Source organism: Streptomyces sp. NPDC051310, assembly GCF_044455245.1.
In the GTDB taxonomy this organism is placed as follows: Bacteria; Actinomycetota; Actinomycetes; order Streptomycetales; family Streptomycetaceae; genus Streptomyces.
In genome coordinates this window covers 113,316-170,293 of record NZ_JBITEO010000014.1, presented here as the reverse complement: position 1 = coordinate 170,293, position 56,978 = coordinate 113,316, and the positions used below count along the sequence as shown (strand labels likewise).

Here is a 56,978-nt window from a genome sequence, read left to right as displayed (position 1 = left end):
CGGCTGGTGCTGCTGGTCAAGGACAGGGCCGAACTCCTCGACAAGCTCGCCTCGTTCGCCCGCACCGGTGAGCTGCCCGCCGACTCGGCGCGCACCGGGAACCACACCGAGGAACCGCGGCTGGCCCTGCTCTTCACCGGCCAGGGCAGCCAGCTCGCGGGCATGGGCAAGGACATCCACGACGTCCACCCCGTCTTCCGCGAGGCGCTGGAGGAGGTCGCCGGCCGCTTCACCGAGCTGGAGAGGCCCCTCCTGGAGGTGATGTGGGCCGAACCGGGTACCGAGGACGCGGCCCTGCTGCACCGTACCGACTTCACCCAGCCCGCCCTCTTCACCCTTCAGGTGGCGCTGTGGCGGCTGTGGGACAGCTGGGGTGTGCGGCCGGAGCTGCTGCTCGGCCACAGCATCGGGGAAATCGCCGCGGCCCACGTGGCGGGGGTGCTGGACCTGGACGACGCCTGCCGGCTGGTCGCTGCCCGCGGCCGTCTGATGCAGGCCCTGCCCGCCCGCGGCGCCATGGTGTCGCTGGAAGCCGGCGGGGAGGAGGCGGAAGCCGCCATCGACGCCCTGGGGCTGCGCGGCACGGTGGACGTCGCCGGGCTCAACACGCCCACGCAGACGGTGCTGTCCGGTGACACCGACGCCGTCGAGGCGATCACCGCCCACTTCACGGAGCAGGGCCGCAAGGCCAAGCGGCTGACGGTCTCCCACGCCTTCCACTCGCACCACATGGACGGCATGCTCGACGAGTTCCGGGCCGTGGCGGAGAGCGTCCGCTTCCGCCCGGCGGCGATCCCCCTCGTCAGCAGCCTGACCGGCGAGCTCGCCGCGCCGGGCGAGCTGGAGCAGCCCGGCTACTGGGTCCGCCAGGTGCGCCAGGCGGTCCGCTTCAGCGACGGCATGCGCAACCTGCACCGCCAGGGCGCGAACACCTTCCTGGAGCTCGGCCCGCAGCCCGTGCTGTCCGGCCTCGGCGCGTCCTGCCTGGCCGACGAGGGACCGGTGTCCTGGGTGCCGTCCTGCACCCCGGGCAGGAACGGCGCCTCGGTCATCCAGCGGAGCCTGGCCGAGCTGCACGTGCGGGGTGTCCGGGTCGACTGGGACGGCTACTTCGCGCCCTTCGGCGGCGGCCGGGTGGACCTGCCGACGTACGCCTTCCAGCGGGAGCGGTTCTGGTTCGAGCCGCCGGCCTCGCGCGAGGTCGGCGCCGGTCTCGACGCCACGGGCCACGCGCTGCTCGGCGGCGGTGTGGAGATCGCCGGCACCGGGCTGTCGCTGTTCACCAACGTGGTGGCGGACAACCAGCCGGTGTGGGTGCAGGAGCACCGGGTGATGGACGCCGTCCTGATGCCGGGCACGGCGTTCTTCGAGGCCATGCGGGCCGCGGGCGACGCGGCCCACGAGGGCGACTGGGACCTGTCGGACGTGGTCATCGCCTCGCCGCTGGTGCTCGCCTCCGGGGTGCCGGTGCGCATGCAGGTCACCGTGGGCCCGGCGATCGGTGACGCCCGTCCCGTCCAGGTCTACAGCGCGCCCGAGGGCGAGGACGGCGCCTGGCAGCTGCACGCCGAGGGCCGGATCACGCCCGCGGAGGAAGCCGGTGCCGGCGCCGCGGTGACGGTACCGCCCCGGGGGGCAGAGCCGCTGGACGCGTCCGCCCTCTACCGCGACCTGGACGCCCTCGGCTACGGCTACGGGCCGACGTTCCAGGGCATCAAGGAGGCCTGGCACGTGGGCGGGGAGGTATGGGCCAGGGCCGCGCTGCCGGAGAGCGCGGAGCAGTCCGCCGCCGGCTACGTCCTGCACCCGGCCCTGCTGGACTCGGCCATGCACTCGCTGCTGCTGACCCAGCGGCTGCAGAACCGGACCGGCGACGACCTCTTCGTGCCGTTCGAGGCCGAGCGCCTGTCGCTTCGGGTGAAGGGCCTGACGGAGATCTGGGTCCGGGTCGCCGACTTCGAGCTGGGTGACGGCGAGTTCTGGGCGTCGCTCGACATCCATGACGGCGACGGCGTCCATGTCGGCCGGCTGCACCGCCTCCACGCGCGCCGGGTGGACCGGGCCGTGCTGCGCCGTCTGGCCGCGGCCGGGGTGGACCGCTTCCAGTTCGACGTCGACTGGCGCCAGGTGGACACGGCGAACGTCGAACTGGGCGGTTCCTGGGGCATGATGACCCCGGCCGGGGACGTGCCGTGGGCCCGCGCGGTCAAGACGCTCCTGGCCCGGGCCGGCATCCAGGTGATCAAGGTCCGGGAGCTGGAGGACGCCGAGGACCTGGACGGCCTGGTCTGCCTGTGGGACTCCGACGCGGAGGTGCCTGCCCAGGCCCACGCGTTCGCCGCCACGGCGCTGGAGCAGCTCCAGGAAGCGGTCGCCACGGAGTTCCGCACCCCGCTGGTCTGGGTCACCCGCCACGCGGTGGGCACCGGTGCCGACGACATGGTCTCCGGGCTGGGCGCCGGCCCGCTGTGGGGTCTGATGCGGACCGCCCGCAACGAGCACCCCGAACTGAGCCTGCGCATGATCGACCTCGGCGAGGAGGAAGCGGACCGCGAGGCGCTCCCCGCCGCGCTGATGCTGGAGGCCGAACCGGAGTGCGCCCTGCGCCACGGCGAGGTGCTGGTGCCGCAGCTGCTGCGGGTGGGTGCGGCGCAGGATCTGCAGATCCCGTCCGAGGGCCGCTGGCAGCTGGAGATCACCGCCAAGGGCCGCCTGGACGAGCCGCTGACGGTCAAGTCCCTGCCGGAACGGGCCCTCGCCCCGGGCGAGATCCGTGCCGAGGTGCGGGCCGCCGGGGTGAACTTCCTCGACGTGCTCAACGCCCTGGGCATGGTGGAGATCCCCGCGTTCGGCCTGGAGTTCGCCGGTGTGGTCACCGAGGTCGGCGGCAGCGTCGACCAGGTGAAGGTCGGCGACGCCGTGCTGGGCCTGGCCCGCGGCTCCTTCGCCTCCGAGGTCGTCACGGACGCGCGCCAGGTGGTGCGCATGCCGGAGCACCTCAGCTTCGAGGAGGCCGCCACCATCCCGATGACCTTCCTCACCGCCTGGTACGGCCTGCACGAACTGGGCGCCCTGCGGTCGGGCGAGCGCGTCCTCATCCACGCCGCCGCCGGTGGCGTGGGCATGGCGGCCGTGCAGCTGGCGCGGCTGGCCGGCGCCGAGGTCTACGGCACCGCCAGCGAGCCCAAGTGGCCCGCGCTGCGGGAGCTCGGTCTGGACGACGCCCATCTGGCGTCCTCGCGCGACCTCGGGTTCGTCGAGCACTTCGGCAAGGGCGCCGACGGCGAGTCCGGCGGGTGCTTCGACGTGGTGCTGAACTCCCTGGCCACCGAGTTCATCGACGCCAGCCTGGGCATGCTGGGCAGCGGCGGACGGTTCCTGGAGATGGGCAAGATCGATGTGCGGGAGCAGGCCGCCATCGACCGGACCCACCCGGGTGTGACGTACACCGTCTACAACCTGCCCGAGGCGGGGCCGGATCTCATCCAGCGGATGCTGGTCTCGATCGCCGAGTTGTTCACGCGGGGCAAGCTGACGCCGCTGCCGCTGCGGGCCTTCCCCATGGCCCGTGCCTCCGACGGCTTGCGCTTCATCGCCCAGGCCCGGCACGTGGGCAAGGTGGTGCTGGTCCCGGCCCAGCAGCGGCAGTTCGTCCGGCCGGACGGCGCGGTGCTCGTCTCGGGCGGCGCCGGCGACCTCGGCCGGCGGGTGGCCAGATGGCTGGCCGGCACCCACGGGGTGCGCGACCTGGTGCTGACCTCCCGCCGCGGGATGGAGACCCCCGGCGCCCAGGAGCTGGTGGACGAACTGTCCGGGCTGGGGGCCACGGCCACCGTGGTGGCCTGTGACGCGGCCGACCGCGACGACGTCACCGCGGTGATGGCCCTGTTCGGTGACGAGCGCCCGCTGCGCGGCGTGGTCCACGCGGCAGGTGTGCTGGACGACGGCGCCCTGACGGCGCTGACGCCCGAGCGGTTCGGCTCCGTCCTGCGGCCCAAGGTGGACGGCCTGTGGCATCTGCACGAGCTGACGCAGGACATGGAGCTGGACTTCTTCATGATGTTCTCCTCCATCGCGAGCGTCATGGGTGCACCCGGCCAGGGCAACTACGCCGCCGCCAACGCCTTCCTGGACGCGCTCGCCCACCTGCGCCGGGCCAAGGGCCTGCCGGCCACCTCGGTGGCCTTCGGCCCCTGGGAGGGCGACGGCATGGCCGCCGGGCTCAGCGAGTTCGACCGGGCCCGCTTCGCCCAGCTCGGCCTGGACCGGCTGGCACCGGACGAGGGCCTGGAACTCTTCGAGCTCGCCGTCAGGAGCGGTCGCGCGCTGACCATGGCCGCCGCGCTGGACCTGAACCGCGTGCAGCACTACTTCGAGAACCGCGGTGGCATACCGCCGCTGTTCCGCGCGCTGCTCAGCGGCAACACCGGCGGGCGCTCCCGGACCGGCGGCGGAACGGACCTGCGCAAGCTGCTGGGCGAGGCCGCGCCTGAGGAGTACCCGTCCGTGGTGCTGGACGTGGTGCGCGAGGAGGTGGCGAAGACCCTGGGCTTCGCCTCGCCGGAGGCGGTGGACGTCGGCGTGCCGCTGCAGGACATCGGCATCGACTCGCTGACCGCGGTGCTGATGCGCAACCAGCTCGCGGACCTGACCGGACTCGCCCTGCCCGCGAAGATCGCCTTCGATCACCCCCACCTCACCTCGCTGGCCGACTTCCTGCTGGAGAAGCTGCTGGAGGCGGGGCTGGACGCGGCGCCCCAGGCCGCAACCGGTACGGCGTCCGCCGAGGCGGCCGGGCCGGCCGAGGACGCGGGTGTGGACCTGTCCGCGGCCCGCAAGGGCCTGCTCCACGCCGACCTGCGCTTCACCAACGCCACCGCGGCGCCGGTACGCCCGGAGGCGGTCTTCGTCACCGGCGCCACCGGATTCGTCGGCGCGTACCTGCTGCACGAGCTGCTCGCCTCCGAGGTGGTCGCCTACTGCCTGGTGCGGGCGGACGACGCCCGCCAGGCCATGGAGCGCCTGGTCGCCGCCCTCGACGGCTACGGCCTGTGGAAGGAGGAGTTCGCCCCGCTGCTGAACCCGGTGGTGGGCGACCTCACCAGGCCGCTGTTCGGCCTGGACGAGGAGGGCTTCGACGAACTGGCCGACCAGGTGGACGCCATCTGCCACTCCGGTGCCCTGGTGGACTGGATGCGGCCGCTGGAGGACTACATCGGCCCGAACGTGGTCGGTACGCACGAGGCGCTGCGTCTGGCCTCGCGCGGTCGCGGCAAGGCGTTCCACTTCGTGTCCACCTTCGCCACACTGCCCAAGTACCTGGGGTACGAGGTCAGCGAGGACGACCGGGAGTACGGCTACCTGACCTCCAAGTGGCAGGCGGAACAGATGGTGGCCGCCGCCCGCTGGCGCGGCGCGAGGGCGTCGACGTACCGGCTGCCGTTCGTGGGGGCCTCGACCCGCACCGGGCACTTCCGGCTCGACCGCGGCGACTTCCTGCACAACCTGATCACCGGCGGCCTCGAGATGGGGAGCTTCCCCTCGCTGGCGGCCGACCTCACGGCGGTGCTGCCGGTGGACTACCTGTGCCGGACGATCGCCGGGGCCATGACCAGCGACCTGGCGCGCATCGGCGCGGACTACGACTTCGTCAATGCCGGCGCCCCGACCTTCGACCGCTTCTTCGAGATGGTCGGCGCCGCCGGCGGCGGGGCGGAGATCCTGCCCTTCGACGAGTGGCGGCAGCGGGCGCTGGCGTTCGCCGCCGGGCATCCGGCGAGCCCCCTGGCCCGCATCGCCGCCCTGGTGGACGGCCTGACGGCGGAGGGTCTCGCGGACATGTTCGCCGCGCTGCCCGTGGGGGGCGCCGTCTTCGGGGCGGAGGACTACCCGTCCCCGCCCATCGACGAGGACTTCGTCCGCACCTATGTGGACCGCATCAACACTTCGGACCGAGCGGAGAACACGACGTCATGAGAGACGCGACCCAGGCGGCAGACGCGACGGTGGACGACGATGCCACGGTCACCGGCACCTACCAGAAGACCGGCACCTTCCTGCACTCCTCGGCGGCGGTGCACGCCGAGCAGCTGTCCCCGGTGCTGGACAAGTACCAGGTGGACAAGGAGGAGATGGAGTCCCGGCTGCCTCCGCACCGGACGCTGAACACGAGCTGCTTCCACCCCGAGGTGCACCCCACCGAGGTCGTCCGGATGAACCTGGACGACGATCTGGCGGACAACCTGGCGCGCCAGCTGCGCTGCCAGGCGATGATCCAGGAGAGCTTCGCCGCCGCCTCGATCGGCAGCTACTTCCCGGTCTCCACCATGTTCGAGAACTGCGTGCTGTTCGTGCCCTCGGCCAAGCGTTTCTACGACCTGAACCAGGACATCGTCCAGGAGCACTTCCCCGAGGTCGAGACCGCGGTGGTGAACGCCTTCATCGTGCCGGCCGAGAAGCGCCCGTACGGCACCCACGCGGCCAGCTCGATCGCCCTCCAGATCCCGTCGCTGGTGAAGAAGCAGCTCGGTTTCCCCACCGAGTACCGCAGCTTCCACACCGCGCTGACTCCCACGCCGCTGAGCCGGCAGCCCTTCGTCATCTTCGAGGAGGCCGAGGTGGAGGCGCCGAACCTCCCGTACGTCTACGAGAAGATGCTGGAGTGCGGCCTGGAGGGCGAGGAGAAGGACGCCGTCGACAAGGCGCTGTACCTCTTCCTGGAAGGGAAGCTGTCGGAGATCGACCTGCCCTCGGTGCGGGACTTCCTCATGGCGATGTACTGGGCGAAGACGTACGCGGACAAGCCGTCTCCCGGCTACTACTGCGACAGCCGGGTGGGCGACGCGCTGGTCTTCGACAACTACCGGGCACACGCCGACAGCACCCTGCCCCGCACCACCAAGGACCGCCTCACCATCGACCTGCGCTGTTTCAACAAGGTGCACTACCCGAAGGGCATGACCAGCGGGCTGGACTTCATCGTCGACCCGGACGAGCGTGCCTACCAGGTCAGGCGCAAGTGGGCGTCGATCGAGTTCCTCCTCGCCACCCTCGGCTACGAGAGCGTCGACGAATTCCTGCGCCTGGTGTTCGGCGGTTCCCGCCGCGCGGCGGACATCGATCCGTTCGGCCTGATGACCGACCTGCAGTTCGGCATCTACAACAAGTCCGAGTACCACCTGCTGGACCAGAACCTCGACGACCACTACGAGCGGGTCGAGGCCCTGTACGACCGCATCGCCAAGGAGGGCGAGTACGTCCTGCCGGAGCGGGCCAGGCAGTGCCTCGCGGCGCTGAGCGAGCAGCCCGGCGGCTGAGGTCAGGGAGGGAAGCGGCCGACGTGAGCCACCGACACCGATTGAGGAATGCGCTGTGAGCCGAACCGAATCCGTGGACGACCTCGTGGAGCGCTTCTACACGGTCGTGAAGCTGCCGCACGATCCGTTCGCGAAGGCGTTCCTCAATCGGTGCCGTTCGCACACCGTCAAGGTGAACGGCCGCTTCTACAAGTACTTCCAGAGCGGCAGCGGCCCGACCGTACTCCTCGTCCACGGCCTGAACACCAATCTGGGCAGCATGGTGGCCATCGCCGAAGAGCTCCTCGCACAGGGTTACCGGGTGGTGCTGTTCGACGTGCCGCCGCACGGGGAGGCGCTGGGCACCACGGGTGATCCCACCGAGATCCGCGCCCTGCTGCGCGCCCTGTACGACAGGCTCACCGGTCTCCACGCGGTGGTCTGCCACTCCATGGGCGGCCTGTGGGCCCTCACGGCGTGGCACGCCGGGGCGACCGCGCGGACGGTCGTCTCCATCTCCTCGCCGCCCTCCAAGATGTTCCTGGTCGAGAGGTTCGCCGAGATGAACGGCCTCCACGACGACCGGGTACGGGCGGTGATCGGGGAGATCGAAAGAAGGTTCGGCGCGACGGTGTGGGACGAGTACTCGGCGCTCGAAGCCGCCCGGGCGATCGACGTGCCCGGGCTGGTCGTCCACGGCACGGCCGACGACTACGTGCCACCGGTGCACGCCGGGGAACTGCACGCGAGCTGGCGGAACTCCACGGTGCAGCTCGTCGAGGGCGCCGGCCACTTCGACATCGTGGACTCACCCGAGGTCCGGAAGATCATCTCCGCGCACCTGCGGAGCGTGGAAGAAACAAGGTAAGGGGCGATCAATTGGACACCGACATCACGGAAAAGCTGCGCCGGCTGGCCTTCACGCCGATGCGGACGCAGCCTCCGAACGCCACCCGGCCGATCCTGGAACAGGCCGCCAAGGAAGTCGAGGTCGTCGATGGCGGCAAGGTGGTCCACTACCTGTGGGGCGAGGGCGAGCGGCGGATCCTGCTGGTCCACGGCTGGGCGGGCAACGCCGGGCACCTGACCGTCCTGGCGGACGCGCTCGTCCGGGCGGGCTGCGCGGTGGTCGTCGCGGATCTCCCCGGACACGGTGAGTCGGAGGGAGGGGAGTCCTCCGTCATCCACTTCGCCAGGGCGGTCGAGGCGGCCGACGCACGCTTCGGCCCCTTCCACGCCGTCGTCGCCCACTCCCTGGGCGCCGCGGCCACGACCTGCGCGATGTCGCGCGGGGTCTCCCTGGAGCGGGTCGTGTTCGTCAACCCCATCAGCAGCTACACCAGCCTGTGGCGCCGCTCCGGCGAGGTGATGCAGGTGTCGCCGGAGGCCATCGGGCTGGTCCGCTCGCGTGCGGAGGAATGGCTCGGCATCTCCTTCGACGCCATCGAACCGGCCGTCGCGGCACGGGACTTCACCAGCCGGCTGCTCGTCGTCCACGACGAGAACGACCCGGAGTCGCCGATCACCGACAGCGAGGCGCTGGTGAGCGCCTGGGGTCAGGCCGAGCTGATGCGGGTGCGGGACCTGGGCCACACCAAGGTGCTGCGCGACGATGCCGTGGTCCGCCGCGTCGTCGGCTTCCTCACGGAGGACGGCGGATCGGCGGGCGGCCCGGCGGCCGGCGCGGCGGGGGATGGAGCGGCGGGCCGGTGACGTTTTCCGTGGCCGCGCACGCGATCGCCGCACTCGGCGCCTTTCTGGTCGTCGGATTCCTGGGACGCCGGTTCGCCCGCCGGATCGGGCAGCCCGGCGTCGTCGGCGAGATCGCGTTCGGCATGCTGCTCGGGCCGGCGGTACTCGGCTGGGCCTGGCCCGAGGCCCAGGCCGTGCTGTTGCCGCCCGACGTGCTGCAGCCGCTGCGCGACCTCGGACACGCCGGACTGGTGCTGTTCCTCGTGGGCGTCGCCCACGAACTGCGGCTGGACGGCTCCCGGCTGCGGGACCGGGCCATCGGCTTCACCGCGCTGGGCACCCTCGTGCCCTCCCTGCTGGCCGGTGCCGCGTTCGGCGGCTGGCTCGTGCTCGACGACCGGCCCGAGCTGCGCGGCACGGCGCCCACCGTGGCCTTCGTGCTGCTGCTGGCCACCACCATGGCGGTCTCGGCGGTGCCCGTGCTCGCCCGGATCCTCGCCGACCGCGGCCTGACCACCACCCGTGCGGGGCGGCTCTCGCTGACCTCGGCTGCGCTCATCGACGCCGTCGCCTGGCTGTTGCTGGCCGTGGTGATCGGCATCGCCCAGCCCGGCTCGGGCGGCGTGGGGACCGCGGCCACCGTGCTGGTGGTCGGGGCACTGGCGGCCACCCTGGGCCGCCGCCTGCTGAGGACCCCGCAGGCCGAGCGCCTGTGCGCCCGGTGGCCGTGGCTGATGGCCGTCGTCCTGGGCGTCGTGGTGCTGGCAGCGGCGGACACGGCGGAAACCCGGGGGCTCACCGCGATCTTCGGCGCGTTCGTGGTCGGCCTGATGATTCCCCCCGACTCACCGCACTGGGACGCACCGGTCCGCTGGGTGTCCACCCTGGGCCTGTGGCTGGTGCCGGTCTTCTTCATCGCCACCGGACTCAAGATATGGACGGGCTCGGGCGGCCTGCCCTGGCTGGTGGCCGTGCTGGCGACTGCTCTGGCCGTGCTGGCCAAGATCGGCGGTGGCTACGCCGTCTCACGCCTCGGCGGCGAGGGGCGCACCGAAGCGCTCCGGGTGAGCGTCATGCTCAACACCCGTGGCCTCACCGAGATCGTCCTCCTCCAGGCCGGATACAGCGCCGGCGTACTCACCCCCGGCCTGTACCTGGCCCTGCTGGTCATGGCGGTCGTCACCACCTCCATGACGGGCCCTCTGCTGTCACTGATCGACCACCGCCAGAAGGCGGCTCCGCCGCCGGAACCCCGGCAGCACGAACACCCCGCATCGAGGTGAGGCCGCGCCCTCGGAGGATGGGCCCAACTCCCGGCACATCCCGCCCCGTGCCGCGCCGGAAGCCGCGCCCACCGGCGGGGCACACAGGTGGGGAAAAATCGTTCCGGCAGCACGCCCGTCGGGCGAGCAGCCGGGTCGGGGACGCGGCGTGCCGCCCGGTCCGCCCGGGCGGCAGGCCCCGGGGCGGGTCAGCGGAAAGGGCTGGGGCTGCCGGCCGTGACCGGCTCAACCCGCCAGCCGACAGGGGACGCTTGGCTACCCTCGGCCGCACACGACCGCCGGGCCGCACCGTGCGCCGGACGCAGCGCCCGTCACCTGGTCCGCTCCTTCCCGTCCCACAGCGTGCAGTTGGGGGCTGTCTGCCCGGGACTCCGGTCCGCTGGATTCGCGAGGTCTATCACCATGTCGAGGATCCTCTGGGGGACGCCCTCCGGCCAGCAGGTCTCCGCGTTCACTTGCGCACCGCGGAAGGAGATCTCATCCGTGGCTATGACCGCCCCGGTGAGATTGGCGCCCTGAAGCAGAGCACGATCGAGTTTCGCGTCCTTCAAGCTCGCTTCGAAGAAGTTCGCCCCGATCAGGTTCGCTCCCCGCAGATCGGCGCGATCGAAGACGGCCCCCGTCAGGTTGGCGTCCCGGAACTGAACGTTCCGCACCGCGAGGCCCGTGAAGTCCGCGTTCCTCAGTTCCTTGCCGCTGAAGTTGATCCCCTCGATGTTCCGGTCGCCGGGCATGAACCCGGGTATGGAACTCGCGATTTCAACATTCGCCCGCCACGTTGCATACTTCTGCGTCTCTCCGAGTGACTGCTCCAGGAACAGGGCCGACAACCCTACGGCGATACCCGTGATCAGCCCGCCCCCGATACCGGCCAGCACTTCTATCCTGGGTTCGCGCTCCGGCTCCCGGACGGCCATCCGCCATGCATAGATCGCGCCCAAGGCACCCAGGGCACCGAGCAGAATCAGCACTCCGAGCAGAGCCCATGACATGTCGGGCACGGGGACCATCCCCAACGCGGTGCGGCTGTTCCGACGCCTACTTCCTCTCTACGCCTGCCCCCTTCTCATTGCAAACGGCGCTCGTGATCGCCCGGCACTGCTCCCGGCAGCAGCCCCACCTGGGTCAGCGCGGCGGCGGGGACGTGCAGGCGCGGCTGTGCGAAGACCACCGCGAGCGGAACGACGTGCAGTCCGACGATCAGCGCGACCACGGGCGGGATCAGCACCGGGTGTCCGGCGCGACGCACACCACCGCGGTGGCGATGATGAGGATCCATGGCGGGCCGACCGCACCGCCGCAGAGCGGCGCTGCCCCGTGACCGCAACCTGCCGGCTATGGATGCTTCGGTGACGCGGTCAACGCGCCTTCGTGGCGACGGTGTACGCCACGGCGTGGACGCCCTCCCGGTCCAGGGTTGCGCCTTCGGCGTGGGCGGCTGCGTACGCCCGCGGCGTGAGCGCCGCGCGGGCGGCGGTCATGACGCGGTCGACGTCACCGCGTTCCGCGGGCAGGAGCGGAGCACCGACCGAGGTACGGGCCGCCTCCGCCGCACCCAGCAGGAGTGCCGCGCCGCGGTGGTCGCCGGCCAGGGCGAAGGCACCGGCCAAGCCCTCCAGCGCCAGGGCCCGCGCGCGCGGGTCTCCCAGATCGGTCGCCGCCTCCAGCCCCTGGAGGTGCAGCGCACGGGCCGCGGCGGCGTCGCCGCGGTGCTCGGCGACGAACCCGAGCTCGGCGGTCACCAGCGTGACGCCCGGCCCGTACCCGACCTTGGTGAACCAGTCCAGCAGGGGACGCAGACGCTGCTCGGCCAGGGCGTGGTCGCCTTCCCGGCGCGCGCCCAGGGCGAGACCGAGCTCCGCGTCGGCCTCCACGGACCGCAAGCGGTGCTCCCGCGCCAGCTCCCGGGCCCGCTCGTGGTGTTCCCGGGCCTGGCGGTGGTCCCCCGTCAGGAGGGCCAGCCGGCCCAGGCCGCACAGCCGCTTCGCGACTTCCCTGGACAGGCCCAGTTCCTCCGCGACGGCCAGCCCTTCCTGCTGGAGCCGGCCGGCCGTCCGGTAGTCGCCGCGGATCTCGCTGAGGGCTGCCAGCGGAAAGACGGTCTGGAGCCATCCCCACCGGTCACCGGCCGCTCGGAACAGCCGCGCGCTCTCCTCGCCGTCGCGCCGGACGGCCTCCAGATCACCGCGGGCCATGGCGTGCCGGGCCCGTACGCTCAGTGCCGCCGCTCTCCCCCAGCCGTCGCCCAGCGCCGAGAAGCCGTCCAGGGCACGGTTCACCAGTGCTTCGCCGGCCGCGACCGCCCCGGCGCCCATCTGCGCCGAACCCAGGAACCACAGCGCGGTGGCGTACCCCTCGGGGTCGTCGACCTCGTCGTAGGCCGACAGGACCGCCTCGATCCGCCCCGCCGTTTCCGCCGGTTCCTCGGTACCGGCCATCACGGCGATCCCCGTCCGCCAGGCCATGGCCAGGGCTCGTCCGGGCGACGGCCGGTCGGGCAGGGAGACGAGCACGGTGTCCAGGGCCCGCGACGCCTCGACGAGCCGGCCGCGCAGCACCCAGTACCAAGCCAGCGCGTTCACCATGCGCAGGCTCCGGTCCGCGGGCGCGGCGCCCACGGCCACGGCATCCGCGGCCACGGCGTGGTCGAGCGCCCGGCGCAGGTCGGGGCCCGCACTGTCCAGCCGCTCCAGCCAGCGCTGCTGCTCCGGGCCGCGCAGCAGCGGCGCGGCGCGCGACACCAGACGGCTGTGGTAGAGGCTGTGCCGCTCGCGTACGGCGTCGCTCTCGCCGGCTTCGGCCAGTCGCTCGCGCCCGTACGCCCTGACGGTCTCCAGCAGGTGGTACACGGTCGTGTCCGGACGGTCCGACAGGACGACCAGCGACCGGTCGACAAGGCTCTCCAGCACGTCCGGCAGGTCGGCGGCCGGGACGCCGTCGCCGGCGCACACCGCTTCGGCCGCTTCCAGCGTGCAGCCTGCCGCGTGGACGGACAACCGCCGCAGGACGGCGCGTTCGGCGGCGGTGAGGAGGTCCCAGCTCCAGTCGAGCACGGCACGCAGGGTCCGCTGCCGTTCCGGGGCGTCCCGCGCACCGCCGGTCAGCACTCCGAACCGGTCGCCGAGCCGGTTCAGCAGTCCGTGGACGCCCGCCGTTCGAACGCGGGAGGCGGCCAGTTCCAGTGCCAGCGGCAGGCCGTCGAGACGTCGGCAGAGCTGGGCGACGGCCTCCGCGTCGGGACCGTCCGGTGCGAGGGAGGGCGTGGCGGCACGCGAGGTGAACAGCTCGACGGCGTCCGGCAAGGAGAGGGGCGGCACCTGCCACACCGCCTCGCCGGTGAGGCGCAGGGGTTCCCTGCTGGTCACCAGTACCGTCAGTGCGGGAGCTTCGCGGAGCAGTGATGAGACGACTGCGCTCACCGCCCGCACGACGTGCTCGCAGTTGTCCAGTACGAGCAGGGCGCGGCGGCCTCCGAAGGCGCCGGCCAGCCTCCGCAGGGGGGACAGCGTCGCCTCGCCGTCCTCCTCCTGTTCGTCCCGGACGCCCAGCACCTTCGTCACGGCCTCGGCCACGGCCGATGTCGCGGGATCGGCGACGCGTTCCGGGTCGAGCGACGCCAGTTCCACCAGCCACACCCCGTCGGAAAATTCGTCCGACACCCGCCGCGCGCTCTCCACGGCCAGCCGCGTCTTGCCGACGCCGCCGGGTCCGGTGAGGGTGACCAGGCGGGAGGCCGTCATCGTACGGGCGACGGCGGCGAGGTCGGCGTCACGTCCCACGAGGCGGGTGACCGGCGCGGGGAGGCGGGTGCCGACCGTGCGGGGCGGCCCGTCCAGTGCGCGGTCCTGTCGCAGGATCGCCTGTCGCAGGGAGTCCAGTCCGGCACCGGGCACGAGTCCGAGTTCCTCGTCCAGGCGGCGGCGCAGCAGGTCGTAGCTGTCGAGCGCTTCGGTCTGCCGGCCCGCTCTGTACAGGGCGCGCATGTGCGCGGCCCGCAGCCGCTCCCGGAGCGGATGGGCGGCGACGAGCGCCTCCAGCTCGGCGAGGAGCGTACGTCCTTCGCCCGACTCCAGCCTCGCCTCGGCGAGTTCCTCCAGAGCCGTGAGGCGCTCCTCGGACAGCCGGGTGACCTCCGCGCGGGCGAAGGGTTCGTCGGCGAAGCCGGCGTACGGCTCGCCCCGCCACAGGCCGAGCGCCTCGGTCAGCGCCGCCGCCCTCGCCTGCGGTGCGGTACGGGCGCGCTCCGGCGCCGCGAGCGCGCTGAACCGCCCCGCGTCGACGGCGTCGGCGGCGATCCGCAGCACGTACCCTCCGGCCTCGGAGACCAGCAGCTCGGGCTCGTCCGGTGCGGCGTGCCGCAGCACCCGGCGGAGCTGGGAGACCTTGCCCTGCAGCGCGTTGCGCGGATGGTCGGGCAGCGCTTCACCCCACAGGTCGTCCACCAGCCGGTCCGCGGACACCGGACGCCCGGGGGCGATCAGCAACCGGGCCAGCAGCGTGCGTACCTTCGCACCGGGCACCGGTACGGCACGGCCGTCCCTCCCCCACACCGTCAGTGGTCCCAGCACCCCGAAGCGCACCGCACACCCCTCCCTTTCCCACCGTGTCGCGGTCCCGCGTCACCGTCCTGCCACCCGCCCCGGCCCCGGCCCCAGCGGCGGCGGCGAGGACAACAACAGCGGACCGTCAGCGCACCGACAGCCGGTCAACAGCGCCCGCGGCCACGCTGTTCCCACACCGACCACCACGGAGGAAGACCATGGCAGGGAACGAAGGCACCACCGCGCACGACATCCGCCGCACCGTCACGGTGATCGGCTTGGGCAACCTCGGCCGCGTCCTCGCCCGTACGTTTCTGGAGGCGGGCCACCGCACCACCGTGTGGAACAGGTCGCCCGGCAAAGCCGACGGCCTGGTCGCCGCCGGAGCCCGAAGGGCGGAGACCGTGGAACAGGCCGTCAGTGCGAGCGACCTGCTCATCGTCTGCGTGCTGGACCACGCCACCGTACGGCAGGTCCTCGCGCCGGCGGCCGGCGCGCTGGCCGGCCGCGTGGTGGTGAACCTGACCTCAGGAACCCCCCAGTCCGCCCGGGAGCTGGACGCGTGGGTCACCGAGCGGGGTGCCGCATACCTCTCCGGTGCGGTGTACGGCGTGCCGGAGACCATCGGCACGCCGGAGACGTTCGTCCTCTACAGCGGTCCGTCCGACGCCTTCGACGCGCACAGCGCACAGCTCCGGCTGCTGGGCGCCGGTACGTTCGTGGGTACCGACGCCGCTCTGGCCTCCGTCTACGACGTCGCCCTGCTGGGCGGGATGTACGGCATGTTCGCCGGGTTCTTCCACGCGGTGGCCCTGGCCGGCTCCGCCGGGATCAAGGCCGAGGAACTCACCGAGCTGCTGCTGCGCTGGCTCACGGGGGTGGCCGGCGCCCTGCCCGGGTTCGCACGGGAGATCGACTCCGGCGACTACGTCACCGAGACGTCCAACCTGGCCATCAACGCCGCGGGGCTGGCCAACATCCTCAGTGCGTCACGCGCCCAGGGCGTCAGCCCGGACCTCCTGGCCCCGCTGCACGCGCTGTTCCAGCAGCAGATCGACCAGGGCCACGCGGCGGCCAGCATGTCCCGCGCGATCGAGTCCCTGCGAGCCGCCTCCCCGGCGGCGTGAGCCGACCGCCCCCGACCGCCCCCGACGGCGGCCGGAGGGGGCGCGGCGGCCGTGCGCGCGCGTCCCCTCCGAGCGCAGCCGCTCAACCGCCAGCTGCTCAGCCGCTCGACCGGTCAACCGCTCAGCCGGTCTTCTTCCGGTCGAACCACATCGTCGCCACCGCCGGCACGAGACCGGCCCAGAACAGCACCTGCGGGACGGTGCGTTCCGTCCAGGGGACCTGCGTGATCAGCAGTGCGCACAGCATGGCCCACGCCGCCTGGCCCAGGACGATGCGGGGCCAGGCGCGCCGCCGCACGAGCGAACCCAGGTTGACCCGGACACCCGCGCGCAGCCGGCGGTACCGGAGCAGGGCGCCCAGGGCCCAGACGACGGCCATCGGGACGAGGTCCCAGAGCCGCTGGCCCAGCGGCAACGGCAGCTCGCGCGGGGTCTCGCCCTCCGCGGCGAACAGGCCGACACCGACACCGGCGAGGGCCAGGCAGAGCAGGGCCAGCCAGCGGACGCCGCGCAACAGACGGTAGGAAGCCTCGTCCAGGCCGCGCTGCATCGGCGCCGAGTCGGGAGCGGCGGCCAGCGCGTCGGCGTACAGCGTGGCGGCCTCGGCCGCCTTGACGCCGGGAGCGGTCGCCGCCCGCTTCGTACGGCGGGCCAGTGCCTGCTCGTGCTGCGGGTCGATCCGGAGGATGGCCTCGTCGAGCTGGTCGGCGGCGGTCCGGTCGCCCGACATGTCGGCGATGAGCCACGCCACCTCGTAGGCGAAGACCTCTTCCGGCCCCAGGCGGATGGCCTCCCGGGCCAGTTCGCCGGCCTCCCGCAGTCCGGCCTCCTGGTCCTCGCGCCGGACCTGGCCGCCGTTGGCCCGCCCGGAGCGGATCGCCCTGATGCGCCACAGCCAGTTGGCGAGCAGCGCGTAGCCGTGCCAGTGGTCGGGGGCGACGCGGATCACCTCGCGCAGCACACCCTCGGTCTCCAGGAAGCGGCCCGCCGCCCGCAGAGCGTGCGCGTGCATGACGAGCGCCCCGATGTCCTCGGGGTCCAGCGCCAGCGCCCGCTCCGTCGCCTCCAGGGCCTTGACACCGTCCTGCTGGTCGCCGAGATGGCTGCGGGCGAGCTTGACCCACGCCCGGACTTCCTGCGGGTCCTCGGCCAGCCGCCGGGCCAGCAGCTCCCTGGCCTCGTCGTACCGCTTGAGGTCGATGAGCAGGTCGGCCCGCTCCGTGGCGGGGTGCATGGCGGACGTCACAGCTTGCGCCTCTTCTTCAGATACGCGACGAGGTCGTCGTACATCCCGCCCTCGTTGGCGAACATGGCGACGTTGCGGGCGGAGGCGAACCACGGCTCGGCGGACGGGACGACGTCCTTCGCCGCGGCCAGCAGGTCCTTCATCCCGATCAGGCGGACGGTGCCCGTGCGCGCCGAGTCCAGCAGCGCCCGCTCGGCCGCCGCCTCGCAGACATGGGCCAGGTCCGCGCCGGACAGGCCGTCGGTGGCTTTGACCAGCTTGCCCAGGTCGACGTTCTCGATGGGCCGGTCCCGCAGGTGGTAGCGGAGGATCGCCTCCCGGGCGGGCCCGTCGGGCGGCAGGACGAGGATCGTCCGGTCCAGCCGGCCGGGGCGGCGCAGGGCGTTGTCCACGTCCCAGGGCACGTTCGTGGCGGCCAGCACGAACACGCCTTCGTTCGCCGCCGAGTCGATGCCGTCCAGTTCGGTGAGCAGCTGGTTCACCGTGTTGCGCATCCCGCTGTGCGCGGTGCGGCTGCGCTTGGCGCCGAGGGCGTCCAGCTCGTCCAGGAAGACCACGCAGGGCGCCTGGCGGCGGGCGGTCTCGAAGACCTCGTGCATGTTGCGCTCGGAGTTGCCGATCCACATGTCGAGCACGTCGTTGACCGACACCGACAGGAACGCGGCGCCGAGCTCCCCGGCGACGGCCCGCGCGATGAACGTCTTGCCGCAGCCGGGCGGCCCGTACAGCAGCAGCCCGCCGCGCAGGCTCTTGCCGTACAGCTTGCGCAGCTCGGGGTTGCGCAGCGGAGCGAGGAAGGCTGCCTCCAGGCGGTCCTTCACGTCCTGCATGCCGCCGACGTCGGCCAGGCGCACGGCGCCGGGTCCCTCCACGTCCCACGCTTCGGCGTCCCCGGGATCGTCCTGGCCGTCGGCGCGGACCGGTGTCTCGACGAACCGCGGCGGAACGACGTCCCCGACCTGCTCCTCGGCGGCCTTCCAGTCGAACCGCTGCCGCGGCTGCGGGGGCCCCGCCGCCGGCGGCGGGGCCGGCGTGCCCATCGCCCGGGCCATCAGGTCCCGGGCCCGGGCGTCGCCCGGCGCGTGCTGGAGGGCCACGGCCGCCTCGGCGACGGCGGCCTCCGACCGGCCGGCGTCCAGCAGGAGTTCGGCCAGGTGCAACCGCAGGGGCACGTCGGCGGGGGCTGCCGCGACGGCGGTACGCAGACTCTGTATGAGAGGGGAGTCGTCCGACATGATCGACAGCCTAACCCCCGCCGTACGGCGCCTCAGGACGTGCTCGGCGTCCGGCCGCCCGGCCGGCCGCGGCGGCGGAACACGGCCGGGACGTCCGGCCCCGGCGCACGACCCGGCACGGTGCCGCCGCCCCGGGACCGCGGCATGGGGTGTCGTACGGTGCGCAGCGGCGGGCGGCCGGAGCGGCGGTCGGAGACCCGTCGTCCGCCGCGCCGCCGGACTGCGCAGCGACACGTTCGGGACGGCAGCCGGCCCCCGCAGCAGAACGCCCCGGACCGGCAGCCGGCCTCCTGGAGGCGGGTGGAGAGCCGACACGTACCCGCTGAACGACCGCCCGGGCGCGGCAGCTGCCGGAGCCGGTGGTGTACGAAGTCCTTCATGAACGAACAGATCGAAGCCGCGACGGTCCGCGTCTTCATAGCCCTGGCTCCACCCGACGAGGCCAAGGAGGAGCTGGCGCAGGCGCTGCGGCCCGCCTACGACGCCTATCCGGGCATGCGGTGGAACCGCATCGAGGACTGGCACATCACCCTGGCGTTCCTCGGTGAGCTGCCGAGGCCGGTGGCGTCGCTCCTGCAGCCGCCGCTCGCGGAGCTGGCGGCGGCGCACCGGCCCCTGCACCTGGCCCTGCACGGCAGCGGACACTTCGACGAACGAGTGCTGTGGAGCGGGATCGGCGGGGACGTCGACGGATTGCGGCTGCTCGCCGGCGAGGTACGGACACTGGTCGAGCAGCACGGCATCGCCCTCACGGACCGGCCGCTGAACCCGCATCTGACGCTCGCGCGGGCACGCCGCGACGACACGTCGAGCGTGGTCCGGGCGGCCGCGGGGCTCTCCGCCTTCAGCGGCCAAGGTTGGCAGGCCGGGCGTCTGCACCTGGTCGGCAGCAACTACGGTCGTGGCCCCGGGCCGATCCGCTACCGCGACATCGCGTCCTGGCCCTTCGGCGGCACCGGCTGAACCGCGCCCTCCCACGCGCGTGCGAACAGCGTGGGCAGGGGGACGAAGGGCACTGCCGCCAGGTGTGACGTCGACCGGTGCTCCCGGGCCAGCGGCAGCAGACCGAGCTTCGACCTCTCGATCGGGAGGCGAGGCGGTTTACGCTCCTGCCAGGCGCCCGGCAGGAACAGGGAGCGGCCTGCGCGCGGCCGGACGGCACGCAGCACGCGGCCGGACGCGCCGAGCTCGGCCTCGGCCTGCTGGAAACGCGCGGTCTTCCAACCGGTCCACGCCTTGACGTTGCGGTCCGACGGGTCCGGCAGGGCGAGCAGCATCAGAAGAAGCGCCGCGGCGTCCTGGCCCAGTCCGAAGGCCGTGGCGCACTCCTCGACGAGGTGCGGCACGGAACGCGCGGGGTCCTGTTCCCAGCCCGGGGGCCGCTCGCCGTCGGTGGTGAGGTGTTGTCCCAGCGCTGCGAAGTCGTCGCTCAGCAGCAGCCGCAGGTCCGCGAGGGCGGGCAGCCCCGACGGGCTGGGCAGCCATTGGGAGGGCAGTACGGAGTCGAGGTAGGCGTCGAGGGTCTCCAGCACCGGATCGTCGGGCCCCTTGAGTGCGGCGGGGTCCACGCGGAGATGACGCATGTCGTATTCCGCGTCCGCCACTTCCGTGACCGCCGGATGAGCGGTGAGCGCCCCGGTGGAAGGAGGCGGCCCCATCAAGGAGTTGCTCCGCAGGGAGAAGAGCGTGAGCGGGCCCGGGAGGGAGGCGTACTCCTCGCACAGCCGGGATATCGCCGCGCCGATCACGGGGCGCGTCGGGTCTCCCGCCGCGGTGCGGTAGGCGGCCCAGGCGGCGATCCGCGGCAGGTCCAGCGGCTGCGGCTCGCCCATGAGGACCGCGCGGTGGGGTGTCAGGCAGCTCGCCCCGGCGGCGACGCGTCCGAGCAGGGCCGGCAGCCGCAGGTGCGGCCACCAGCCCTGGCCGCCCCGGCGCCGCTGCCGGGCGGAGGCGGCCTCTCCCTCGGGCGCGAGCGTCTCCTTGGCGGCGAGGGGCAGAAGCGCGGTGGGCACGGGCAGCGGACCGCCCAGCTCGCGCAGCCACCACTCCGCGGCACGGTCGACGTCGGGGCCCGTGGTCCACAGCTGCCGGGGATCATCGGGCAGCAGCTTGTCGTAGAGCGTCGTGAGGAACCGGGAGCCGAGCAGGGAGGTCAGTGCGGCGACCGCCCGGTCCGCGTCCTTCTGCCGGATCCTCCAGGGCTTCAGGTCGGCGGCGTGGTGGTGGGAGAGGTAGCCCTCCTCCTCGTCCAGCTGGTACGGGGCACAAGGGGCGTGCGCCATCAGCAGCACGGTGGCCTCCGCCGGTGAGAGTCCCAGCCGCTCGGCGAAGGCCGCGGCGAGGTCGGGGCGGGCCGGTGCCGGGCCGTGCTCACGGCAGAGCTCGGCGAAGCGCGCGAACCAGTCGCCGGGGCGCACCGGCTGCAGCACGTGGGCACGCGTGACCCGCACGCCCGCGGGAGCCAGCGGTCCGTCCTCGGAGAAGACGCCGTCGGGGGCGTACTCCCACAGCGTCCGGTCAGGGTCGACCCCTCCGCCGGCCAGGACGAGCGCCACCGAGGTGGCCGTGCGGAAGATTTTTCCGGGGATCGGCGCGGTGATGTCGGTGCGGTCCTCGGGCACCTCGCAGTGGACGATCCGCCAGCGGCCCGGTGCTCCGGAGACGAAGGGATGGGCGGCGTACTCCTTCAGCGACCGCGCCGCCGAGCCGTTCGCCCTGGAGGTGACGGCGCACAGGGCGAGTGCCGCGGCGCACGCGTGCGTCCGGAGGAACCGGCCTCCGTGGGGCATCCTGTCGAACGTGCTCGCCCGTGCCAGATCGCCTCCCCACACGTCGGTGCCGTGCTCGGCGAGTTTCATCATCCGGCGGCCGACCCGGATGTCGGGCGCGTCCGCGTCCCCGTCGGAGGCGGGCGCCACATCGCCCTCGCCGGGGGTGAGGCGGCGGACCAGCCTCTCCAGGCCGTCGCGGCAGTTGACGGCCAGCACCAGGGAGCGGGCGGCCTGGCTGTGCATCGGTTCGCCCAGCTGCGGCAGGGCTTCAAGGATCGGTCCGCGATTGGGGCCGGTGACGCCTTCGCGGTCGACGTAGTAGGGCTGGAGCCGCCCCAGCAGCTCCTCCACCCGCGCACGCGGGACGGAGTCGGGCAGCTCGGCCATCAGCAGCGGCATGATGTCCACAGCCGCGAACTCCGCCGCGGCCGCCGCGTCCTTGAGGAGCAGGTCCGCCGCCGCGCCCACGTGGACGAAACGGCCGAGCAGCAGGACCAGTTCCTGGAAGTCGAGCCCCGCGCGCAGCTTCGCCCGCTCGCGGTCGCACCAGGCGCGGATCTCCTCGTGCCCGATCGGGTTGTCGAAGAGCTGCGGGATCTGCTCCCACCCTTGGTGTCGTGCGGCTGGTACCAGCTGTTGGAGTCCAGGCCCTTGATGGTCATCTCCAGGTCGGCGCGCACCCGCGCCCGCAGCTCGCGGGCGAAGCGCTCGTCCGCCTGCAGGTGCTCCAGCTTCGGCCGGCGCCCGACCTGGAGGTGGTACAGCTGCGACGGGCCGAGGAGTTCGGGCGGGTCGGCGACCGGGACGCCGTGTTCCAGCAGCAGGTCGATCAGGTCGAGAGGCGTCTTCCCGTCGCTCCGGTCGCCGATCCGCCGGTACCGGAACTCCACGGGGACGCCGTCGGCCGCCAGCCGTGGCGCGATCCTCTCCGCGAGCTCGTACATGACGGGCCACGGGCCGTTCCGGTCGCTGTTGGTCAGCACGCACCGGGACAGCCAGGCGGCGGCCTCCCCCGCGGGCAGCCCCGGGGCCTCACCGCTGAGCTGCGCCAGTGCACCGGTGCGCTCCAGCAGCTCCCGCCACACCCCCGGACTGTCCCGGAAGCGGCACGGACGCAGCCTCAGCACCTGGCGGGCCGACTCGGGGGCGTGTTCGCCCAGCAGGTCCATGGCCGCGCCCTTGAGGCAGTCGGACCAGAACCTGTCATCGGCCGGCGAGACACCGCCGGCCATGAAGTGCTCTCCGAGCAGCGTGGCCAGTTCCCTTTCGGGGTCCAGGCCGGCAGCCCTGGCGATCTTGCGTACGTCGACGGCCAGCTGCGGGTACACCTCGGCCGACGCCTGGACGCGGCGGATCACCACCTGGCGGAAGCGCGAGAGGTCCTTCTCCGTCGCCACTCCCTTGACGGCGAGCTCGCGCGCCCAGGCCCGCAGGACCGTGGCGGGGAGGGCCTTGCCCCCGGCGTACGCGAGGTAACGGCCCAGCAGCCACTCCTGGTCGACCGCGCGCGCCTGTGCGCGCTCGAGGGTGCGGGCACGCCCGAACCAGGCCGCGGCGGTCGACTCCTCGCGCTGCCGCAGGGCGACGTCGGCCATCTCGTCCAGCAGCGTGACCAGCAGCGCCGGAGCCGACTCCTCCAGCCCGTGGAGGACTCCGTCGACATCCGTCTTGTGGAGGGAACGCCACGTGTCCATGTACTCCTGCAGCGCCAGGAGTTTCGGCACCGCCAGCTCCGCACACTCCGGGTGGGCGGCGAGGACCCGCTCGGGGAAGGGCAGTGCGCCGCCGGAGGTGTCCGGTATGCCGGTGGAGAAACAGCCGTCCGGCTCCCAGCCCATCGCGCGCATCATGCGGTCGCGGTACGGGACGAGCTGCTCGGGAAGCAGCTGGGTCAGCGCGCGGCCGTCGAAGCCGGCATACGTGCGCGCCCACAGGCCGCCCTCACCCGGCTCGTCGGTGAGCTCGACCCCCTCGCTCTCCAGTGCCTCCCGCCACAGCGGATCGGCGTCGGCCAGTGCCCGGGGCGCGCGCACCCCGGCCGGCGCCCACTCCCCCGCCCGCAGGCGGCACGCCTCACGCTGCTGCCGCAGCTGCTGCTGTGCCTCGAGCAGCGCACCGAGCCCAGGAGCTCCGGCGAGCGGGTCGGGGAACGCCTTGAGCCTCCGCCCCTGGGGATTGCGGTAGACGACTTCCAGACCGTCCGTCAGTTCCGCGGTGTACCCGTTGTTCCCGACACGCGTGCCCATGCGTCCGTCCCCCCGTGGTGCTGATCGACGACCACACGTTACGCGGCGTCACTGACATCGCCCCTCGCGCCCCACTCGCCCCACGCGTCCGCCGTCGCCGGCCCCCGGGCCATGCGCCGCGGTGGTGCTCTCATCCGGCCACGCGCACCCGCCGGTGCCGGGCGGCCGTGCGGACCGCGTCCTCGGCGGGGCCGCTGCGGGAGGCGTGCTTCGTACCGAGGGACACCAGGTACCGCCCGTCGTCCTCGGGCAGGTTGCGGTGCACGACGTCGGAGAGCGAGCGGGTCCGGCGCAGGATGTCCAGCCCCTCCGCGGAGAAGGTCGCCGCGGTGAACAGACGCGGTGACAGCAGCGGGTTCGTCAGCGCCTCGGAGAACGCGTCGATGCCGATGATCCGCCCGAGCAGGTTGCCGAAGAGGCTGCCGTGCCGGGCGTCCTCGGCGAAGAGGCCGACGTACAGGTCCAGCTCGTCGACACCGCCGTACAGGTCGTGCAGTGCCTCGCGCACCACCGGGTCGCCCGACACCTGGCGCAGGTCGGTCGCGCGGGGGAAGCCGAAGTGCTCGCGGTAGTCGTTGTACGAGGCCACGTCCAGCTCGCGGCCGACCTCGACGCTGCGGGCCTCGATCGGCAGCAGCAGCGGGTCGGTGTTGAACAGGCTCATGAGCCCGGCCGGCTGACGGGAGAGGTCGTCGAAGAGGGGGCCCATGCCCCGCTCCTCGATGATCCGGCCGTTGGCGAGCGTGTGCAGCAGCGGGACGTCCCGGCCCCCGATGCGGTAGGTCGAGGGGATGAGGCTGTGCCAGCGGTACACCAGGCTGAACTCGATGGTGGACCAGTTCTCCCGGTACCAGCTCGACCGCACCGTCCGCATCGGGTCGAGGATGAAACGGAAGTGGAACGGGGTCAGGTGGTTGATGTACTCCTCCAGGACCAGCCGGATCGTCATCACCACGAGGATGTTGCGGGTGGTCTGGAAGACCCGCTCGTCGTCCCACGCCGGGTACGCGCGGGACAGCACTCCCGCGATCCGGTTGTGCTCGCGCAGGAACAGCACGTTGACGAGCATCGGGCCGATGTGGGCGTGCGCCCGGTCACCACCGCTCGCGAACACCGTGTCGCGCAGTGGCTCGGGCACGTCGTCCCACCGGACCGGCTTGAGCCGCTCGAACTCCGCCTTGATCCGCCCCTGGTCGCACAGCAGCGGCGGGAACTCGCCACCGCGGACCGTCCGGCTCTTCAGCCGGCCGCCCTCGAACTCGCGCAAGCACGCCGTCACCTCCTCACCGGCGCCGTACAGCTGCACCAGATTGATGGTGTGCGGCGAGTCGGTTCGCCGCGGGTCGCCGCCCAGGCCGTGCCCGCGCAGGAAGCCGTCCGTGAACCACTGGGCGAAGGCGGGCAGCAGGGCGGTCGACCGCGGGCACGACCGTCCGGTCCCTTCGCGGCGGAAGAGCTCGGCCGCCCGCTGCGGCGTGGGACGCCCCGGGTGCGGAGCGGTGTCCGGGGGGAGGTGCCGGCCAACGTACGACCGGTCCGTCAGCGAGGGCCACGACGTGTACGGCGCCATGGTGCTCAGCGGGTTGGGGCGTGGCGGGGCCTTCAGGACGGCGACGTCCGTCAGCAGGGCGTTGGCCTTCCGGTGCAGCCACCGGTTGCCGTGCACCGTCCGCCACAGGGGCGCGTAGTGGGTGAGGACGTGCGCCTCGACACGGTTGCGCAGCCCGTCCCGGGAGGGGTCGCGGCCGTCTCGGTCCGGCGCGTGGCTCCGGCGCGGGGTGGTGGTCATGTGGTGCCTGCTCTCTGGTCGGCGGCCGGGGACGCCCGCACGGTCAGGACGACGGCCCGGAACCCGCCGTCACGGTGTAGTGCTGCGGATAGGGCGTGCCCGCGTAGTCCAGGGCGCGTTCGGAACCGGGCAGCGGCCTGACGCCCGGGCGCAGGAGCACCCGCCGCACCATCTCGGGGATGATCGCCCGGGCCGGGTACTTGCCCACGCAGTCGTGCGCCCCGTGACCGAGCACCATGTTGTGCACGGGCGTCCGGTCCGGCCGGAAGGCGTACGGGTCCTCGACGACCGTCTCGTCGAACATCGCCGACGCCATGTGCGCGTGCACCACGGTGCCGGGCGTGAGGCGGGTCTCGCGGGGTGTCCCGGCGGCCAGGACGTGCTCGCGCACGCAGAGCCGCGGTGTCGACGGCACGAAGGGGTGGAAGCGCAGTGCCTCCCAGACGTAGCCGTCGAAGGGCGCGGTGTCGTCCTCGGCGGCCAGTCGCTCGGCGCGGGCCAGTTCCTCGGGGCGGGTCACCAGCTCCTTGAGCGCGGTCGCCGCGCACTGGGTGGCGTTCTGCTGGTAACCGATCAGATAGCCGACGAGCTGGTGGTTGATCCGCTCCTCGTCCATCGGCCGGCCCGCCCCCGGTGGCAGGACCGTGCGCAGCATCCTGCCGAGGACGTCGTCCGGCAGGTCGGGGGCGGTGTCCGGTGACGCTGCGGCGGCGGCCCGGCGGCGGATCACACCGGCCACCAGGTCGTGCAGCTCCTTCCCGGCCGCCACCCCGGCGGCGTGCACCTCGGGGTCCCGGTCCGGATTGGCGAACACCGCGCGCTGGACCCGCTGCGAAAGGGTGTGCAGGGTCTGCTCGGCCACGTCCGTGAAGCCCAGGTACTCGCGGGCCACGCGTGCCGCGACCGGAGCGGAGAACTCCTGGATGTAGTCGAACGTCGTACGCCCCGCCGCGCGCGCCGTCGCGATCGCCCGGTCCAGGGCGTCGTCGGCGAGCCGGCCGGTGAGCCGGCGCACCGGGAGGAAGTCCTCCGCGGGCAGCATCAGCTGGGCGTGCGCGCGGTCGTGCCAGTGCACGTCGGCGCCGTCGCGGGCCAGCATGAACGGCCCGTGCAGCGCCTCCTCCAGGACCGGCCCGTACACCCCGACGGTGAAGACGTCGGGGGCCGACAGCACCTCCACCACATCGGGCATCCGGGTGACGAAGACGCCCACCGGTGTGACGAACACCGGCCGTGCCGCGCGCAGTTCGCGCAGCATGGCCGGTCCGTCGGCCTTCATGTGCTGTCGCAGCAGCGCCACGCGCTGCGCGGCGTCGGTCTGCGGGATCGCGTCGTACGCCGCGAGAAACTCCATGGCTCCACCCAGACGTGGCAGGGCGACGCGGACACGCTGTCGCCGGCGGATTCCCCCTCATTAGGGCACGGGCTCCCGCCTCCCGCACCACGACCGCGTCACCGGTGTGAATATGCGTGTGGCACACGGGTCCGGCCGCGTGCCGTCGGCCCTCCTCCCCCGGCGGCGCCCCAGCATGGGACCAGGACCGAACCCGGCGACGACAGGAGGCCGCACACCATGCTGGGACCAGGCGAACCCCCGGGGTCGCACCCCGCGCCGGCGGAGCACGCGCGGCCGCGGGCGGCGGCACGCGCCGCCGCCCGTACCCGCCGGAGCGCCGGAGCGCCCCGGTGACGGCCCTCCACGAGGACGCGGCGGACGGGCCCTCCGCGGAGCCGCCGGGCACCGTCCCGGTCACCGGCGCGGAGTACACCGGCTACCTGGTGGGCATCATCGTGCTGCCCTTCGTGGTGCTCGCCGCGGCCCTGCCCGTCGCCTGGGGATGGGGGGTGGGCATCCTCGACGTGATACTCGGGATCGTCATGTACGTGATCTCGATCGCGGGCATCTCGACCGGCTACCACCGGCACTTCACCCACCAGTCCTTCAAGGCCGGGCGGCCGCTGCGCATCGCCCTGGCGCTGGCCGGCGGCATGGCGATGGAGGGCCCGGTCGCCCTCTGGGTCGCCGAGCACCGCCGCCACCACCAGTTCTCGGACCGGCCGGGCGACCCGCACTCGCCGTGGACGTTCGGCGCCGGGCGCCGCGCCCTGCTGAAGGGCCTGTGGCACGCGCAGATCGGCTGGTTCGCCCGGCGGAGGCGCGCGGACCTCACCCACTACGCACCCGACATCATGAGCGATCCCGACATCAGCCGGCTGGACCGCTGGTACTGGGCCACCGTCACCGTCTCCTTCGCGCTGCCGCCCCTGATCGGCGGCCTGTGGACGATGTCCTGGTACGGCGCCGCCACCGCCTTCTTCTGGGGCAGCCTGGTGCGCTACGCGGTCGTCCACCACGTCACCTGGTCGGTCAACTCCGTCGCCCACGCCTTCGGACCGCAGCACTACCGCACCCGCGACCAGTCGCGCGACGTCCGATGGGTGGCCCTGCTCACCTTCGGCGAGGGCTGGCACAACCTGCACCACGCCGACCCCACCAGCGCCCGCCACGGCGCGCTGCGCGGTCAGCCCGACCTGACGGCCGCCCTCATCCGCCTCTTCGAACGCGCGGGGTGGGCCCACGACGTGCGCTGGCCCGACCGGGAGCGGCTCGCCGCGCGCCGGCTCCGGCCCACGATGGAGTGAACGGCGTCCCCTCCGTGTGTGTCGCGATCATGGGGCGGCCCCGGCGGAGCGGCGCGGTGGTAGGCAAGGACCGTCCTTCACCGCCCCGCACCGCACCACGTGCCGTGCGCGCCCGCGCCGTCCGCCCGAACCCGCTCCCGGGGACGCGCGGGCGCCCGGTCCCGCGCCCGCGCGCGTGGGGCCGTGCCCGCCCCGCTCCGGAGGTTCTCCGTTGCACTCGCGCACGCGTGACGTCGCCGTCACCGGCATCGGTCTGCTGTCGCCCGCCGGGACCTGCGCCGGCACCTCATGGGCCACGCTGCTGCGCGGCACGTCGGTGGCCCGCCCCGACCCGGTCCTCGCCGGGCTGCGCACCGACTTCTCCTGCGCCGTCCCCGATTTCGAGGTCCGCTCCCGGCTCGGCCACACCACGGCACGGCGCCTGGACCCGTACGCCCAGATGGCGGTGGTCGCCGCACGCCAGGCGGTGGGCGACGCGGGCCTGGACCCGGGGGAATGGCACCGCGACCGCGTCGCCGTCGTCCTCGGTGTGGGCAGCAACAGCCTGCACTCGTACGAGGAGCCCTTCCGGCTGCTGCGCGAGGACCGCGCCGACCGTGTCTCGCCGTACCAGGTCACCCGCAGTGTGCCCAGCATGGCGGCGGCCGAGGTCGCCCTCGACCTCGGCGCGCACGGCGTCAACTTCACCACCAGCAGCGCCTGCGCGTCCGGGGCGACGGCCCTGGGGACGGCGCTGGACCTGCTGAGGGCGGGTCGCTGCGACATCGTGCTGGCCGGCGGCAGCGAGTCCGCCCGGAGCAGGATGACGACCACGTGCTTCGGCCAGATGCGGGCCATGTCGTCGCGCCGGTCCGACCCCGCCACCGCGTCCCGCCCCTTCGACGTCGAACGCGACGGCTTCGTACCGGGAGAGGGGGCCGCCGTCATGGTCCTCGAACGCTCCGAGGACGCCCACCGCCGGGGCGCCCGGGTGCGCGGCTACCTCGCCGGATACGGAGCCAGCGCCGACGCCCACCACCCGGCCGCGCCCCACCCGGAGGCCCGCGGTGCGGAGGCGGCGGTGCTGGCGGCGCTGCGGGACGCGGACTGTGCGGCCGGGGACATCGACCACGTGAACGCGCACGCCACCTCCACCCCGCTCAACGACGTCGTCGAGGCGCGCATGCTGCGCCGGCTCTTCCGGCACGACCCGCCGGTGACGGCGAACAAGAGCGTCATCGGGCACGCCCTCGGCGCCGCGGGCGCCATCGAGGCGGTGCTGACGGTGCTGAGCCTCCAGCACCGCACCGTTCCGCCCACGGCCAACCTGCGCCGCCAGGAGCCGGGGGCCGAGCTCGATGTCGTCACCGGCGCGCCCCGGGTGGTGCGCATGCGCACGGCGTTGAGCACGTCGTTCGGCTTCGGCGGCCAGAACACCGCACTCGTGCTGCGGGCTCCCTGAGCGGGGCGGCGCCTCGCGCCGAGCGCGCCGGCGCGGAACGTGGCCGCGGCGGGCGGGGGCGCAGGGCTGTGGGGCGGTGAGGGCGCGGGGCCGGGGGCCACGGGGCGGTGAGGGCGCGGGACCGCGGCCCCAGGTGCGGCGGGGGCGCGGGGCTTCGCGGACGCAGGAACCGGGGCCGCACAGCCGCCGGTCCACGGGGCCTCGGAGGCGCAGGAGCCGAGGCAGCGGGGCGCAGGCTGCGGGGCGGTGAGGGCGCGGGATCGCGGCCCCAGGTGCGGCGGGGGCGCGGGGCTCGCGGGCGCCGCGACCGGGGTTGCGGGGCTCCACGGCCGCCGGGGGTCCCGGTGCCGAAATCTCGGTCCCGTCACCTCGGGCGGCGCCGCGCCACCGGCCCGGCGTCGGCCCGGTCGTCCGCGGACCGCGCCGCGTGCCTGTCCACGAGCGCCGCGGCCGCCCGCAGGTCATCGGCGGCCGTCCGGCAGCACGCCGCCTGCCGGCGGAGGGCCGGCACGCACCAGTCGGGCACGCCGGGCCGCCCCTCCAGCGCCGCCGCCTGCGCCAGCAGCCGGGACTCCGCGCCGGCGAGCGCTTCCGCCTCGGCCCGCAACCGGGCCTCGTACGCGGCCGGTCCGTCGTCGTGGCGTACACCTCGCACGGTCATGGTGCCCTCGCTCTCCTCGTCCCTGCGCCCCGGCCTCACCGATCCCGCCCTCCGCCCCGGTCTCACCGCGGCAGTGCCGCTCCGGAACCGCGCCGCGCCTGGTACTGCGGTGCGCTCAGCACGCACAGCGGCCGGGCCCCGTCCAGCCCCAGGGAGCGCAGCTGCCGGACGAACGGCTCCTGTCCCGCGTCCGCCCCCGGTGCACAGCGCAGCCGCAGCCGCGGGGCCGGATGGAAGCGCTGGCGTCCCGCGCAGTGCACGAGCGACCGCAAGGTGGCCTCCGCGGTGCGCCCGTAGAGCACCGAGTCCATGTGCGGCGCCGGCACGTACGGGCCGAGGTTCCCCGCCAGCCGGACCAGTGGGTCCGCCACGGCTCCGCCGGGCGGCGAGACCTCCCCGAGGCTGGCGTGCAACCGACTGCCGGTCAGCCGGACGTCGACCAGGGCGCGGGTCGCCGGCTGGCCCCACAGTTCCCGGCTGGCCGCCTTCGCCTCCGGCGTGGTGACGGCCAGGGCCGTGACCTGCCGCCCGGTGCGGCGGGTGTCCGCCCGGCGCAGCAGCTCGCGCAGCACGTCGTGGCTCCGGGGTCGCCACAGGTCGTTGACCAGGACCGCCAGACTCAGTTCGTTGTACGGGCCCAGGCTCACGCAGCGGTGTTCGTACGCGGAGAGCGCCACCAGGACGCGCCGGCCCACCCGGCTGGGGCTCATCCACGCGGTGTCGGACAGCAGGCCCGCCGCCCGGTCGGGGTCCACGGCGAAGAACGCCACCACGGCCGTCGAGTCGTAGTACCGCACCGGAGTCTCGACCGGGCCCGCGACGGTGACCGCCGGGGTGACCGGCACCGCCATCAGGGGGTAGCCCTGCGGCGGATTGGCCCGGTCCTTCAGCTGGTACACCTGCGAGCGCACCACCGGCCCCCGGTACGGCGACAGCGCCTCGTCGATGTCCCGGCAGGCGTCCGGCAGGTCCTCCTCCAGATTGGCCATGTACCTGCCCAGCGAATGACACAGCGGGAACTCGTGGCTGGCGTCGATGTAGTCCACCTCGTACCAGTCCGGGTGGGGCGTGAAGACCGCGCCCGAGCCGGCGCCCCGGCCGTCGAGCGTCGGGACGAGGTCGTGCTGGTTGGTGACGCTCGCCACCCACGTACGGGGGTCCGCGGGCCGCTTGTTGTCGATGGGGGAACCGACCGCCACCACGTGGGTCACCCGGAACCGCCGGCAGAAGGCGCTGTTCTGCGCCAGGTTCATCAGGGCGATGCCGCCCTCGCTGTGGCCGATCAGGGCGAGGTCCGCGCCGGCGGGCAGCCCGTACTCCTCCACGGCCAGCAGGATGCCGCGCGTGTAGGGCGACTCGGGGTCGAAGAGGTTGCTCCAGGCTCCCACGAAGTCCTGGGGGGAGTCGTTGCGCGGCTTGCCGGGCGCCATGCCGGGGGCGTGCAGCACGTGCCGCACCACTCCGTCCGGGCCGCGCACGTCCTGGATCAGGACCCGGCCGTCGGTGCGGAGCAGGTCGATGTTGCGGAGGAACCCCATGAAGGACCCCTCCTCGGCGAGGGACCGGCGGTCGTCCTCGTCGAGTTCCACCGGCACGGCGGCGCCCTCACCGGCGTCGAAGGCCGCCAGGTGCCGCGCGGAGATCCCGAACCACGGATCGGCGTGCAACGCCTCACCGGTCGCGATCTGCCAGCCGACGTCGTCGTTGAGGGGGTTCTCGTCGAGCAGCGCGCGGATCGCCGACAGCTCCGCGAACAGGGGCGCCAGCGTCGACATGGCCCGCTCTGCGCCCTTGTCCTTCAGCAGTGCCCGCAGGGCGCGCAGCGCCTCCACGTCCCGGTCGCCCGCCACGGCGTCCATCAGGCGCCGCATCCCGGGGTCCCGCCCGAGCTCCGGATGCTCGATCAGCACCGCGGCGGCGCGAAGCCGCAACGAGGTCATGGCGACCCGGTTCGCCAGGCTCTCCCCACCGCAGACCTCACCGGCCTGGCCCACGCGTTTCAGGACCCCGTCCGCGGCCCCGACCGCGAACCCCAGGCCCGACGGCCGGGTCAGCGCCCGTACGAGCGTCCACTGCGCCGCGAGACCGCTGCGCGGATGCCGCACGCTCGACCGGGTGAACCCGGGGTCGGCGAGCACGGCGCCCGCCCGGGCGGCGGCCCCCCGGATGTCCGTGGCACTGCGTGACACCTCCAGGGCCGCCTCCCGCAGAAGACGCGCGGTGGCGGCGGTGTCGTACCCACCCGGGTGTGCCGCGCCGGCGTGGTCGTGAGTCGCCATGACGGCCCTCGCAGAGACGTGAAACCGGGCCGACCGACTCGGCCTGTCCTGGGGACGATGATCGCGGCTCTCCCAGCGGTGCGCATCCGGGCGGACGGCGCGGGAGGCCGCTGCCGGCACCGGACAGGGGCTCGGCGGGGCCGCCTCCGCGCCGTTCCGCACCGGCCTGCACGTTTCGTGTGGAGCTGTGCGGCTACCTGTGTGAGCGGCGAGCGATTCGGCGAACGCCCGCAGAAAGGAGCAGTGCCGATGTCGAACCCTCAACAGCCCGAGTTGCGGCGCAGTGACAAGGGAGCCGGCACCCCGCAGGACAGCCAGTCCCGCAAGGCCGCGCAGCCCGGCACCAAGGGCAGGGGGCCGCGCCCACGGCACCGACCGCGGGGCCAAGGGCGGAGGCAAGGGCGGCGGTACGCCTCCCGAGCAGCAGCCCGACCACCCGGCCTGACCCGCCGCGGACACGCAAGGAGAGATGGTGACCGTGCCCGAGGAGAACCGCCCCAGGACGAAGTCCACCGACGACGTCATCGAGACGCGGGACTCAGGAACCTCCCCCGGGCAGGACAAGGGCGCCTCCGGGCGCACCCTGCGCGAGGCGATGGAAGAAGCCGGACTCCGGCCGGACGACGTGCGGGACGAAGGCTGACATCTCCGAAGCCGGCCCGTACCGGTTGTCCGCCGGTTCCGAGGGCGGCTGGGGCGTACGGCGTGTCCGTAAGAGCCCACCACGCGACGATCCCGGTCCCGGCGGGACCGGGATCGTCGCGTGTCTCCGCGCATCCGCCGGCGTGATCCGGCCTGTCGGTGACCACGCCGTCCGGAGCAGTGGCGGTCCTGGCCGCCGCGCGTCAGTGAGGTCCCCGACGGAGGATGTCGGCGGTGACGTCGGCCAGCGTCCGTCCCGTCCGGAAGGCACGGGCGCGCAGGAGAGCCAGAGCGTCCTCCGGGCTGAGCCCCTGGTGCGCGGCCACCATGCCGACGGCGCGGTGGGTGTCGAACCAATGGGCACGGACCTCCTGCACGGGCTCCCAGGCGGGGGCTTCCCGGCCCGGGAGCAGCTGTGCGCGTACGGCTACGAGAGCCGCCGCGACGGCGTCGGCCGCCTCCGGCGCCTGCTTGAGCGCGTCGTCGGGCAGTGCGTCGCGCTCGAGGCCCAGCAGGTCCATGGTTCCCAGGACGTAGTCGCCGAAGTAGATCGGGAGCGCGTACACGGCCTTCACCTCGGGCAGCTTCTCCCGCATGACGGCCCCGAACAGCGGCCATGGGGTGGGCGGGTGTGCGAGGTCGTGCACGAAGACCGGTTCGCCGCCGGCCGCGGCGCTGATGCACGGGCCCTCCAGGACGGTGAACTGGATCTGCTCCAGCAGCAGTGCCCTGGCGTCCGAAGCGGCGAGCAACTGGCGGGCCGGTGTGTCGGTCAACAGCGACAGCGTTGCCCCGGCCGCCCCGAGCCCATCGCGCACCGCGGCGCACAGGCGCCGCGGAAGCTCCTCCGGCGGGCTGCCCGCAGCGGCCCGAGCCACCAGACGGGCCACCACCCCGTCGGCGCCCGCCGTCATCGGACCGTCCGGGGGCCGGCGGCTGTCACCGCATACCATTGCGCGCTCATGCGGCGGCACCGCGGAACCAGTGCCGCACCCCGATCGACCATCATGCGATGCGGATACCCGCGAAGTCGGGGACGAGTCGCCTTGCCGACGGCCGCCGACGACGCTCCGGGCGGCAGACGCAACGGCCTGACGACCTACGCCGGCGCGGGCGACAACCAGGCCGGCACGGCGCCACAGCCCGGCGCACCGCCGGCCACCCGCCACCCCAGGCCCCGCGCCAGGCCGAGGGCGGCCGCCCCGCACTACGGAGAGCCCGCGCCGGCACGCACCTTCCGGGGGTCAGGCGCCCCGGCCCCTCACTCGGGCAGATCGCCGTCGCCGCCCAGATTGGCGACCATGCGGCGCAAGACGTTGATCGTCGTCACGAAGTCAGCCGTGTCGACCCCCGCATGCACCTGCCGGTGCACACGCATGTTGCGCTCCCTGGCACGCAGACGTCCCGCCTCCCCGGCCTCGGTCAGCGTCATGCCCCCGGACCCCTCCTCCAGCCAGCCACGGGCGACGAGGTCGTCGTAAACACCGTTGAAGTCGATCCCCAGGTCGTCATACCGCTTCAGCCGCTCCGTCAGCGCCGTCCGGGTCCATCTGCCCGGATCACCGGCGACATGGTTGAGCGTCCACCAGTGCGGCTGAGTCAGGTCCTCCACCGCCAGCTGTGCCCGCAGGGCACCGACCACCCGCCGGTACGCCTCGCCGCTCCATGCACCGATGGGCTGGGCAGCCAGTACCTCGTGCGAATACTCCTTGAGCGTCATGCGACGCACCCCCTTGCTGTGATCACCGGATGGGGATCAACGTAGAACCTCAAGCTCACTTGAGGTCAAGGTGCGGCCTCGGTGACGACCACGAACGGGGGCTGCCGGGTCCGCTGCGTCGAGAGGTTCCCGGGGCGGAAGTGGCAGAGAATGCAGACTGTGCCCGGCGGATCGGTCCAGGCCCGGATCCGGCCACCGTGGCCGTACACACCGAGGAGACGCAGCGTGACGATCCAGCGGATGGACAACGTCCTCATCGTCGTCGACGACCTCGACGCCGTCATTGCGTTCTTCGTCGAACTCGGCATGGAGCTGGAGGGCAGAGCGCCCATCGAGGGACGCTGGGTGGAGCGTGTCATCGGACTCGACGACGTCCGACAGGACATCGCCATGCTGCGCACGCCGGACGGCCACGGCCGGATCGAGCTGGCGTCGTTCCGCAGGCCGAAGGCGATCAGGGCCGAGCCGGTGAACGCACCGGCGAACACGCTGGGCATGCGCCGCGTCATGTTCGCCGTGGACGACATCGAGGACCTCGTCGCCCGCCTGCGCGCCCACGGCGCCGAACTCGTCGGCGAGCTGGCGCAGTACGAAGACAGCTTCCGGCTCTGCTACGTCCGCGGCCCCGAGGGGATCATCGTCGGACTGGCCGAACAGCTCACCTGAAGCGCGCGAACGGGTCGGCAACCCTCACCGAGGCAGCCGCACCCCGCCTCGACCGCCGCAGCCCGGGCGAGGCAGCCGCGGGACGGCAGGATGGCCGCGTCCCGGCCGGCGGCAGTGTGACGGCCGGCGCGACATCCGGCCGGGCGATGCCACGCCCGGTTGTCAGGGGGCGCGGCGGATACGGATGGGACCGCGGGCCGTTGCCGGCTCGACGGGCCGGCCTGCCTGGGTGATTTCCACCTCGCCGGCCGCGACCAGCCGCCGCGCCGCGCGGCGGGCCGGTTCCATGAGCGCACGCCAGCCGTCGTCGTCCCCTTCGTACACCGCTCGGGCGGCATCGGAGGGGCAGATCGTCGCGGTCGGGCCACGGCGCTCCAGCAGCTGGAGGATGGCCCGCTCCAGGCGCCGGTCCGTCAGCCGTTCGGCATGCCTCACACCGCCAGTGTCGCACCGGCAGCGAACAACAGGCGGCGGGCCACCGGCGCTGTCCTCGCACGTTTCCCACTCCTCCGCCGCGAGGGCCACCTCGCCGGGAAACAGGAACATCGCGGCCCTCGCGTGCGACACACTGGTCGCCGTACCGGCGAGGCACGTGCCGCCCTGGCCCGGCGGCCGAAGCCGTGCACGCGCCGAAGTCGCCGCACGCGTGAAGGGTCTGCCGTGGACTTCCCCACCGTCACCACCGCACTTCTGGCGCACCTCGTCGGCGCGGCAGAGCACGACGGCATCGAGAAGACCACCGTCGGTGCCGTCATCGCAGCCGAGGACGGCCGGGTGCTGCTGCTGCACCGCCCCGCCGATGACTACCTCGGGGGCCTGTGGGAACTGCCCTCCGGCGGCGTGGACGAGGGCGAGACCCTCACCGGCGCCCTGCGTCGGGAGGTGAGCGAGGAGACGGGCTTGACCATCGAGACCATCGGCCCCTACCTCGGCCACTTCGACTACCGCTCCGGCTCGGGGCGAGCCACCCGCCAGTTCACCTTCACCGCCACCCCGACCTCACCGACCGGGACGGTGCGGCTCACCGAACACGATGCCCATCTCTGGGCCGACGACCATCAGCAGAGCAGAACCTCCCACTCCGTCCAGGCCGTCCTCGCCGCCTGGCGCCACCACCGGGCTTCGCTCGGTGATCCGCAATGCCGCTGACCGCCCCGGCACGCAACCGGCCGCTGGTCGATCACGTGGCCCGTCGCCTTCGAGCACGTGGCCGACGAACGCCCGGACTGCCTCCGTACACTGACGGGCATGGCATGCCGCATCACTGAGCTGGTCCTCGACTGCGCCGACCCCGAACGGCTCGCCGCATTCTGGAGCGAGGTCCTCGGTTACGTGGAACTCGGCCGGGAGGACGACGGAAGCATCGAGATCGGGCCCCCGGGCGCCGGCGGGCCGCAGCCGACCCTCATCCTCAGTCCCAGCAGCACCCCGCGGACCGGGAAGCTTCGACTGCACATCGACGTCAACGCCACCGACCGCGACCAGGACGCCGAGTTGGAGCGGCTGCTCGCTCTCGGTGCCAGGCCCGTGGACGTCGGCCAGACCGGCGCCGAGAGCTGGCACGTCCTGGCCGACCCGGAAGGCAACGAATTCTGCCTGCTGCGCTCCCGGATCGAGCCCCTCTGAGCACATGCGCGTCAAGTCGGCCGGTCGTGCCCGGGTCAGGACCGCGTACGAGCAGCCTTCCGCCGGGCACCCGAAGTCGCCGTCCTTGACGCGGACCCGTACGGCCGGCTCGTACGGGCGGCCGGGAGGCTGTCCGGTTCTTTGTGGCTTCCGCCAGTACGGCGGCCCGCCGGTATGCGTAGAGACTGCCGAGCACAGGCCGCTGCGTGTCCCGGGCGCGGAGGCCGAAGGCCCGGGAGACGGCGTAACCCGAGGGAGGACGGCACAGGTGAACACGCAGCAGTACGACGCGATCGGTGAGGCGTACGAGGGCTTCAAGGGCCTGCCGCTGGAGCAGTACGTGGTGGTGCCCGGCTTCCTGCACATGGTCGGGGACGTGCGCGGCAAGTCCGTGCTCGACCTGGCGTCCGGTACCGGCTTCTACAGCCGGGAGTTCAAGCGGCGCGGTGCGACGGAGGTGCTCGGCATCGACATCTCCGGGGAAATGGTCGATGTGGCCCGGCGGTTGGAGGAGCGCGATCCGCTGGGTGTGCGTTATGAGGTGGGTGACGTGGCCGAACTGCCACCGCTCGGGCAGCGTTTCGACATCGCCGTGGCGGTTCAGCTGTTCAACTACGCCGACGACATAGCCACGATGGAGCGGATGTGCCGCACCGCGCACCGGAGCGTGAAGCCCGGCGGGACTCTGTACGCACTCAACCAGTCGCCCGACTTCCGCTTCGACGGACCGACCCCGGAGAGGTACGGATTCCGCGCCGAGCTCACCGGTGAGGAGGCGGAGACCGGACCGCAGGTCCGGGTCACGGCGCTGCTCGACCCCCCGGTCTCGTTCGTCTCCAACCGTCCGCGCCGCGACGTCTACGAGAAGTGTCTGCAGGCAGCCGGGTTCAGTGAGGTGTCCTGGGTCGCGCTGACGGTGTCGGAGGACGGCGTGCGCGCGTTCGGTGCGGACTTCTGGGCCGACTACCACGCCAACCCCCCGCTGGAGATGCTGCACTGCCGCGCCTGACGACCGTCGGACGCAGGTACTCCCACGCGCCCGGCCCCCCTGAAACCCTCGCGGGGACGGGGGCCGGGTCGTCGGCTGCCACCACATCGACCGGCCCGTGGGAGTGCCAGCGGCGTGTGACACCGTGTCACGCCCAGGTGTGACGTTCAGCGTCCCGTCTGGTCGCGTACTTCGGCGACGGTGTCCTGGCCCGTCCGGCGCAGGCCCTCGGCGGTGTCCTGACCGGCGGACTTCGCTTGCTCCTTGGTGGTGTCCGCAGCGTCCTTGGCCGTGGACTTCACGGACTCGACGGCCTGCGCGGCCGGTTCGCGGAGCTCTTCCTTGACCTCCTGAGCGGCCTGCACCGCCTGCTGCTTCACCGGCTCCAGCAGTTCGTCGGAGTGCTCGCGCATCCGCTGCCCCGCACGCTCCTCGGCGCGGGTGGTGGGCAGCAGCGCGGCGGTGAGCATGCCCGCCCCGAAGGCGATGAGGCCGGCGGCCAGCGGGCTCCCCTGTGTCTGCCGCTTGACCTGCGCGGGTGCCTTCTGCAGGGCTTCGCCCGCCTGGCTGGTGGTCTCCTGGACCGTCCGTGCGGCGCTTGCCGCGGTGTCACCGGCGCTGTCGGCGATCCCGTGCGCGGACTGCGCCATCGTGTCGGCGGCGTCCCGGGTCGTGCCCATCACACGCTCCTTGATTCCGGTGAACTTGTTGCGGGCAGCACCCGCCTTGCGTCGTGCGACCCTCCCGGGCGTCACCTTGTCGGCAAGGAGATCGACATTGCGGGCGAGGTGAGCTCGGCGGTATTCCACGTCGCTCCTCAGCTCCTGGGGTGTCGCGCCCATCGGGCGTCCTCCTTCAAGGTCTCCATGGTCTGTTCGGGCTTGAGGTTGACGGTGCGCAGCCGCTTGCGGCCGGTCGAGTAGAGCACCGCGCCGACCACCGCCCAGACGGCCGTGACGATGAGAGCCGCCCAGGCGATGTCCATCACGTTGGCGAGTGCGAAGATCACCGTGAAGCTGCCGAGCAGCAGCACCAGGTGTCCGGCGTACCCGGCTCCGCCGAGCATCCCCATGGCCTTGCCGGCCTTGGTGGACTCTTCCTTGATCTCAGCCTTGGCCAGTTCGATCTCGTCACGGACCAACTGGGACAGGTCTGCGCTGATTTCGCTGATCAGGTCACCGATGGACGTGTCCTGCGCGATGGCGGGCGGTGGGGGCGGAGTCTGGACGTCCCTTCCGTCCACCCTGCCGCGCTCGGACACGCGTGTGGTCACCGCCATCCTTCATCTCCCGTCCGGGGCGTGGCCGGATATGACGGCGCGGGGGGTACAGCGGGCGGGGGTGTGGTGGGTGGAGCGACAGGCGGGACGGGAGGCGCCCCGGAGACCCCTGCGCCACCGGCACCGACACCTGTCGGGGGCGGCGTGGGTTGCGGTCGGCTCTCCTGCCCGGTTCCGGACGAGGAGTCCGCCGAGCCGGCTGCGCTGACGCCCTTCCCGGCCCGCGCCACGACGAAGCCGGCCAGGGCCGCACCCGCGAGGAACACGCCCGGACGGCGCCGAGCGAAGTCCTGCAGGTCACCGACCAGACCTTCGGGGCCTTGCCGCTCCAAGCGGTCGGCCACCTGGTGTCCGCCGTCGGATATCTTCCGCACCACACCGCCGACACCGGAGTCCGGCTTGCCGTTCTCGCTCATCTCGCGCAACTCGTCGGAGAGCCGGCGGACATTCTCCGCCAGTCGCTGCGTCTGCGTCTGCGCCTGGTCGCGGAGCTGGCCCCGCAGCTCGCCCACGAGATCGCGCGCCTGTGCACCGGCCTCGTGGGTCACACCGGCAACCTGCTCCTTGGCGGTACCGGCCACCTCGGCGGTCTTGCCACCGACCAGTCCCGCGCCCTCGGCCGCCTTGTCCTGGGCAGTCCGCGCCACCGCGCCGGGCGTGCTCTGTTCGCGGCGCCCCGAGTCCTCGAAGCCGCTCATAAATCCTCCAGAAAGGAAGGGTGTGCTCGTCTGCGGCTTCCGCGTACCCGCATTCAAGTCGGGCATTGCAGGAATTATCCTGATTAAAAGATTTTTGCCGGGGGACGTGTATCCGCCGGGCGCACGGAGCGGTGACGCACCGGGGTGTCCGGGCGCGTCGGCGTGGTCGCGCGGCCCCCGTACACCCCGTGAGGGGCCGCACCGGGGCGTCACGGCCGTCACGCCGTCCGTGACCAGGAAGGGACGCACAACTCAATCGCTGCGATGCCCCAGACGGCCGGCCTTGTACCAGGCGGCGAGCCATGCCACTTCCTTGGCGGCGTCCATCAGGTACGTGGCCCGGATCCGGCCCTTGGGTACGTACACGACGTCGACGAGCAGAAGGGTCAGCGCCGTGCCGACACCCGTACGGCGGGCGTGCCGCATGCCCTCGTCGTCGGCGGCGGCGCGCAGCATGCTCCAGCCGGCCGCCACCAGAAGACCGCCGGTGGTCTTCTGCAGCCAGTCATCGGCCTTGGGGCCGTAGACGCGCTCGAAGGTCCGTAGCGACAGCAGCGGCCATGCTCCGCCGATCACGCCCTGCGCACGGGCAACGGCCCTCGGATCCACTCTCATCCTCATCGCCTCTCCTCCACCCTGTCTGCGGAGCCCGGTCGCGGCATATCACTCGCCCCGGGGCAGCGGTCCGACACCGGTGCGCCGCACCGGCCGCCTCGCGGCGTGGCGCCGCCCGGGACCCGGGCCGTTGCGGGCCGCCAGGGCGTCCGCGACGGCTCCGGTGGCGAAGGCATACACCGTCTTGTGCAGGAGATCCACCGCCAGCTCCTTGCGCGGCCAGGTGGAGGGCGGGGCACCGGCGCCGGTCGCGTTCTCCAGGATCTGGTCGTTCGTGAGGCGCACCACGGCGAACTTCGCCGAGGCCACCGGTCCGCGCAGTCCCGCCTGAGCCATGACCGAATGCAGGACGCCGAGCACGGCCGCCTGACCGCCGGGACGTTCGGGCGCGCCGGCCAGTCGTTCGAGGACCCGTCCCGGCACATGCGAATCCGGCCGCCCGGTGACCGCCTGTTCGATCTTCTCACCGAGCGTCATGACGACACCCCCGACCGCCCCTGCCAGCAGCCGCTGCCACAGCGCGCGCCTGATTATGGGGGCCGAGTACCCGTGTCGCCCCTGTTCACCCGTGCTCCCGGGACCACGGGGAACCCGCCCGGTGTGCAGGCCGGACCGGGTGCCCTCGGGCTCCGGGCGGCGGCGCAGCTTCGGGCGGCGGCGAACGGAGCGGCAGGGCGGGGCGGTTGCGCCGGCGACGGGATCGCGCCGCTCCCTGCGGCCTGCCGGCGCCTCGCCCGTGATCGATTGTCAGTGGTGGGTGAGAGCATCGAAGCATCGAGTCGGAAAAAGGGGGAGCACTCATGTCCGGAAAGCAGAACTACATCAATCACGTCGCTCTGGTGCTGGACGCCAGTTCGTCCATGTCGCACCTGAGCCGCAAGGTCATCGAGGTCGCCGACCAGCAGATCGCCTATCTCGCGCGCAGGTCCGGGGAATTGGACCAGGAAACCCGTGTCACGGTGTACGTCTTCTCCGAGAAGGTGGAGTGCGTCATTTACGACAAGGACGTGCTGCGGATGCCGTCCTTGAAGGAGCTGTACCGGGTCGGTGGAATGACGGCGCTGCTGGCGGCCACGCTCAAGTCGCAGCGCGAGCTCGCGCAGACGGCGCAACTGTACGGGGACCACAGCTTCCTGACGTTCGTGCTGACCGACGGCCAGGAGAACGCGAGTCATCGCTGCCCGGACGCCCCCGTCAGGGACCAGCGTGCACTGGTGCGGGCGGTGGCCGAGATGATCGAGACGCAGGAGGACAACTGGACGCTGGCCGTCCTCGTGCCGGATCAGATGGGCAAGCGCGAGGCCATGCAGTACGGGTTCCCGAAGGACAACATCGCCATCTGGGACGCCACGAGCACGCAGGGTCTTGAGGAGGCCGGGCAGGTCATCCAGGAGGCCACCGAGAAATTCATGGTGGGCCGCACCAAGGGCATCCGGGGATCGCGGGCGGTGTTCTCCACGGGTGCGGACGCGGTCAACAAGGACACCATCAAGGCGGCCGGTCTCACCCCGGTGGATCCGTCGGAATACCAGCTGCTTCCGGTCGATCGCGCAGCGGCGATACGGGAATGGGTCACCGAATCCGGACACACGTACCGTACCGGTGGTGCGTTCTATCAGCTGAGCAAGTCGGAGAAGGTTCAGGCGCGCAAGCAGATCGCGGTGCTGGAGAAGAAGACGGACCGGGTGTACACCGGGCCGGAGGCCCGCGCCCTGCTCGGCCTTCCGGACGCGGAGGTTCGCGTCAAGCCGGACCACAACGACGACTTCACGATCTTCATACAGAGCACCAGCGTGAACCGGAAGCTGGTACCGCAGACGCGGCTCCTGCTGATGAACTGAGGGCTTGCGACCCCGTCGGCCCCGCCGCCGGACGCCTCCCCGTCCGCTGAGGAACGCCGCCACCCGGGCCGCCGGCACGGCCCGGGGCCCGGACGTGTTGCCCGCGTGGCGCCCAGCGGGCGGTGCGTGCGCACGCCGGGCGAGCGCCGGATCGCGGCGCCCGGGCAAGCGCAGCGGCGGCACAGGAAGGGCGGGTGAGCCCCCGAGGCGCTCGCCCGCTTGTCGCCGTGCGCAGCCCGGACCGCCCACCGTCAGTGCGGTCGGCGCTTACCGGAGTAGCGCCGGGCGAGCCGGGCCAGGGCCACCGCGCCGACGAGCAGCCCGAAGTCGCGCAGCGCGATGTCGTAGCGCCCGGGGATGGTCAACAGGTTGACGATGATGCCGGCCAGCCATCCGGCCACCAGCCAGCCCCCGAAGCGGGGGGCGAGGGCGACGGCGAGGCCCGCGACGATCTCGATGAGACCGACGGCGTACATGGCGGCCTGGGCGCTGCCGGGAACGATGTCGTCGATCCACGGCGCCAGGTAGGCCGGCCAGTCCACAAGCAGGTGGGTGAACTTGTCCAGCCCGAACAGGATCGGCACCGCGGTGAAGCCGGTGCGCAGGATGACGAACGCCTGGCAGCCGGGGTCGGCGAGCACGGCCCGCCGGGAGGTGGCGCTCGTAGTGGTGGTGGTTACGGACGACATGGCACCCTCCTTCTATCGGCAACTCTCACTAACGATAGAAGCGCGGGAATGTTCTATAGTCAATGGCTCTGTGTTTTACACTGTGTTCGTTGATCACCCGGAAGAGGCACCGCGCGCCGAGGTCTCCGCCGTCACCGCTCCCGGCGAACCGCGCGGTGCCGCCGTTCGCCGCCGTCGCGCACCGCGGACATCCGGCTCGCTCCCTCCTCCCCGGTCCCGCCGAGGTCAGGCGGATGGGCCGCGCGCAACGACGCGGCAGCGATCCATGGGTTCCCCGGCACGGCACGGCGCCCCCGACGCCGACGGGCAGCGGTGGAACGTCCGTACAGCGCCCGCCATTTGAGCTGGCGGGAGGACTACGGTGCCGGCAGGGCGGCCGGGCAGGAGGAACGCCGGAAGGGAGGCTAGGCTCGCTGACCGCTGCCCTTCGATCAAGGAGCAAGAAGAACCATGCGCAGTGCCGCAGTGACCGCGGGGGACGACCGCATACGCTGGGTCGAACTTCCCGGACGGGAGCCGACCCGGGTCTACGTCCACGGCCTGGGCGCCACATCCCCCGCCTACTTCACCCAGGTCGCCGTCGACCCGCGACTCGGTGGCCACCGCTCACTGCTGATCGACCTGCTCGGCCACGGCCACAGCGACCGCCCCACCGACTTCGACTACACCCTGGAATCCCACGCCGACGCGCTCGCCGCCGCCCTGCGGTCCGCCGGCGTCGGCCAGGCCGAGGTGATCGCGCACAGCATGGGCGGATCGGTGGCCATCGTGCTGGCATCCCGCCATCCCGGCCTGGTCTCCCGGCTCGTCCTCATCGACTCCAACCTCGACCCCGTCCCGCCCGACGCCGCCGCCGTCGGGAGCAGCGGCATCGCCGCCCACAGCGAGGAGGAATTCCTCGCCGGGGCCTGGGAATCCGTCCGAGACCGGGCCGGTGCCCACTGGTGGTCCACCATGCGGCTGGCCGGCCGCGAAGCGCTGTACCGCAGCGCCGTCAACCTGGCCCGTGGCACGACGCCCACCCTGCGCGAACTGCTCATCGACCTGAAGATCCCGCGTACGTACCTGCTCCCGGAAGCGGACGGCCCGCTGTCCGGCGCCGATGCCCTCGCCGAGGCCGGTGTCGCTGTCGTCCGGATCCCCGACTGCGGCCACAACATCATGCTGGACAATCCCGAGGCCTTCGTCCGTGCGGCCGCGGAAGCCCTCGCCGGCCCCGCCCCGGCGGAGCGGGGCGCGTGAGCCGAAGGGGGACCGCCCCGAGCGGCCTGTGCCGAGCTTGCTCACCGACCGCGGCCACCCCAGGGTGAGCGCGACACACGACGACGGAGAGGAGCGGACGGGTGGATGCGGCGACGGCCCTCCTGGTGGACGAGCTCTCGGCGGGCCTGCGACGGGCCGGTGACCCGGTAACCGCGGAGAGCACCAAGCGGTACCTCAAGAGTGATCTCCAGCACTACGGGGTGAGGATGCCGGTCATCCGCACACTGGTGGCCGGCACCGTCCGCGCCCACGGCCCGCTCGACCATGCGCGCGTCGTGTCCTGCGCCCGCGCCCTGTGGCGCCCCGAGGTGCACGAGTCCCGGATGGCGGCCGCGATCCTGCTGGAACGGCATGTCCGCCTTCTGGAGGCGGAGGACACGGCGCTGCTGGAGGAGTTGGTGCGTGACAGCCGCACCTGGGCCCTGGTCGATCTGCTCGCCGGGTCGGTCGCGGGCCGGCTGCTGCTGCGGAAACCCGCCGCGGTGGACACCTACCGGCGCTGGGCCGCCGAGGAACACCAGTGGATCCGGCGGTCGGGCATCCTGGCCTTCCTCGTCCCCCTCGGCGACACGGAGGGGTTTCCCCGGTACTGGCACGTCTTCACCGCGACGGCCGACCCGCTCCTGGAGGACCCCCGGTTCTTCGTCCGCAAGGCCCTGGGATGGGTACTGAGGCAGGCGAGCAGGAAACATGCCGACGACGTGTACGACTGGTTCCTGCCGCGCGTCGGCCGGTCCTCCGGTGTGACGCTCCGGGAGGCCGTCCGCCATCTCGACGCCGCACGGCGCGAGGCGGTCCTGACCGCCTACCGGCATGAAGGGCGCGGCGCACCGTCCTGATCCGGCGCGCCCACCACTCCGAGGCTGCGGCGGCGGACCGGTCAGGAGCGGTGGCGCCGGCTCCGGGGCATCAGGCCGGCGCGGCGGGCCAGATCGTCCTCCGCGCCGGAGCCCCGGCGCTTGCCCGGCACGGAGCGGACCACGTAGCGGAAAGGCAGCCCGCCCGGTTCGGCGACCATTCCCCCGAACCGCGTGTCGCCCGCGAACCACACCTCGTTCCCCGGGCGCTGGCCCTGCGGCAGCGGGCCGTCCCATCCGTCCGACGGGACCGGGAAGGAACAGTGGCTCTGCCCGTCGGGCTGCAGCAGCACCACCCGGCCGTCCGTGCCCCACCGCCGGCCCCGGGCCCGCTCGCCCCCGGCAGCGACCACCCGGACGTCCTGCGTGCGCACGGGCCATATCTGCCAGCCGTAGGTGCTCATGACCAAACGCTCCCGGCGCCGCGCCCGGTGCCAGAGCAGCGTCAGGCCGGCCGTCGAGGCGATGACAGGAGCCAGGCACGCGGCGGTGACCGTACCCGGCACCGAGCCCGGGCCGGCCACCACGAGTACGGCTGCCAGCAGCGCGACCTCGGCGGTCAGGGCCAGCACGCCCCACCGCCGGCCGCGCTCACGGCGGCGCAGGACGTCCTCGACGCCGGGCGTGTCCACCGCCACGCCGGGCAGCACCTCGTAGCCGTACTCCAGAGCGATCAACACGTGCTCCCGTCTCGGTGTGGCCGCAGGAAGCGCGGCGCCGTCGGAAGGGCGTTCGGCGGCAGCCGGTACCGCCTTCGTCCCGGCCGGCAGGAGCCTACTGGCCGCGCGGCGGCCGTTCCCAGCCGTACGGCCCTCGCTCCGAGCTGTACGGCTGATGCGCCCGGCCCGCCACTCGGATGGGGCCCGCCTGGATACGCCGCCCGGAGCGGCACGCGAACACTGGGGCGGAGCGGGGATGACGTCGACCGGGATGGGGCGGTTGCTCGCCTCCTGACCCGCGCTGCGCCACTCGGCCGAAGACGGTCGTCGCAGGAGAGGCGTCACCCGCCGGGTCTCCTGCCCCTGTCCGCGCATCGGCCCTGCTCGGCGTACGGGCCGCCCTGTCTCCGGGCGGCCCGTACGCCGTCACCGGGTCTGGTGACGGTGGCTCACCGCCCGCCGCTCCCCCGTCGTCGAAGGGCGGTGGCTGTCCGCGGGACTCGGCCTGGGCGCGCGGGACCGCGCGGCGTAGGCTTCGCTCAGCACGGACGCGGCGGGGGCGGAGCATATGACGGCGGAGACGGCACAACGGTGGGCATCGACCCTCGATTCGGTCGTGGTGTACGCGCAGGGCGCGGTCTGCCGCCGCCGGGCCCGCGTCGGCGTGCCGCCGGACGGCCGGGTGCGGGTGACGGGACTGCCCCGCTCGCTGGACGCGGATTCCTTGCGGGCCCGGGCCCTGCACCGTCCCGGAGTACGCGTCACCGAGGCCAGGGTGGAGGTCGAGGCCGAGCCGCTCGACGCCGGCACGCCGCACGCGGCGCGGAGCGAGTTCGAGCGGCTGCGCGACGCCTGTGCGGCGGCGCGGGGACGCCGGGACCGGCAGCTGCGGCTGATCGAGGAGATCAGCGCCCTGCACCCGGTCCCGCCGCCCCGCAGGCGCGAGGACCCGCACCGCCGCACTCCCGCCGACGCGTGGCTGGAGCTCGCCGACTTCGTCGACGAGCGGCTGACCGGGCTGCACGCCCGGCTGGTCGAGCTGGAGGAGGAACTGCGCGGCCTCGAGCACGAGCTCGGTATCGCCGCGGACCGGCTGGCCCGCGCCTCCAGCGACGCGCCGTCGGCCCACGTGCAGACCACGGTCTGCGCGGTCCTGACCCTCGACGTCACCGGCGCCGGTGACGTGCAGGGGGAGCCGGAACTGGAACTGGAGCTGGAGTACGGCGTCCCGGGCGCCGTCTGGGTGCCGGCCTACCGCCTCACCCACCGTCAGGGGGACGGCACCGGCCGCCTGGTGCTGCGCGCGTCGGTCGCCCAGCGCACCGGTGCGGACTGGAGCGGTGTCCGCATCGGGCTGGCCACCGCCGACCTGCGGCGCCGCACCGACCTGCCGAGGCTGCGCTCGATCCGCATCGGGCGCCGTCAGCCGGACCCGGCGCCGTCCGGCTGGCGGGAGCCCCCGCCGGGACTCGCCGGCCTGTTCACCGGATACGACGCGGCCGGTCCCCGCCCTGCCGCGGCCGCGGGAGCCGTGGCCGCCGGCGCTCTCCCTGTACGGGCGGGTGCCGCGGACGACTTCGCGTCCGGTCCCGTCCCGCCGCCCCCGCCGCCGCCCGCTCCGCAGGCCTACGGCGGAGGTCCGGCCGCTTTCCCGGCGCCCGGCGGCACGGCCGGCCCCCCCGCGGAGACCTTCGGCGGCGGCCTGCCCGCCCCCGCGCAGCCGGTCCAGGCACGGCCGGCCGGCAGGCCGCGTACCGCCGGCAGGGCCTTCGCGGCTCCCGCCGCCCCGGCTCCTGCGGCTCCCGGCCGCGGTGCGCCGCCGCCCTCGCCCGGCGCCCCCGCGGCGCCCGGCCAAGCCGCACCATCGCCTGCGGCGACCGTCGCGCCGCCTGCCGGTCCGCCGCAGCCGAGCGGCACCGAGCTCGACTACGCCGCCCTCGTCCTGTCCGGCCCCGACGACCAGGGCAGCCGCAGGGGCAGGCTGTTCCCGGACACCCCCTTCGACCCGGTGGCGGCCGATCACCGCCGGCGCGCCGAAGCGGTGTCGGCACTGGCGCTTCCCGACCACGCCGTGCGGCCCCGCGAGTCGGCGGGCTCCTTCGACCACCGCTTCGATGCCGCCGCCCGCGCCGACATCCCGTCGGACGGCACCTGGCACACCATCACCGTCGCGGAGATCCCGGTCGGTCTGCGCACCGAGTACCTCTGCGTGCCGTCCGTGGAGCAGACCGTCCACGCGACGCTGGTGATCTCCAACGCCACCGACCAGGCGCTGCTGGCCGGTCCGGTCGAAATCACCGTCGACGACGACTTCCTGGTGACCGCCGCACTGCCCACCCTGGCTCCCGGCGGCGTCCGCCGGGTGGGGCTCGGTCCCGCCGAGGGCATCCGGGTCACCCGCCGTACGCATCTCCTGGAGTCCACCGCGGGCCTGCGCAACAACACCACGGTGCTCGACCACCGCGTCCACGTGGAGCTGGCCAACCGGCTGGCGAGGCCCGTCACCGTCGAGGTCCGCGAGCGGGTGCCGGTCACCTCCGATCCGGACGTCCGGATCGAGGAACGGGCCGACTGGACGGCCCCCGAGGAGGGCGCGGGGCCCGAGCACCACACCCCGGGCACCCGCGTATGGCGGGTCGACCTGCCCGCCGGGGGCACCGCCGCCCTCGACGGTGGCTACGAGATCCGCATCCCGGCCGGCAAGGCCCTGGTCGGCGGCAACCGCAGGAGCTGACACACGCATGTCCACGGACGCCACGTCCACGGCCCCGGAGCCGATCGCCCTCCCCGTCACCGCCGTCACCTGCCTGGAGGACCGCGCCCACATCGAGCGAACCGCCGTTCTCGACCTGGAGGCCGGGGTCCAGCGGCTGCGTCTGGGACCGGTCAGCGCGCTGGCCGTGGACCGTACGCTCCATGCCGAGCTGACCTCGGGCCACCCGGCGTCCGTGCTCGACGTGCGGATCGTCCGCAGCTGGACACCGCGCGGCCCGCGCCCCTCCGCCGACGAGGACTCCGCGCTGCGCCGGCGCGTGCACCACCTCGAAGAGGAGCGGCTCGTGCAGGGGCAGCGCCGGGACCGGCTGCACGCCCGCCTGGACCTGCTCGGCCGCCTCGCCGCCGACCTGCTGCGCGAGATCGGCGAGGGAGCGGGCCGCGGGGAGACCGAGCGGTCCCGCTGGGCCCGCGAACTGGACCGGGTGGACGGTGAACGCGACGCGTACGGCGAGGAACTGCGCGCCGTGGACGCCCGCCTGGCCGCCCTCGACGCCGAACTGAGGGAGGCCCGGCGGGCCATGGACCTCTCCGAGCACGAGCCGGCCGAGCTGGTCGGTCATGTCGAGCTCACCGTGGAGGCGACGGCCGCGGGACCGGCCGGACTGCGGCTGAGCCACCTCACCCCGTGCGCCCTGTGGCGGCCCGCCTACCGCGCCGTGCTCGACGGGGATTCCCTGACGCTGGAGACCGACGCGATGGTCTGGCAGCGCACCGGGGAGGACTGGTCGGACGTACGGCTGACGCTGTCGACCGCCCGGTCGGCGCTTGCCGGCGACCCGCCCCGGCTGAGTGAGGACCGGCTGACGCTCACGGACCGCTCCCCGGCGGAGCGCCGCACGGTCGACGTCGAGCTGCGGGAGGAAGAGATCGGTGACCTCGGCCCCGCCCCGGTCCTCGGACTGCCGGGGGTGGACGACGGCGGCGAGGTGCGGGTGCTGCACGCCTCCGCGCCGGTCCGCGTACCCGCGGACGGCCGCGCCCACCGGGTGCCGCTGTCGGCCTTCACGACGGCCGCGCGCAGCGAGTACGTCTGCACACCCGAGCTGTCCCCGCTGGTCACCCAGGTGGTGCGGGGCGACAACCAGTCCGGCCACGCACTGCTCGCCGGGCCCGTGGACCTGATCCGCGGCAGCGGATTCACCGGCCGCGGCACGCTGGACTTCACCGCCCCGGGCGCCCCCGTCGAGCTCGCCTTCGGCAGCAGCGACGACTACCGGGTCGTCCGGCTGACCGAGGAGTCCCGCGAATCCGGCGGGCTCACCCAGCGGACCGTGATCACCCGCACGGTCCGGCTGCACCTGTCCCGGTTCTCCGCCCCGGGAGAACGGGAGGAACGGGTGGTCCTCCTCCGCGAACGCATCCCGGTCTCCGAGGTGTCGGCCGTGGACGTACGCCTGCGCAAGGAAGTGTGCGCCCCGGCGCCCGACGTGCTCGACACGGAAGGAATCGCCCGCTGGGACGTCACCCTCCCGCCGGGCGGCCGGCGTACGGTCACCCTGGTCTACGAGCTGTCGGCGAGCGCCAAGGTCACCGGGCTCTGAGGTCCCGTCCCCGGCCGGTCAGGACGTTCCGCCGCCGTCGTCCTCGTCCTCCGCCGCGGCGGGCGGGGGCAGGGGTATGCGGGTCTGCCCGTCGATCGGCGCGGGGGTCCGCTCACCGAGCCGGTCCTCGAGCAGTTGCAGCCTGGTACGGGTCTTCTCGGTCGTCATGGTCTCCCCCTCACCGCCGCAGCGGCCCGGACTCCGACGGACGGCCATGCCGCTGGGCCGCGGCGGCGGACGCCACGGTCCCGGGGTCCTCGCCGGTGAGTTCGGAGATGCGGTGCGGCGGAAGCCCGGCGGCCACGGCGCGCGTGAGCAGCTCGTCCCGCTCGCCGGCGCAGTCGCGGTAGGCCAGCAGTTCGTCCTCCAGGCGGGCGAGGGCGCCGGGCGCCAGCGCATGGCGCAGCCGGCTCAGCTCCTCGTCGCTCAAGGGAACGGGCAGCTTCTCCGCGCCCTCGGGGATGCTCCCCGTCTCCTCGGGCGGCAGCAGCCGTACCCCGGCGGAGCCGGCCGTGACACCGTGCGCGTCGAGCCAGGCCCGTACCGCGGGCGTCTCCAGGCAGGCCAGTTCCCCCACGGCGGCGACGGGTACGCCCAGCGGGGGCGCCGAGCCGTCCACGAAGAACAGGTAGGCGTCGTCGGTCATGCTCGTCTCCTTCGCAGACGCGATGGTGGTCTGCTGTCCTCCTTACCCCCTCCGGCGCGACCCACCGCCGCTCCCGCGGCTCTCCGTCACCCGGTGTCACCCTTGTGCGCGGCCTCGGGCACCGCGCACGCCGCCGTACCGCCGGGCATACGGTGCCGGTTGTCGGCCACCAGCCGGTAGACGACGCGGGCGGCCCACCGCATCGGAGGCAGCATGAGCAGCGCCCCCAGCGGCGCCCAGCCCCGGCCGGTGTACAGAAGAATCTTCGCCACCGCCCGGGCTCCGCCGTACACCGTGCCGACAGGAGTCACCCAGAGCACTTCACGAGCCGCGCGCTCCGGTGTCACGCCCAGCGCGGGCAGGTCCGCGCGCTGCCACGCGACGACGTCGCAGGCGGGCTGGAGGCGACGTTCGGCGAACGCGACGGACGCCGTGCAGAAGCCGCAGTCGCCGTCGAAGACGAGCACGGGCCGGGCCCGGGTCCGCATGTCTCGCGTCCGCATGTCTCCACTCCGTACGTCTCCGGTCCGCATGCCTCCATGATGCCGGGGCCGCCCTCCGCGATGTCGTGCCCCCGGCGGCCTCCGGGAGGATGCGGCGGGCTGTCCGGGACAGGCGGGGAAACCGTCCGGACAAACCTCTGACCAGGCCGGACGGACGCCGCTTGTCCGGGACGGCTGTCCGCCGTTGCCTGCGGCTGCCCGGGGTCAGCACCATCGGAACCGCTGCACGCCACCGGCGCACCGATCGCCGGGAACGCGGCGAAGCCGACAACGACGCGCAGAGCGTGACGAACGAAGCGCCGGACTGGACACCGTCGGACATCGGCCCCTTGGCCTGCTACGACGACAACGTCGTGAACGGCCCCGGGGGTACCAGCGTGAGGAATTCCATCTGGCTCAGGAACGGACCCAACGCGGGCTGTGGCAACTCCAGCGGCTACTCGCTGCCCGTGGGGACGCGGCTCGGCGGCTGGTGCTACACGTACAACGAGTCGGGGAACAAGTGGTACTACGTCAGCGTGGGGGGCGCGGCTCCGCATGGCTGGAAACTCGGGCAACGTCACGTCGGGGGGACGCGAGCTCCATCACCACGCCCTGCTCCTGAGGTGACATGAGCAAGGCCCGGAGCGGCTGGCCGCTTCGGTCAGGGGTCTGCCCGGTCCGGCCGGGCAGACCCCTGACCGCCGGAAGGGTTCGGGGGATGAGGGGTCCGTCAGGTCCCCACGACGGCTTCGAGCGGGCTCGGAGCGGCTGCCCGGCGCGCCGTCGGTCGGCGGGCCGACCAGACCGGCGCACCTCCGCCGGACGGGGTCCGGTCACTTTGCCCCCGATGTGCTCAGCCGCTCGCGTCGACGTGCCGTTCGAGCGGCCGTGCGTGCTCCCGCTCCACCGGAAGCCACAGCTCGGCGTCCGCTTCGGTCCCGTCGGCCGACAGGAGCGTGCGCAGGATTTCGGGTCCCGGGCGGCTGCGGTACGGATTGGACGGGAACCACTCCACGAACACCTCCCGCCACAGCTCCTGGATGGCCTGAGGTGCCGGCCCGGAGGCGGTGAAGACCGCCCACGTACCGGCGGGGACGGCCAGGGCAGTGGTGCCCGCGAAGGCAGGCGCGTCGGTGACGACCCCGTGGTAGTAGTCGAGTTCGGTGCCCTCCGCGCGGCTCGGGTCCAGGTCGTCGCAGACCGCGACGATGCCGTGGGGCTCCTGGTCCGACAGCTTCTCCAGACGTTCGAGGGTCTGCGGGTCGATCCCGCGGACGAAGTCGATGATCGCCTGGTTCGGTCCTGTGTGCACCAGTGGCACGCGGGCCTTGGGCCCGATGACGGTGAAAGTTGGGCGGTCCACTATGCGGTAGCGCATGCTGCTGCTCCCTTCGACGATGAGTCGGAAGGACAACCGGTGCTGGGAGACGAGGGCGGCGCCGGTACGCCGGGCTTCGCCCGGTCCGACTCCGTGCACCGAGCGGAACGCCCGCGCGAACGCCTCGCCCGAGCCGTATCCGTACCGCACGGCGATCCCCAGGAGCGCTTCCCGCCCCGCGAGCACCTCGGCGCCCGCGACGGTGAGTCGACGGCGCCGGATGTACTCCGAGAGCGGCATCCCCGCGAGCGCGGAGAACATCCGGCGCAGGTGGTACTCCGAAGTCGCCGCGATGCGCGCCAGCACAGCCACGTCGATCGACTGGTCGAGGTGGTTCTCGATGTGCTCCATGGCCTGGTTGAGCCGCTCCAGCACGTCCGGTCTCCTTCCTGCTTGCCGTCCCCACGCTAGGCGCCACGCATCCGGCGGGACCCGACATCCTGTGCCCGATGATGTCGGGTGCGCCGAGGGGCACCGTGCACGGGCGTCCGGCAATCACCAGGGGGTTGCCGCCCGGACGTGGACGATCCCTGTGTCACAGTCCTCGCATGTCCAACGGCATCGCATACCCCGTATTCCGTACCCGTGACTCCGCGCTCGCCTTGGCAATGGCTCGCCGGATGGTGGCGTTCGGTGTCCAGCCCTGCTCCGAGGTGTCCGTTGAGGCCGAGATCTCTTCGCTGCCCGAGGTGCAGCGGATGCGTACTGCCCTTCCCGAGGCGTGGTTCACGAGCTGGACGGCACCGCAGGACGCGGAGGACGACGTCCTGGACCTCGCACGGTCGGTTCCTGCCGGTGAACTGCCCGACGACCTGGCCGCGGCGGAGGAGTACCTGCCTCTTACCGTCTCGATGCCGGATCAGCCCGTGGGGAGCGTCGAAGACCACTTCACGGCAGTGGTCGGGCCTCACCCGGCGGCGATCCGCTGGTCCGCACTGATGTGGCCGGCGGCGCCCGAGCGCGACCTGTACGGCGAGGGCAAGCACGCCGAGGTGACCCTCCTGCTGAACTGCGACTCCATCGCGTTGGACGCCCCCGCCGAAACGCATCTGGTTCTCGTTCACGTTCGTCGCCGCAACCGTGACGGTTACGAGGACCGCTTCGCGCAGTGGCTTGCCGAGCGGATCGGACAGCAGGTGGTCGGGCCTCCTCAGGACGGAGGATGACGGCTCCGGGAGGGGTTTTCCCCACCACTGCCCATGTGCGGCACGTCGCGGAACCGGCGGGGTCTCAGCCCCCCACCAGCCGGTGGACGAGGAGCGCCGAAGCGCCGGCCAGGAGTGCGATCACCCAGATGGCGACCAGCGGCTGCCGCCCCCTCGCCAGTGCCTTCACCGTGGCGACGACCTCGACGGCTGCCCCGAGCACGCCGAGGGACCCGATGACCGCCGCCGTCCAGTAGGCCCAGGCGTGCTCGCCGATGAAGCGCAGCAGCATCAGGGCAGGACCGAGGAACACGACAGGCCACGTGTTGCTGCTCAGCGAGGGTTCCGCGGGCTTGGTACGCCCGTCCTTCGTCCCGGCATCGGGCGTACCGGCCTCCGGCATCGTCCCCACTCCCCCGTTCCGTCATGATCAAGATCTGGCATCCCCTACGACGTCGGGAGCGGCCGTCAGGTTGCCTGCGGACGACAGGAACGATCAACGCCCGTACGCGCCCGCCTGTTCGCCCGAGCGCCGGCCCGCCGCACAGGCCCGTGTGCGACCGGACGGGACTCTCCACGCCTGCGTGGCCTGCGCGTTCAGGCGGCCGCGGCGACCCCGATGCCTAGGGCGATGAAGAGCCAACCGGTGGTGAGTTCCCAGCGGTGGCGGACCGTCGGCCGGTCGAGCAGGGACCGCAGCCGGGCGGCGACGTGGACGAGGCCGAACCAGTAGACGACCCCGATGAGGACGTCCAGGACGCCGAGGAAGAAGATCTGCCGGGTCGGCGAGCCGCCGGCGTCGACGAACTGCGGCAGGATGCTGAGGAAGAACAGCGCGGCCTTCGGGTTGAGCACGTTGGTGAGGAAGCCCTGGCTGAAGCCGGACCGCCGCCCGCCCGGCACGCCCGCGCCCGCCGCCTCCGGCAGCCCGGCCGGGGAAGGGGCGCCGTCCTCGGCCGCGCCCGACGCCTCCCCGTCCGCACGCCGCCGCTTTCGCACGGCCCGCCGGGCGGCGAGCACCGCCCGCACCCCCAGGTACACGAGGTAGGCCGCGCCCAGCAGTTTGACCGCGTCGTACACCGCCGGGGAACGGGCGGCGACCGCCGACAGCCCGACAGCGGCGGCGAGCATGTGCACGCACAGCCCGGCCTGCGCACCCAGCGCGGCCGCCCGCCCCTTCGACGGATGCTCGGCCGCCGCTCTCACCACCACGACGAAGTCGGGGCCGGGAACCACGTACGCCACCAGCACCACGCCGAGGAAACCGATGAGGTCGACCGACATGCGCCCTCCTTCGTCCGCCCGCCCACCCGGCCGCGCTGCGGTCGACCACCCGTCAGGGCGGGGCGGGACGGGGCCATGCGCTTCCCGTACCCGCGGACAGCCCGGACAGGCGCCGCGCCCGGGACGACGGACCTTTCGGCCCCCGATTGCCGTATCCGGAGGGCCGTCCTTGCGGGGATAGCGACGCTATTCGGTCAGCTTGGATGGATGTTGGATGAACGCGCCGCGACGGAGAGCAGGTCAGCGGCCTTCGCACGGCTGTCACGTCGGGGTATCACGGTGCGTCCGGAGGTGATCACGTACCGCGCGCAACCCGCCTGAGCTGCCTGAACGACCATTCGGTCGCCGATAATCGAACGGGTTGTCTGTAAATCGGTCATGGATGTGCGCGCAACTTTCACACCCGACAGACTCTGCGACGTACAGCCCACAAAGCACAGGCAAGTCCAGCCTCTACCCTTCGAATTGAAAGAGAGTGTCGCCGTGCGTCGCCACATCGCTGCCGTCTCCGCCGCTACCCTTCTGACCCTGGCCTGCGCCGCCGGTGTCGCGGAAGCGCAGCCCACCAGCCTGTACGCCCCCTCCGCCGTGGTCCTCACCGTCGCCCAGGGCGGGGAGGACGGCACCGTCGTACGGGCGGCCACCCTCAGCTGCGCGCCGAGCGCGCAGGGAACGCACCCCGACCCCAAGGCCGCCTGTGCGGCACTCGCCGCCACCGCCGGCACCCTCGACACGCTCCTGGCCACGCCGGACACCGACCGCGCCTGCCCGATGCACTACGACCCCGTCACCGTCACCGCGGACGGTGTGTGGCAGGGCAAGCGCATCTCCTGGAAGCACAGCTTCTCCAACGCGTGCGTCATGGCCACGACCCTCAACGGGAACGCCGTCTACGCGTTCTGATCCGTCCGTCCTGCCCGGGACGCCGGTCACGGACGGAAGCGGGCGCCCCTCGCGGGCGCCCGCTTCACCGTGTGCGTCCGGCGTCGAGGACCGGGCGTCAGGCCGACACCTCGACCGCGGAGCGCGTCGTGGCCACCGCCTCCCCCACCACCCGGCGGCGGCGGACCGGCAGGCCGAGGGTCGGATGGGCCACGCCCCAGGCCGCGCCCTTGCAGACCAGTTCCTTGTAGACGGCGGCGAGCCGGCCGGTCAGAGCCGCGTCGACGGCCCGGTCGTCGGCGGTGACGTACTGGATGAGACCTTCCTTGCGGCCCAGCGAGATGCACTGGTTGAAGTAGCGGATCGGCATGTCCGGGACCTTCCCGCCCGTCAGGCGCGCGGCGATGGCGTCGGCGGCCTGCCACGCGGCGGGGACGCCCGAGGCGCACGACATCCTCAGGGGCTTGTCGCCCGGGCCCATCGCCATGGCCGCGTCGCCGACGGCGTACACGTCCGGGTGGGAGACCGAGCGCATGGTCCCGTCGACCACGATCTGCCCCGTCCCGGTGGTCTCCAGGGCGGTGGCCCGCGCGATCGGGTGGACCGCGAAGCCGGTGGTCCACACGGTGACCGCCGCCGGGATCGCCTCGCCGCCGGCGGTGGTGACGCGGTCGGCTCCGACACCGGTGACCGCGGCGTTCTCGTGCACGGTGATGCCGAGCCGGTCGCAGGTCTTCCGCAGGTGCCGGCGGCCCTTGTCCGAGAGCCAGTCGCCGAGCCCGCCGCGGGTGGCGAGGGAGACAGCGAGGTCCGGACGGGCCTCGGCGAGTTCGGTCGCGGCCTCCAGACCGGTGAGCCCACCGCCGACGACGACCACGGACTGCCCGGCGTCCAGGCCCGCCAGCCGCTCGCGCAGCCGGAGCGCCCCGGGGCGGCTCGCGATCTCGTAGGCGTGCTCGGCGGCGCCGGGCACCCCGTGGTCGTGCCAGCCGCTGCCGAGGGCGTACACGAGGGTGTCGTACTCCAGCTCCTCGGCGCCGCCGTCCG

Annotated in this window: 49 protein-coding genes (2 of these 49 cut by a window edge); 21 read left to right on the top strand and 28 right to left on the bottom strand. The window is 73.0% G+C overall.

Annotation, left to right across the window (positions count from 1 at the left end; translation table 11 throughout):
• The 5 genes in view from ACIA79_RS21725 to ACIA79_RS21705 are tightly spaced (at most 55 nt apart) and all read left to right on the top strand, a layout consistent with a single transcriptional unit that may run on beyond the window.
• Positions 1–5,976: the end of an amino acid adenylation domain-containing protein gene (locus ACIA79_RS21725; RefSeq protein ID WP_399429987.1), read on the top strand. 6,321 nt of this gene lie to the left of the window's left edge; the window shows 5,976 of its 12,297 coding nt (coding positions 6,322–12,297); the start codon falls outside the window, past its left edge; its stop codon occupies positions 5,974–5,976.
• Entirely contained in the window at positions 5,973–7,316 is a 1,344-nt protein-coding gene (locus tag ACIA79_RS21720; protein WP_399429986.1) for a hypothetical protein, read from the top strand. Before ACIA79_RS21725 ends, ACIA79_RS21720 begins: the two co-directional genes overlap by 4 nt.
• A 55-nt stretch (positions 7,317–7,371) precedes the next feature.
• Positions 7,372–8,163, top strand: a complete 792-nt coding sequence (locus tag ACIA79_RS21715) for an alpha/beta fold hydrolase (protein ID WP_399429985.1) — start codon at positions 7,372–7,374, stop codon at positions 8,161–8,163.
• Positions 8,164–8,174: 11 nt separating this feature from the next.
• Positions 8,175–9,008 carry an alpha/beta hydrolase gene (locus tag ACIA79_RS21710; protein WP_399429984.1) on the top strand — a complete coding sequence of 278 codons (834 nt, stop codon included), beginning with the start codon at positions 8,175–8,177 and terminating at the stop codon, positions 9,006–9,008.
• The gene (locus ACIA79_RS21705) at positions 9,005–10,270 is read left to right on the top strand and encodes a cation:proton antiporter (RefSeq protein WP_399429983.1); all 1,266 of its coding nucleotides are present in this window, start codon (positions 9,005–9,007) and stop codon (positions 10,268–10,270) included. The genes ACIA79_RS21710 and ACIA79_RS21705 overlap by 4 nt, the downstream gene beginning before the upstream one ends.
• Before the next feature lie 311 nt (positions 10,271–10,581).
• Here ACIA79_RS21705 and ACIA79_RS21700 read toward each other — a convergent pair whose 3' ends face one another.
• From ACIA79_RS21700 to ACIA79_RS21690, 3 genes are all read right to left on the bottom strand, one after another.
• A complete protein-coding gene (locus tag ACIA79_RS21700; RefSeq protein ID WP_399429998.1) occupies positions 10,582–11,262 on the bottom strand; it encodes a pentapeptide repeat-containing protein in 681 nt (226 codons plus the stop codon).
• 74 nt (positions 11,263–11,336) lie between these two features.
• Positions 11,337–11,483, bottom strand: a complete 147-nt coding sequence (locus tag ACIA79_RS21695) for a hypothetical protein (RefSeq protein WP_399429982.1) — start codon at positions 11,481–11,483, stop codon at positions 11,337–11,339.
• Positions 11,484–11,628: 145 nt separating this feature from the next.
• Positions 11,629–14,850 carry a BTAD domain-containing putative transcriptional regulator gene (locus tag ACIA79_RS21690; protein ID WP_399429981.1) on the bottom strand — a complete coding sequence of 1,074 codons (3,222 nt, stop codon included), beginning with the start codon at positions 14,848–14,850 and terminating at the stop codon, positions 11,629–11,631.
• A 179-nt stretch (positions 14,851–15,029) separates the two neighbouring features.
• On the opposite strand from ACIA79_RS21690, the gene ACIA79_RS21685 reads away from it, so the two are divergent.
• Complete coding sequence (locus ACIA79_RS21685; RefSeq protein ID WP_399429980.1) at positions 15,030–15,938, top strand: NAD(P)-dependent oxidoreductase; 909 nt, start codon at positions 15,030–15,032, stop codon at positions 15,936–15,938.
• A 121-nt stretch (positions 15,939–16,059) separates the two neighbouring features.
• Here ACIA79_RS21685 and ACIA79_RS21680 read toward each other — a convergent pair whose 3' ends face one another.
• Both ACIA79_RS21680 and ACIA79_RS21675 read right to left on the bottom strand, forming a co-directional pair.
• Positions 16,060–17,184 (bottom strand): tetratricopeptide repeat protein, encoded by a 1,125-nt coding sequence (locus tag ACIA79_RS21680; protein ID WP_399429979.1) that lies wholly within the window; start codon positions 17,182–17,184, stop codon positions 16,060–16,062.
• Positions 17,181–18,419: an ATP-binding protein gene (locus ACIA79_RS21675; RefSeq protein WP_399429978.1), complete on the bottom strand. Its 1,239-nt coding sequence runs from the start codon at positions 18,417–18,419 to the stop codon at positions 17,181–17,183. Before ACIA79_RS21675 ends, ACIA79_RS21680 begins: the two co-directional genes overlap by 4 nt.
• A 378-nt stretch (positions 18,420–18,797) precedes the next feature.
• Here ACIA79_RS21675 and thpR point away from each other — a divergent pair, with 378 nt between their 5' ends.
• Positions 18,798–19,382, top strand: a complete 585-nt coding sequence (thpR, locus tag ACIA79_RS21670; protein WP_399429977.1) for an RNA 2',3'-cyclic phosphodiesterase — start codon at positions 18,798–18,800, stop codon at positions 19,380–19,382.
• Here the strand turns inward: thpR and ACIA79_RS21665 are convergent.
• From ACIA79_RS21665 to ACIA79_RS21650, 4 genes are all read right to left on the bottom strand, one after another.
• Positions 19,340–21,658 carry a hypothetical protein gene (locus ACIA79_RS21665; protein WP_399429976.1) on the bottom strand — a complete coding sequence of 773 codons (2,319 nt, stop codon included), beginning with the start codon at positions 21,656–21,658 and terminating at the stop codon, positions 19,340–19,342. The two genes, thpR and ACIA79_RS21665, sit on opposite strands and share 43 nt — an antisense overlap.
• Positions 21,577–23,436 (bottom strand): hypothetical protein, encoded by a 1,860-nt coding sequence (locus ACIA79_RS21660; RefSeq protein ID WP_399429975.1) that lies wholly within the window; start codon positions 23,434–23,436, stop codon positions 21,577–21,579. The genes ACIA79_RS21665 and ACIA79_RS21660 overlap by 82 nt, the downstream gene beginning before the upstream one ends.
• 130 nt (positions 23,437–23,566) lie before the next feature.
• Positions 23,567–25,225, bottom strand: a complete 1,659-nt coding sequence (locus ACIA79_RS21655; RefSeq protein WP_399429974.1) for a peroxidase family protein — start codon at positions 25,223–25,225, stop codon at positions 23,567–23,569.
• 43 nt (positions 25,226–25,268) lie between these two features.
• Positions 25,269–26,579 carry a cytochrome P450 gene (locus ACIA79_RS21650; RefSeq protein ID WP_399429973.1) on the bottom strand — a complete coding sequence of 437 codons (1,311 nt, stop codon included), beginning with the start codon at positions 26,577–26,579 and terminating at the stop codon, positions 25,269–25,271.
• A 332-nt stretch (positions 26,580–26,911) separates the two neighbouring features.
• Between ACIA79_RS21650 and ACIA79_RS21645 the strand changes: the two genes are divergently transcribed.
• Together ACIA79_RS21645 and ACIA79_RS21640 are read left to right on the top strand one after the other, a co-directional pair.
• A complete protein-coding gene (locus tag ACIA79_RS21645) occupies positions 26,912–27,868 on the top strand; it encodes an acyl-CoA desaturase (protein WP_399429972.1) in 957 nt (318 codons plus the stop codon).
• Between the two features lie 211 nt (positions 27,869–28,079).
• Entirely contained in the window at positions 28,080–29,309 is a 1,230-nt protein-coding gene (locus tag ACIA79_RS21640) for a beta-ketoacyl-[acyl-carrier-protein] synthase family protein (protein WP_399429971.1), read from the top strand.
• A 364-nt stretch (positions 29,310–29,673) separates the two neighbouring features.
• Here the strand turns inward: ACIA79_RS21640 and ACIA79_RS21635 are convergent, their stop codons facing one another.
• Entirely contained in the window at positions 29,674–29,970 is a 297-nt protein-coding gene (locus ACIA79_RS21635; protein ID WP_399429970.1) for a hypothetical protein, read from the bottom strand.
• Between the two features lie 62 nt (positions 29,971–30,032).
• Positions 30,033–32,249, bottom strand: coding sequence for a hypothetical protein (locus ACIA79_RS21630; protein WP_399429969.1), 2,217 nt, complete (start codon positions 32,247–32,249; stop codon positions 30,033–30,035).
• A 469-nt stretch (positions 32,250–32,718) separates the two neighbouring features.
• Here ACIA79_RS21630 and ACIA79_RS21625 point away from each other — a divergent pair, with 469 nt between their 5' ends.
• Complete coding sequence (locus ACIA79_RS21625; protein ID WP_399429968.1) at positions 32,719–32,892, top strand: hypothetical protein; 174 nt, start codon at positions 32,719–32,721, stop codon at positions 32,890–32,892.
• Between the two features lie 202 nt (positions 32,893–33,094).
• Here the strand turns inward: ACIA79_RS21625 and ACIA79_RS21620 are convergent, their stop codons facing one another.
• Together ACIA79_RS21620 and ACIA79_RS21615 are read right to left on the bottom strand one after the other, a co-directional pair.
• Positions 33,095–33,805: a GAF and ANTAR domain-containing protein gene (locus ACIA79_RS21620; protein WP_399429967.1), complete on the bottom strand. Its 711-nt coding sequence runs from the start codon at positions 33,803–33,805 to the stop codon at positions 33,095–33,097.
• A gap of 347 nt (positions 33,806–34,152) precedes the next feature.
• Entirely contained in the window at positions 34,153–34,611 is a 459-nt protein-coding gene (locus ACIA79_RS21615; protein WP_399429966.1) for a MarR family transcriptional regulator, read from the bottom strand.
• A gap of 225 nt (positions 34,612–34,836) precedes the next feature.
• Between ACIA79_RS21615 and ACIA79_RS21610 the strand changes: the two genes are divergently transcribed.
• Complete coding sequence (locus ACIA79_RS21610) at positions 34,837–35,277, top strand: VOC family protein (RefSeq protein WP_399429965.1); 441 nt, start codon at positions 34,837–34,839, stop codon at positions 35,275–35,277.
• A 162-nt stretch (positions 35,278–35,439) separates the two neighbouring features.
• On the opposite strand, the gene ACIA79_RS21605 is transcribed toward ACIA79_RS21610, so the two are convergent.
• A complete protein-coding gene (locus ACIA79_RS21605) occupies positions 35,440–35,712 on the bottom strand; it encodes a DUF3253 domain-containing protein (RefSeq protein WP_399429964.1) in 273 nt (90 codons plus the stop codon).
• 225 nt (positions 35,713–35,937) lie between these two features.
• Between ACIA79_RS21605 and ACIA79_RS21600 the strand changes: the two genes are divergently transcribed.
• The 3 genes from ACIA79_RS21600 (at position 35,938) to ACIA79_RS21590 (ending at position 37,912) form a co-directional block, all read left to right on the top strand.
• Positions 35,938–36,426, top strand: coding sequence for an NUDIX hydrolase (locus ACIA79_RS21600; protein WP_399429963.1), 489 nt, complete (start codon positions 35,938–35,940; stop codon positions 36,424–36,426).
• 99 nt (positions 36,427–36,525) lie between these two features.
• Positions 36,526–36,903, top strand: a complete 378-nt coding sequence (locus ACIA79_RS21595; protein ID WP_399429962.1) for a VOC family protein — start codon at positions 36,526–36,528, stop codon at positions 36,901–36,903.
• Between the two features lie 268 nt (positions 36,904–37,171).
• Entirely contained in the window at positions 37,172–37,912 is a 741-nt protein-coding gene (locus ACIA79_RS21590; RefSeq protein WP_399429961.1) for a class I SAM-dependent methyltransferase, read from the top strand.
• Between the two features lie 146 nt (positions 37,913–38,058).
• Here the strand turns inward: ACIA79_RS21590 and ACIA79_RS21585 are convergent, their stop codons facing one another.
• From ACIA79_RS21585 to ACIA79_RS21565, 5 genes are all read right to left on the bottom strand, one after another.
• Positions 38,059–38,733 (bottom strand): DUF3618 domain-containing protein, encoded by a 675-nt coding sequence (locus ACIA79_RS21585; protein ID WP_399429960.1) that lies wholly within the window; start codon positions 38,731–38,733, stop codon positions 38,059–38,061.
• Entirely contained in the window at positions 38,709–39,164 is a 456-nt protein-coding gene (locus tag ACIA79_RS21580; protein ID WP_399429959.1) for a phage holin family protein, read from the bottom strand. Before ACIA79_RS21580 ends, ACIA79_RS21585 begins: the two co-directional genes overlap by 25 nt.
• Complete coding sequence (locus ACIA79_RS21575) at positions 39,161–39,868, bottom strand: hypothetical protein (RefSeq protein ID WP_399429958.1); 708 nt, start codon at positions 39,866–39,868, stop codon at positions 39,161–39,163. The genes ACIA79_RS21580 and ACIA79_RS21575 overlap by 4 nt, the downstream gene beginning before the upstream one ends.
• 252 nt (positions 39,869–40,120) lie before the next feature.
• Positions 40,121–40,483 (bottom strand): hypothetical protein, encoded by a 363-nt coding sequence (locus tag ACIA79_RS21570; protein WP_399429957.1) that lies wholly within the window; start codon positions 40,481–40,483, stop codon positions 40,121–40,123.
• Positions 40,484–40,531: 48 nt separating this feature from the next.
• Positions 40,532–40,960: a hypothetical protein gene (locus ACIA79_RS21565; protein ID WP_399429956.1), complete on the bottom strand. Its 429-nt coding sequence runs from the start codon at positions 40,958–40,960 to the stop codon at positions 40,532–40,534.
• 323 nt (positions 40,961–41,283) lie between these two features.
• Here ACIA79_RS21565 and ACIA79_RS21560 point away from each other — a divergent pair, with 323 nt between their 5' ends.
• The gene (locus ACIA79_RS21560; RefSeq protein ID WP_399429955.1) at positions 41,284–42,324 is read left to right on the top strand and encodes a vWA domain-containing protein; all 1,041 of its coding nucleotides are present in this window, start codon (positions 41,284–41,286) and stop codon (positions 42,322–42,324) included.
• Between the two features lie 251 nt (positions 42,325–42,575).
• On the opposite strand, the gene ACIA79_RS21555 is transcribed toward ACIA79_RS21560, so the two are convergent.
• Positions 42,576–43,013 carry a hypothetical protein gene (locus ACIA79_RS21555; RefSeq protein WP_399429954.1) on the bottom strand — a complete coding sequence of 146 codons (438 nt, stop codon included), beginning with the start codon at positions 43,011–43,013 and terminating at the stop codon, positions 42,576–42,578.
• Positions 43,014–43,463: 450 nt separating this feature from the next.
• On the opposite strand from ACIA79_RS21555, the gene ACIA79_RS21550 reads away from it, so the two are divergent.
• A complete protein-coding gene (locus ACIA79_RS21550; protein WP_399429953.1) occupies positions 43,464–44,255 on the top strand; it encodes an alpha/beta fold hydrolase in 792 nt (263 codons plus the stop codon).
• Between the two features lie 101 nt (positions 44,256–44,356).
• Positions 44,357–45,115 (top strand): DNA alkylation repair protein, encoded by a 759-nt coding sequence (locus ACIA79_RS21545; protein ID WP_399429952.1) that lies wholly within the window; start codon positions 44,357–44,359, stop codon positions 45,113–45,115.
• A 41-nt stretch (positions 45,116–45,156) separates the two neighbouring features.
• Here the strand turns inward: ACIA79_RS21545 and ACIA79_RS21540 are convergent, their stop codons facing one another.
• Complete coding sequence (locus ACIA79_RS21540) at positions 45,157–45,813, bottom strand: hypothetical protein (RefSeq protein ID WP_399429951.1); 657 nt, start codon at positions 45,811–45,813, stop codon at positions 45,157–45,159.
• 547 nt (positions 45,814–46,360) lie between these two features.
• On the opposite strand from ACIA79_RS21540, the gene ACIA79_RS21535 reads away from it, so the two are divergent.
• Positions 46,361–48,526: a DUF4139 domain-containing protein gene (locus tag ACIA79_RS21535; RefSeq protein WP_399429950.1), complete on the top strand. Its 2,166-nt coding sequence runs from the start codon at positions 46,361–46,363 to the stop codon at positions 48,524–48,526.
• Positions 48,527–48,533: 7 nt separating this feature from the next.
• Positions 48,534–50,111 (top strand): mucoidy inhibitor MuiA family protein, encoded by a 1,578-nt coding sequence (locus tag ACIA79_RS21530; protein ID WP_399429949.1) that lies wholly within the window; start codon positions 48,534–48,536, stop codon positions 50,109–50,111.
• 18 nt (positions 50,112–50,129) lie between these two features.
• On the opposite strand, the gene ACIA79_RS21525 is transcribed toward ACIA79_RS21530, so the two are convergent.
• The 4 genes from ACIA79_RS21525 to ACIA79_RS21510 all read right to left on the bottom strand — a co-directional run bounded on the left by ACIA79_RS21525 (position 50,130) and on the right by ACIA79_RS21510 (position 52,995).
• Positions 50,130–50,279, bottom strand: coding sequence for a hypothetical protein (locus ACIA79_RS21525; protein ID WP_399429948.1), 150 nt, complete (start codon positions 50,277–50,279; stop codon positions 50,130–50,132).
• 10 nt (positions 50,280–50,289) lie between these two features.
• Entirely contained in the window at positions 50,290–50,757 is a 468-nt protein-coding gene (locus ACIA79_RS21520) for a DUF6003 family protein (RefSeq protein ID WP_399429947.1), read from the bottom strand.
• Between the two features lie 86 nt (positions 50,758–50,843).
• Complete coding sequence (locus ACIA79_RS21515; protein ID WP_399429946.1) at positions 50,844–51,260, bottom strand: thiol-disulfide oxidoreductase DCC family protein; 417 nt, start codon at positions 51,258–51,260, stop codon at positions 50,844–50,846.
• Between the two features lie 835 nt (positions 51,261–52,095).
• Positions 52,096–52,995 carry a GyrI-like domain-containing protein gene (locus tag ACIA79_RS21510; RefSeq protein WP_399429945.1) on the bottom strand — a complete coding sequence of 300 codons (900 nt, stop codon included), beginning with the start codon at positions 52,993–52,995 and terminating at the stop codon, positions 52,096–52,098.
• Between the two features lie 173 nt (positions 52,996–53,168).
• Between ACIA79_RS21510 and ACIA79_RS21505 the strand changes: the two genes are divergently transcribed.
• Positions 53,169–53,786, top strand: a complete 618-nt coding sequence (locus ACIA79_RS21505) for a hypothetical protein (protein ID WP_399429944.1) — start codon at positions 53,169–53,171, stop codon at positions 53,784–53,786.
• A gap of 64 nt (positions 53,787–53,850) precedes the next feature.
• Here the strand turns inward: ACIA79_RS21505 and ACIA79_RS21500 are convergent, their stop codons facing one another.
• Positions 53,851–54,177 (bottom strand): hypothetical protein, encoded by a 327-nt coding sequence (locus ACIA79_RS21500; protein WP_399429943.1) that lies wholly within the window; start codon positions 54,175–54,177, stop codon positions 53,851–53,853.
• A 185-nt stretch (positions 54,178–54,362) separates the two neighbouring features.
• Positions 54,363–55,049 carry a LysE family translocator gene (locus ACIA79_RS21495; RefSeq protein WP_399429942.1) on the bottom strand — a complete coding sequence of 229 codons (687 nt, stop codon included), beginning with the start codon at positions 55,047–55,049 and terminating at the stop codon, positions 54,363–54,365.
• 483 nt (positions 55,050–55,532) lie between these two features.
• Between ACIA79_RS21495 and ACIA79_RS21490 the strand changes: the two genes are divergently transcribed.
• Positions 55,533–55,952, top strand: a complete 420-nt coding sequence (locus tag ACIA79_RS21490) for an SSI family serine proteinase inhibitor (RefSeq protein ID WP_399429941.1) — start codon at positions 55,533–55,535, stop codon at positions 55,950–55,952.
• 97 nt (positions 55,953–56,049) lie between these two features.
• On the opposite strand, the gene ACIA79_RS21485 is transcribed toward ACIA79_RS21490, so the two are convergent.
• Positions 56,050–56,978, bottom strand: partial view of an NAD(P)/FAD-dependent oxidoreductase gene (locus ACIA79_RS21485; protein WP_399429940.1) — the 3' portion only. The gene runs 274 nt beyond the window's last position; only the last 929 of its 1,203 coding nucleotides appear in the window; its start codon lies off the right edge, out of view — the gene reads right to left on this strand; it ends in the stop codon at positions 56,050–56,052.

What these genes read in the sequence shown, in the direction of transcription:
- ACIA79_RS21685 (WP_399429980.1), top strand. Translation starts at nt 15,030, where the DNA reads ATGGCAGGGAACGAAGGCACCACCGCGCACGACATCCGCCGCACCGTC.
- ACIA79_RS21655 (WP_399429974.1), bottom strand. Translation starts at nt 25,225, where the DNA reads ATGACCACCACCCCGCGCCGGAGCCACGCGCCGGACCGAGACGGCCGC.
- ACIA79_RS21495 (WP_399429942.1), bottom strand. Translation starts at nt 55,049, where the DNA reads ATGTCGGTCGACCTCATCGGTTTCCTCGGCGTGGTGCTGGTGGCGTAC.
- ACIA79_RS21625 (WP_399429968.1), top strand. Translation starts at nt 32,719, where the DNA reads ATGGTGACCGTGCCCGAGGAGAACCGCCCCAGGACGAAGTCCACCGAC.
- ACIA79_RS21505 (WP_399429944.1), top strand. Translation starts at nt 53,169, where the DNA reads ATGTCCAACGGCATCGCATACCCCGTATTCCGTACCCGTGACTCCGCG.
- ACIA79_RS21720 (WP_399429986.1), top strand. Translation starts at nt 5,973, where the DNA reads ATGAGAGACGCGACCCAGGCGGCAGACGCGACGGTGGACGACGATGCC.
- ACIA79_RS21550 (WP_399429953.1), top strand. Translation starts at nt 43,464, where the DNA reads ATGCGCAGTGCCGCAGTGACCGCGGGGGACGACCGCATACGCTGGGTC.
- ACIA79_RS21630 (WP_399429969.1), bottom strand. Translation starts at nt 32,249, where the DNA reads ATGGCGACTCACGACCACGCCGGCGCGGCACACCCGGGTGGGTACGAC.
- ACIA79_RS21570 (WP_399429957.1), bottom strand. Translation starts at nt 40,483, where the DNA reads ATGAGAGTGGATCCGAGGGCCGTTGCCCGTGCGCAGGGCGTGATCGGC.
- ACIA79_RS21620 (WP_399429967.1), bottom strand. Translation starts at nt 33,805, where the DNA reads ATGACGGCGGGCGCCGACGGGGTGGTGGCCCGTCTGGTGGCTCGGGCC.
- ACIA79_RS21530 (WP_399429949.1), top strand. Translation starts at nt 48,534, where the DNA reads ATGTCCACGGACGCCACGTCCACGGCCCCGGAGCCGATCGCCCTCCCC.
- ACIA79_RS21525 (WP_399429948.1), bottom strand. Translation starts at nt 50,279, where the DNA reads ATGACGACCGAGAAGACCCGTACCAGGCTGCAACTGCTCGAGGACCGG.
- ACIA79_RS21560 (WP_399429955.1), top strand. Translation starts at nt 41,284, where the DNA reads ATGTCCGGAAAGCAGAACTACATCAATCACGTCGCTCTGGTGCTGGAC.
- ACIA79_RS21575 (WP_399429958.1), bottom strand. Translation starts at nt 39,868, where the DNA reads ATGAGCGGCTTCGAGGACTCGGGGCGCCGCGAACAGAGCACGCCCGGC.
- ACIA79_RS21615 (WP_399429966.1), bottom strand. Translation starts at nt 34,611, where the DNA reads ATGACGCTCAAGGAGTATTCGCACGAGGTACTGGCTGCCCAGCCCATC.
- ACIA79_RS21650 (WP_399429973.1), bottom strand. Translation starts at nt 26,579, where the DNA reads ATGGAGTTTCTCGCGGCGTACGACGCGATCCCGCAGACCGACGCCGCG.
- ACIA79_RS21535 (WP_399429950.1), top strand. Translation starts at nt 46,361, where the DNA reads ATGACGGCGGAGACGGCACAACGGTGGGCATCGACCCTCGATTCGGTC.
- thpR (WP_399429977.1), top strand. Translation starts at nt 18,798, where the DNA reads ATGAACGAACAGATCGAAGCCGCGACGGTCCGCGTCTTCATAGCCCTG.
- ACIA79_RS21520 (WP_399429947.1), bottom strand. Translation starts at nt 50,757, where the DNA reads ATGACCGACGACGCCTACCTGTTCTTCGTGGACGGCTCGGCGCCCCCG.
- ACIA79_RS21675 (WP_399429978.1), bottom strand. Translation starts at nt 18,419, where the DNA reads ATGTCGGACGACTCCCCTCTCATACAGAGTCTGCGTACCGCCGTCGCG.
- ACIA79_RS21700 (WP_399429998.1), bottom strand. Translation starts at nt 11,262, where the DNA reads ATGTCATGGGCTCTGCTCGGAGTGCTGATTCTGCTCGGTGCCCTGGGT.
- ACIA79_RS21585 (WP_399429960.1), bottom strand. Translation starts at nt 38,733, where the DNA reads ATGGGCGCGACACCCCAGGAGCTGAGGAGCGACGTGGAATACCGCCGA.
- ACIA79_RS21595 (WP_399429962.1), top strand. Translation starts at nt 36,526, where the DNA reads ATGGCATGCCGCATCACTGAGCTGGTCCTCGACTGCGCCGACCCCGAA.
- ACIA79_RS21555 (WP_399429954.1), bottom strand. Translation starts at nt 43,013, where the DNA reads ATGTCGTCCGTAACCACCACCACTACGAGCGCCACCTCCCGGCGGGCC.
- ACIA79_RS21635 (WP_399429970.1), bottom strand. Translation starts at nt 29,970, where the DNA reads ATGACCGTGCGAGGTGTACGCCACGACGACGGACCGGCCGCGTACGAG.
- ACIA79_RS21660 (WP_399429975.1), bottom strand. Translation starts at nt 23,436, where the DNA reads ATGGGCACGCGTGTCGGGAACAACGGGTACACCGCGGAACTGACGGAC.
- ACIA79_RS21515 (WP_399429946.1), bottom strand. Translation starts at nt 51,260, where the DNA reads ATGCGGACGCGAGACATGCGGACCCGGGCCCGGCCCGTGCTCGTCTTC.
- ACIA79_RS21565 (WP_399429956.1), bottom strand. Translation starts at nt 40,960, where the DNA reads ATGACGCTCGGTGAGAAGATCGAACAGGCGGTCACCGGGCGGCCGGAT.